The 57,671-nt window shown below is 37.5% G+C and carries 47 protein-coding genes and 1 other annotated feature; of the genes, 35 read left to right on the top strand and 12 right to left on the bottom strand.

What is annotated here, in order from left to right:
* Nucleotides 1-5: 5 nt before the first annotated feature.
* The 3 genes from MKY80_RS17500 (at nucleotide 6) to MKY80_RS17490 (ending at nucleotide 3,903) form a co-directional block, all read left to right on the top strand.
* Nucleotides 6-911: a DMT family transporter gene (locus MKY80_RS17500; protein WP_008176683.1), complete on the top strand. Its 906-nt coding sequence runs from the start codon at nucleotides 6-8 to the stop codon at nucleotides 909-911.
* Between the two features lie 762 nt (nucleotides 912-1,673).
* The gene (locus MKY80_RS17495) at nucleotides 1,674-2,942 is read left to right on the top strand and encodes an OFA family MFS transporter (RefSeq protein WP_008176685.1); all 1,269 of its coding nucleotides are present in this window, start codon (nucleotides 1,674-1,676) and stop codon (nucleotides 2,940-2,942) included.
* Nucleotides 2,943-3,210: 268 nt separating this feature from the next.
* Nucleotides 3,211-3,903: an AIM24 family protein gene (locus MKY80_RS17490; RefSeq protein ID WP_008176687.1), complete on the top strand. Its 693-nt coding sequence runs from the start codon at nucleotides 3,211-3,213 to the stop codon at nucleotides 3,901-3,903.
* 43 nt (nucleotides 3,904-3,946) lie between these two features.
* Here the strand turns inward: MKY80_RS17490 and MKY80_RS17485 are convergent, their stop codons facing one another.
* A complete protein-coding gene (locus MKY80_RS17485) occupies nucleotides 3,947-5,197 on the bottom strand; it encodes an NAD(P)/FAD-dependent oxidoreductase (RefSeq protein WP_008176688.1) in 1,251 nt (416 codons plus the stop codon).
* Between the two features lie 287 nt (nucleotides 5,198-5,484).
* On the opposite strand from MKY80_RS17485, the gene asnB reads away from it, so the two are divergent.
* The 4 genes from asnB to MKY80_RS17465 all read left to right on the top strand — a co-directional run bounded on the left by asnB (nucleotide 5,485) and on the right by MKY80_RS17465 (nucleotide 11,619).
* Nucleotides 5,485-7,332 carry an asparagine synthase (glutamine-hydrolyzing) gene (gene asnB, locus MKY80_RS17480; protein ID WP_089985632.1) on the top strand — a complete coding sequence of 616 codons (1,848 nt, stop codon included), beginning with the start codon at nucleotides 5,485-5,487 and terminating at the stop codon, nucleotides 7,330-7,332.
* A 270-nt stretch (nucleotides 7,333-7,602) separates the two neighbouring features.
* Nucleotides 7,603-9,216: a polysaccharide biosynthesis protein gene (locus MKY80_RS17475; RefSeq protein WP_025117504.1), complete on the top strand. Its 1,614-nt coding sequence runs from the start codon at nucleotides 7,603-7,605 to the stop codon at nucleotides 9,214-9,216.
* A gap of 10 nt (nucleotides 9,217-9,226) precedes the next feature.
* Nucleotides 9,227-9,940, top strand: a complete 714-nt coding sequence (locus MKY80_RS17470; RefSeq protein WP_008176694.1) for a pseudouridine synthase — start codon at nucleotides 9,227-9,229, stop codon at nucleotides 9,938-9,940.
* A gap of 161 nt (nucleotides 9,941-10,101) precedes the next feature.
* Complete coding sequence (locus MKY80_RS17465) at nucleotides 10,102-11,619, top strand: GGDEF domain-containing protein (RefSeq protein ID WP_089985633.1); 1,518 nt, start codon at nucleotides 10,102-10,104, stop codon at nucleotides 11,617-11,619.
* A 57-nt stretch (nucleotides 11,620-11,676) separates the two neighbouring features.
* On the opposite strand, the gene MKY80_RS17460 is transcribed toward MKY80_RS17465, so the two are convergent.
* On the bottom strand, nucleotides 11,677-12,846 hold the full coding sequence (locus tag MKY80_RS17460) for an MFS transporter (protein WP_008176697.1): 1,170 nt from the start codon (nucleotides 12,844-12,846) through the stop codon (nucleotides 11,677-11,679).
* A 327-nt stretch (nucleotides 12,847-13,173) separates the two neighbouring features.
* Nucleotides 13,174-13,395 (bottom strand): DeoR family transcriptional regulator, encoded by a 222-nt coding sequence (locus MKY80_RS17455; protein WP_004226074.1) that lies wholly within the window; start codon nucleotides 13,393-13,395, stop codon nucleotides 13,174-13,176.
* 357 nt (nucleotides 13,396-13,752) lie between these two features.
* Between MKY80_RS17455 and pepV the strand changes: the two genes are divergently transcribed.
* The 7 genes from pepV to MKY80_RS17420 all read left to right on the top strand — a co-directional run bounded on the left by pepV (nucleotide 13,753) and on the right by MKY80_RS17420 (nucleotide 21,178).
* Nucleotides 13,753-15,159: a dipeptidase PepV gene (pepV, locus tag MKY80_RS17450; protein WP_089985635.1), complete on the top strand. Its 1,407-nt coding sequence runs from the start codon at nucleotides 13,753-13,755 to the stop codon at nucleotides 15,157-15,159.
* 27 nt (nucleotides 15,160-15,186) lie between these two features.
* A complete protein-coding gene (gene dat, locus MKY80_RS17445) occupies nucleotides 15,187-16,041 on the top strand; it encodes a D-amino-acid transaminase (RefSeq protein WP_008176707.1) in 855 nt (284 codons plus the stop codon).
* 228 nt (nucleotides 16,042-16,269) lie between these two features.
* Nucleotides 16,270-17,274, top strand: coding sequence for an NERD domain-containing protein (locus tag MKY80_RS17440; RefSeq protein WP_008176716.1), 1,005 nt, complete (start codon nucleotides 16,270-16,272; stop codon nucleotides 17,272-17,274).
* A 2-nt stretch (nucleotides 17,275-17,276) separates the two neighbouring features.
* On the top strand, nucleotides 17,277-18,212 hold the full coding sequence (locus tag MKY80_RS17435; protein ID WP_090002355.1) for a diacylglycerol kinase family protein: 936 nt from the start codon (nucleotides 17,277-17,279) through the stop codon (nucleotides 18,210-18,212).
* Nucleotides 18,213-18,308: 96 nt separating this feature from the next.
* Nucleotides 18,309-18,959, top strand: a complete 651-nt coding sequence (gene trmB / locus MKY80_RS17430) for a tRNA (guanosine(46)-N7)-methyltransferase TrmB (protein ID WP_008176719.1) — start codon at nucleotides 18,309-18,311, stop codon at nucleotides 18,957-18,959.
* An 11-nt stretch (nucleotides 18,960-18,970) separates the two neighbouring features.
* Entirely contained in the window at nucleotides 18,971-19,834 is an 864-nt protein-coding gene (locus MKY80_RS17425) for an MBL fold metallo-hydrolase (protein ID WP_043990201.1), read from the top strand.
* Nucleotides 19,835-19,951: 117 nt separating this feature from the next.
* Complete coding sequence (locus MKY80_RS17420; protein WP_008176723.1) at nucleotides 19,952-21,178, top strand: hypothetical protein; 1,227 nt, start codon at nucleotides 19,952-19,954, stop codon at nucleotides 21,176-21,178.
* A gap of 59 nt (nucleotides 21,179-21,237) precedes the next feature.
* Here the strand turns inward: MKY80_RS17420 and MKY80_RS17415 are convergent, their stop codons facing one another.
* Nucleotides 21,238-21,552 carry a hypothetical protein gene (locus MKY80_RS17415; protein WP_008176726.1) on the bottom strand — a complete coding sequence of 105 codons (315 nt, stop codon included), beginning with the start codon at nucleotides 21,550-21,552 and terminating at the stop codon, nucleotides 21,238-21,240.
* Between the two features lie 164 nt (nucleotides 21,553-21,716).
* Between MKY80_RS17415 and MKY80_RS17410 the strand changes: the two genes are divergently transcribed.
* The 9 genes from MKY80_RS17410 to MKY80_RS17370 all read left to right on the top strand — a co-directional run bounded on the left by MKY80_RS17410 (nucleotide 21,717) and on the right by MKY80_RS17370 (nucleotide 31,683).
* The gene (locus MKY80_RS17410) at nucleotides 21,717-22,793 is read left to right on the top strand and encodes a M42 family metallopeptidase (protein ID WP_025116982.1); all 1,077 of its coding nucleotides are present in this window, start codon (nucleotides 21,717-21,719) and stop codon (nucleotides 22,791-22,793) included.
* A 60-nt stretch (nucleotides 22,794-22,853) separates the two neighbouring features.
* Nucleotides 22,854-23,375, top strand: a complete 522-nt coding sequence (locus MKY80_RS17405; RefSeq protein ID WP_089985645.1) for a DUF84 family protein — start codon at nucleotides 22,854-22,856, stop codon at nucleotides 23,373-23,375.
* A 104-nt stretch (nucleotides 23,376-23,479) separates the two neighbouring features.
* The gene (locus tag MKY80_RS17400; protein WP_008176731.1) at nucleotides 23,480-23,998 is read left to right on the top strand and encodes a hypothetical protein; all 519 of its coding nucleotides are present in this window, start codon (nucleotides 23,480-23,482) and stop codon (nucleotides 23,996-23,998) included.
* Nucleotides 23,999-24,070: 72 nt separating this feature from the next.
* Entirely contained in the window at nucleotides 24,071-24,895 is an 825-nt protein-coding gene (locus tag MKY80_RS17395) for a DUF1444 domain-containing protein (RefSeq protein ID WP_239354792.1), read from the top strand.
* Nucleotides 24,892-25,506: a YtpR family tRNA-binding protein gene (gene ytpR / locus MKY80_RS17390; RefSeq protein ID WP_008176735.1), complete on the top strand. Its 615-nt coding sequence runs from the start codon at nucleotides 24,892-24,894 to the stop codon at nucleotides 25,504-25,506. The genes MKY80_RS17395 and ytpR overlap by 4 nt, the downstream gene beginning before the upstream one ends.
* 261 nt (nucleotides 25,507-25,767) lie before the next feature.
* Nucleotides 25,768-28,905 carry a DNA translocase FtsK gene (locus tag MKY80_RS17385; protein ID WP_239354794.1) on the top strand — a complete coding sequence of 1,046 codons (3,138 nt, stop codon included), beginning with the start codon at nucleotides 25,768-25,770 and terminating at the stop codon, nucleotides 28,903-28,905.
* 229 nt (nucleotides 28,906-29,134) lie between these two features.
* Nucleotides 29,135-30,448 carry a UDP-N-acetylmuramate--L-alanine ligase gene (gene murC / locus MKY80_RS17380; RefSeq protein WP_008176739.1) on the top strand — a complete coding sequence of 438 codons (1,314 nt, stop codon included), beginning with the start codon at nucleotides 29,135-29,137 and terminating at the stop codon, nucleotides 30,446-30,448.
* A 108-nt stretch (nucleotides 30,449-30,556) separates the two neighbouring features.
* Entirely contained in the window at nucleotides 30,557-31,054 is a 498-nt protein-coding gene (locus MKY80_RS17375) for a DUF948 domain-containing protein (protein ID WP_043990204.1), read from the top strand.
* A gap of 137 nt (nucleotides 31,055-31,191) precedes the next feature.
* A complete protein-coding gene (locus tag MKY80_RS17370) occupies nucleotides 31,192-31,683 on the top strand; it encodes a YtxH domain-containing protein (RefSeq protein ID WP_089985654.1) in 492 nt (163 codons plus the stop codon).
* Between the two features lie 53 nt (nucleotides 31,684-31,736).
* On the opposite strand, the gene MKY80_RS17365 is transcribed toward MKY80_RS17370, so the two are convergent.
* Nucleotides 31,737-33,890, bottom strand: coding sequence for a cell division FtsA domain-containing protein (locus tag MKY80_RS17365; protein ID WP_008176744.1), 2,154 nt, complete (start codon nucleotides 33,888-33,890; stop codon nucleotides 31,737-31,739).
* Between the two features lie 174 nt (nucleotides 33,891-34,064).
* Here MKY80_RS17365 and MKY80_RS17360 point away from each other — a divergent pair, with 174 nt between their 5' ends.
* Together MKY80_RS17360 and ccpA are read left to right on the top strand one after the other, a co-directional pair.
* Nucleotides 34,065-35,150, top strand: coding sequence for a bifunctional 3-deoxy-7-phosphoheptulonate synthase/chorismate mutase (locus tag MKY80_RS17360; RefSeq protein WP_025116991.1), 1,086 nt, complete (start codon nucleotides 34,065-34,067; stop codon nucleotides 35,148-35,150).
* A 174-nt stretch (nucleotides 35,151-35,324) separates the two neighbouring features.
* A complete protein-coding gene (gene ccpA / locus MKY80_RS17355) occupies nucleotides 35,325-36,329 on the top strand; it encodes a catabolite control protein A (protein ID WP_008176748.1) in 1,005 nt (334 codons plus the stop codon).
* Between the two features lie 118 nt (nucleotides 36,330-36,447).
* On the opposite strand, the gene MKY80_RS17350 is transcribed toward ccpA, so the two are convergent.
* The 3 genes from MKY80_RS17350 to MKY80_RS17340 are packed head-to-tail and all read right to left on the bottom strand — an operon-like array spanning nucleotide 36,448 to nucleotide 38,912.
* A complete protein-coding gene (locus tag MKY80_RS17350) occupies nucleotides 36,448-37,608 on the bottom strand; it encodes an acetoin utilization protein AcuC (RefSeq protein WP_342530445.1) in 1,161 nt (386 codons plus the stop codon).
* Nucleotides 37,608-38,255 (bottom strand): acetoin utilization AcuB family protein, encoded by a 648-nt coding sequence (locus tag MKY80_RS17345; protein ID WP_342530443.1) that lies wholly within the window; start codon nucleotides 38,253-38,255, stop codon nucleotides 37,608-37,610. The genes MKY80_RS17350 and MKY80_RS17345 overlap by 1 nt, the downstream gene beginning before the upstream one ends.
* Before the next feature lie 24 nt (nucleotides 38,256-38,279).
* Nucleotides 38,280-38,912, bottom strand: coding sequence for a GNAT family N-acetyltransferase (locus tag MKY80_RS17340; protein WP_008176754.1), 633 nt, complete (start codon nucleotides 38,910-38,912; stop codon nucleotides 38,280-38,282).
* A 335-nt stretch (nucleotides 38,913-39,247) separates the two neighbouring features.
* Between MKY80_RS17340 and acsA the strand changes: the two genes are divergently transcribed.
* The 5 genes from acsA (at nucleotide 39,248) to MKY80_RS17315 (ending at nucleotide 45,461) form a co-directional block, all read left to right on the top strand.
* The gene (acsA, locus tag MKY80_RS17335; RefSeq protein ID WP_089985765.1) at nucleotides 39,248-40,969 is read left to right on the top strand and encodes an acetate--CoA ligase; all 1,722 of its coding nucleotides are present in this window, start codon (nucleotides 39,248-39,250) and stop codon (nucleotides 40,967-40,969) included.
* Between the two features lie 234 nt (nucleotides 40,970-41,203).
* Nucleotides 41,204-42,238: an N-acetyl-gamma-glutamyl-phosphate reductase gene (argC, locus tag MKY80_RS17330; protein WP_043990207.1), complete on the top strand. Its 1,035-nt coding sequence runs from the start codon at nucleotides 41,204-41,206 to the stop codon at nucleotides 42,236-42,238.
* Between the two features lie 38 nt (nucleotides 42,239-42,276).
* Complete coding sequence (argJ, locus tag MKY80_RS17325) at nucleotides 42,277-43,509, top strand: bifunctional glutamate N-acetyltransferase/amino-acid acetyltransferase ArgJ (protein WP_089985656.1); 1,233 nt, start codon at nucleotides 42,277-42,279, stop codon at nucleotides 43,507-43,509.
* Nucleotides 43,472-44,257, top strand: a complete 786-nt coding sequence (gene argB, locus MKY80_RS17320; RefSeq protein WP_089985659.1) for an acetylglutamate kinase — start codon at nucleotides 43,472-43,474, stop codon at nucleotides 44,255-44,257. The genes argJ and argB overlap by 38 nt, the downstream gene beginning before the upstream one ends.
* 73 nt (nucleotides 44,258-44,330) lie before the next feature.
* Nucleotides 44,331-45,461: an acetylornithine transaminase gene (locus MKY80_RS17315; RefSeq protein ID WP_089985661.1), complete on the top strand. Its 1,131-nt coding sequence runs from the start codon at nucleotides 44,331-44,333 to the stop codon at nucleotides 45,459-45,461.
* Between the two features lie 53 nt (nucleotides 45,462-45,514).
* Here the strand turns inward: MKY80_RS17315 and MKY80_RS17310 are convergent, their stop codons facing one another.
* Entirely contained in the window at nucleotides 45,515-46,396 is an 882-nt protein-coding gene (locus tag MKY80_RS17310) for an NAD-dependent epimerase/dehydratase family protein (protein ID WP_089985663.1), read from the bottom strand.
* A gap of 111 nt (nucleotides 46,397-46,507) precedes the next feature.
* Nucleotides 46,508-49,564 (bottom strand): transglycosylase domain-containing protein, encoded by a 3,057-nt coding sequence (locus MKY80_RS17305; protein WP_008176767.1) that lies wholly within the window; start codon nucleotides 49,562-49,564, stop codon nucleotides 46,508-46,510.
* A 102-nt stretch (nucleotides 49,565-49,666) separates the two neighbouring features.
* Nucleotides 49,667-49,875 (top strand) — a binding site (T-box leader).
* 87 nt (nucleotides 49,876-49,962) lie between these two features.
* Between MKY80_RS17305 and tyrS the strand changes: the two genes are divergently transcribed.
* Nucleotides 49,963-51,231: a tyrosine--tRNA ligase gene (tyrS, locus tag MKY80_RS17300; protein WP_089985665.1), complete on the top strand. Its 1,269-nt coding sequence runs from the start codon at nucleotides 49,963-49,965 to the stop codon at nucleotides 51,229-51,231.
* Nucleotides 51,232-51,274: 43 nt separating this feature from the next.
* Here tyrS and MKY80_RS17295 read toward each other — a convergent pair whose 3' ends face one another.
* Together MKY80_RS17295 and MKY80_RS17290 are read right to left on the bottom strand one after the other, a co-directional pair.
* Nucleotides 51,275-52,081 (bottom strand): cobalamin-binding protein, encoded by an 807-nt coding sequence (locus MKY80_RS17295; protein ID WP_342530437.1) that lies wholly within the window; start codon nucleotides 52,079-52,081, stop codon nucleotides 51,275-51,277.
* A 144-nt stretch (nucleotides 52,082-52,225) separates the two neighbouring features.
* Nucleotides 52,226-53,431: an iron-containing alcohol dehydrogenase gene (locus MKY80_RS17290; RefSeq protein ID WP_008176772.1), complete on the bottom strand. Its 1,206-nt coding sequence runs from the start codon at nucleotides 53,429-53,431 to the stop codon at nucleotides 52,226-52,228.
* A gap of 537 nt (nucleotides 53,432-53,968) precedes the next feature.
* Between MKY80_RS17290 and MKY80_RS17285 the strand changes: the two genes are divergently transcribed.
* The 4 genes from MKY80_RS17285 to MKY80_RS17270 all read left to right on the top strand — a co-directional run bounded on the left by MKY80_RS17285 (nucleotide 53,969) and on the right by MKY80_RS17270 (nucleotide 57,613).
* Complete coding sequence (locus tag MKY80_RS17285; protein WP_008176776.1) at nucleotides 53,969-54,517, top strand: MarR family transcriptional regulator; 549 nt, start codon at nucleotides 53,969-53,971, stop codon at nucleotides 54,515-54,517.
* A 91-nt stretch (nucleotides 54,518-54,608) separates the two neighbouring features.
* On the top strand, nucleotides 54,609-55,805 hold the full coding sequence (locus tag MKY80_RS17280; protein ID WP_342530433.1) for an MFS transporter: 1,197 nt from the start codon (nucleotides 54,609-54,611) through the stop codon (nucleotides 55,803-55,805).
* A 687-nt stretch (nucleotides 55,806-56,492) separates the two neighbouring features.
* Nucleotides 56,493-57,347 carry a malate synthase gene (locus MKY80_RS17275; protein ID WP_342530431.1) on the top strand — a complete coding sequence of 285 codons (855 nt, stop codon included), beginning with the start codon at nucleotides 56,493-56,495 and terminating at the stop codon, nucleotides 57,345-57,347.
* An 80-nt stretch (nucleotides 57,348-57,427) separates the two neighbouring features.
* Nucleotides 57,428-57,613 carry a hypothetical protein gene (locus MKY80_RS17270; RefSeq protein ID WP_008176785.1) on the top strand — a complete coding sequence of 62 codons (186 nt, stop codon included), beginning with the start codon at nucleotides 57,428-57,430 and terminating at the stop codon, nucleotides 57,611-57,613.
* The last annotated feature ends 58 nt before the right edge of the window (nucleotides 57,614-57,671 follow it).

Here is a 57,671-nt window from a genome sequence, read left to right as displayed (position 1 = left end):
TAAATATGAAGCAACTAACGATCTATATGATTTTATTTAGCTGTGTATTTTTTTGGGCCAGTAACTTTATTATTGGCTCTATTTTAATTGAACATTGGTCTCCGATCATGGTTGCTATTTTTAGATTAATGGTCATTGTTCTATTTTTAGGCTGCATTAGTTGGAAGGCAATTATTCGTACAACGTTTACACGCAATGACCTACTGTTGCTGATCATTGCAGGAATACTAGGTGTTTCCGTCAATCACTATAGCTTCTATGCAAGTCTCCAGCATACCTCTCCTATTACCGCGGCATTAATTTTAGCCTGCGCACCGATTGTCACATCTTTACTAAATAAAATGATTTATCATGAATCACGAAACGGTATATTTTGGTTAGGGGCAATCATTTCATTTATAGGAGTTGGCCTCATCATTACTAAAGGAGCCCTCATCACCATTTCTATTGGAAAGGGAGAGGTGCTAAGTTTAATTACGATGCTAAGCTTTGCCTTATTTCTTATTATTGTGAATCATCTCAGTCTGAAATTATCAGCCCAGTCCATCACCTTTTATACAAATCTAATCGGTTTGCTGGTGCTTGTCCCATTTTCGTTTACGATGTGGACACGAATAAATTGGCAAGTAACATACTCTTATTGGATGCTGCTCATTTTATCAGCGGTTATTATTCATGGGATTAGTAATTTACTTTGGAATCAAAAAATGAAGGAGATTGGCTCAACGAATGCTTCGCTATTATTGAATTTTGAGCCAGCTATCGCTATGCTATTAAGTGCGATTTTTTTAAAGCAATTTCCTACAAGTGTCCAAGTATATGGCTCCTTATTGATTTTACTAGGAATTCTGCTATGTATTTACTATAAGGAAATAAGAACTTTGCTTTTTATGAAAAGAAAAACAACTTAAAAAATCTATTATTTTGTACAGTATGTTGGAAATATTTCTAGCATGCTGTTTTTTTTGTATATGTTTTGTTTTTTTACAAAAATAATATTTCACGAAAAATGGACTTGTTCTAGCATATTTATAACCTGATAGAAGCAATTCATTGTGACTCAGAGTGTTAAACGTTCAATTTTAGTTGAAAAAAATATATATTTGAATAATAAAAATGAAGGAAAATTGAAAGTGGTTTAAAAATTATACATTCACTGTATTGTTATAAAAATATTATTTTACAATTTAAAGTAAAAAAAGAGGTGTTATACCATTTTTAAGGATATTTTTAAAAATAAAAAATTTGTCTTTTTCTATTGTGAAATTCTCTCTTATTCTAAAAATTTCTATATTATGTGTAATGCATTTGCTGTATTTCAAGTGTTGTTGCCTCCTGTTAAAAATGGTAAAAAGAGACGTATGTATCTGTTGAATGTGAAATTATGCACAAAAATAATTATTTTGATATAATTAATGGTTATTTGTAAAATAGAGTAGAAAAGTAATAATAGCTAAAAGGTGTTATGCTTTTTGTAGTATAAACGCTGTTTTGCTTAGAAAATGTAGGGTTTATTTAATGAAAAATATTAATGGAAAAACAAAATACTTTTTGGAGAAATAATATTTTTTAGAAAAACATCTTGCATTTGAATAATTCTAAGTGGTAAATTGTTTAACATGGACGTTCATAGAATTTTCACAGGTAGCAAAAGAGGGGAGAAATGAGAATTTATGAATAAAAATAGATGGTTAATTGCATTATCTGCAATCGCTATTCACCTTTCAATCGGTGGAGCCTATGCATACAGTGTATACAAGATACCGATTGTCACAGAAATGGGATGGAGTGAAACAAAGGTAACGGTTGCCTTTACCATTATGATGGGGCTTGCTGGGTTTTCAGCTGCATTATTTGGTAGTTTAGTAGAGAAGATGGGACCACGTAAATCGGCGATGGTAGCAGCGGTCTTATTTGGAGCAGGACAAGCTGGTGCAGGAGTTGCAATTTCAATGGATTCGGTCGTGTTGTACTGGTTAACATATGGCGTACTTAGTGGATTAGGTATGGGGATTGGTTATATTGCGCCAGTATCAACGCTTGTAAAATGGTTCCCAGATCGACGAGGTCTAGCAACAGGGATGGCCGTACTTGGTTTTGGATCTGGTGCACTAATTACAGCGCCAGTCGCAGCCAACTTAATGGAGGCAGTTGGCATCTCTACAACATACTTTATTTTAGGGGCAAGTTATTTCACGTTAATGATTTTAGGGGCTTCATATATAGCGCCGCCTAAGCCTGGTTATATGCCAGCTAATATGAAGGCAGCAGCCGATAACGGCAAAGAAGTAGTAAAGAAAGATTTAGCAGTTATGTCAGCACGTGAGGCTGTCAAAACAAAGCATTTCTGGATGCTATGGTCTATGCATTTAGTGAATGTTACTGCAGGAATTATGATGATTTCTGTTGCCTCACCTATGGCGCAGGAAATTGTCGGGCTATCAGTTGCAGGAGCTGCAGCGATGGTAGGAATCATGGGGTTATTTAATGGTGGTGGTCGTTTAATTTGGGCCGCTGTATCTGATTATATTGGACGTTCAAATGTATTTGTTATTTTCTTTACAGCACAGCTAATTACATTTATCGTTTTACCACATACAACGAACGTGATTATTTTCCAAGCACTTATTTTCTTAGTCGTTAGTTGCTATGGTGGAGGATTCTCAAATTTACCTGCTTTTGCAAGTGATTTATTTGGAACGAAACAACTTGGTGTGATCCATGGTTATTTATTAACAACTTGGTCATTGGGTGGTATTTTCGGACCGTTGTTAGTAAGCACTATCAAAAATGCTTATGGAAGCTATATTCCTGTATTCTATGTATTTGCAGGGTTAATCGCTGCTTCATTAATCATTTCAATCACATTACGTGCTGATGTACGTAAACAAACTGCTTTAAAAGCGGCACAAAATGTTGGAGACGTTTCCGCTACTCAATAATCTATTTTTGCGATAACTGTATAGGTGTCATTTCGCACATGGCACTTATATAGTTATTTTTTTGCATTGATTGTTATATAACAATTATCGGTTCCTCGTTTAATGTATAACAGTGCATACCTGATGTCAATACCATTACTGGAAATGAAAAAATTTCGTTATTAAAAGAGAAAATTTGTAACGAAAGATGGGGTAAGGGATAAAGCGCTAAAATTTGAATCTTTTCTCAAAAGTAATCGTATATAAAGTAATTAGGGAGGGATCTACTATGGGGAAATTTTCTTTAGATGAATTTGTTCATAAAACACAGCAGGATGATCAAGAAAATGATTATTTTGAATTGGAAACTGAGCGTGTATTAGAGGTTAATTTAAACGGTGAAGTATGGTCCAAAATGGGCGCAATGATTTCCTATACAGGAGACATTAAATTTGAACGTGAGCGCGTGTTGGAGCACGGACTTGGTAAGATGTTTAAAAAGGCTTTAACAGGTGAAGGTACACAATTGATGAAAGCAAGTGGAAAGGGCAGACTTTATTTAGCCGATCAAGGTAAGAAAGTAACCGTCTTTGATTTGAAAAACGACAGTCTTTGTGTAAATGGTAATGATCTACTTGCTTTTGAGCCTAGCATCAACTGGGATATACGGTTAATGCGAAAAATGGCTGGCATCATGTCAGGTGGTTTATTTAATGTAACGTTACAAGGGACAGGGAAAGTAGCGATTACAACACACTTCGAACCATTAACATTATTAGTAAAACCAGGTGAAACGGTTTATACTGACCCACATGCCACTGTCGCGTGGTCAGGGAATTTAACACCTGAGTTTAAAACAGATATTAGCTTCCGTACATTTATTGGTCGTGGAAGTGGCGAATCAATCCAGATGGCGTTTTCGGGTGAGGGCTTTGTCATTATCCAGCCATTTGAAGAAGTATATATGTCTAGTGAAAGCTAAAAAAGCGTGTCCGCTTTGTCCGGACACGCTTTTTCTTCTATTATTATAATGCCGCATTCATTCCTGCAATACGTCCCGTTACAAGGGCAGAGGTAATATTATAACCTCCTGTATAGCCGTGAATATCTAGGATTTCACCACAGAAGAATAGGCCTTCTTTTCTCTTGGAAGCCATTGTTTTTGGCTCAATTTCTTTTACGGAGACACCACCACCTGTAACGAATGCTTTATCAAGTGATTGTGTGCCACTTACTGTCAAAGTGAAGTTAACGAGTAAACGAGCTAGCTGACGAATTTTATCTTGGGATAATTCGGCACCCGTTACTTGTACATCGATATTTGCCTGTTCACATAAAAATAATAGCCAACGTTCTGGGGCGATGCCTTTCCAAATATTTTTCACAGCTTTTTTCGGATCCTCTTTGATCAACTTATTTAAATATTGTAGACATGTTTCTTCATTATAATTAGTTAAAGTTTGTATACGCATTGTTACGGGCTCATAGCCTGTTTTCATTAATTCTTTCACAACGAATTGGCTACAGCGTAAAACGGCAGGACCGCTTAAGCCAAAGTGTGTAAAGAGCATGTCCATTTGATGGGTAACGAGTACCTTACCTTTTTTGTTTAGCACAGAGACAGCAACATCACGTAAGGCTAGACCCTGTAGTTCACGTGCTTGAATGAAGTCCTCTTTCGAGATAACAGGGACTTCTGTTGGGAATAAAGTTGTAATTGTATGGCCAGCTCGCTCTGCCCATGGATAGCCATCGCCTGTCGATCCCGTTTGTGGGACAGCCTTGCCACCAACGGCTACAATGACGGCTTGGCTACGAATTTCGGAGCCATCTGTAAGACGGACACCGAGAATTTTTTCTTCATCCATGACAAGCTTGTTAACGGCTGTGTGTAAACGAACTTCAACATGTAAACGTTGAAGCTGACGAATTAGCGCATCGACAACATCTTGTGCACGGTTAGATACAGGAAACATTCTACCATGATCCTCTTCTTTTAGAGCAACACCAAGCCCTTCAAAAAATGCGATAATATCTTCATTATTATAAACGGTAAAAGGACTATAAAGAAAACGACCATTACCAGGTATATGCTTCACGATTTCTTCAACAGGCAAACGATTGGTCACATTACAGCGCCCGCCACCAGAAATGGCTAATTTTTTTCCAAGTTTTGCACCTTTTTCTAACAATAAAACTTTCTTTTTCCGCTCTCCAGCAGCAATCGCCGCCATTAAACCAGATGGGCCACCACCGATCACGATTACATCATACATAGTTAGAAACTCACTTTCTTTTCAATTTAGGAATCTTTCCTATTATACATGAAGTCTATATAGAGTAGGGGCTTCTTTGACATTGAAAATAATAGCAAAGTGTTTTATAATTCTTTATCCCTTCCTTCGTATTGAAGGGTATTTTATAGTAGAATGAAACACAATAAATTTTGTTATACAATTATATCGATGAAAGTTTCCTTTATTAGCATAGTCAGCATGAAATGAATGTCTTTTCATGCTATTATGGTAAAGGTTATGCACTAAATTATGAGGTGAAAAATAGAATGTGCGGATTTATAGGTTATATTAATGGAACAAATGTGATTGATCATCATCAAACAATTGAAAATATGATGAATACAATTATTCACCGCGGGCCAGATAGTGGTGGTATTCACAGTGACGATACAGTAACGTTAGGATTTAGACGATTAAGTATTATTGATTTATCAGATGTAGCGAATCAGCCATTATATAGTGAAGACGGCAATATTGTGCTTGTATTCAATGGAGAGATTTTTAACTTCCAAGAGCTGCGTGCAGATCTTATTGAAAAAGGACATACTTTTAAAACGCAATCAGATAGTGAAGTTATTATTTATGGCTATGTAGAGTATGGTGTAGACTTTGTGAAAAAGCTACGTGGTATGTTTGCTTTCTGTATTTGGGATAAAAAGAATGATTTACAATTCATTGCTCGTGATGGTTTTGGTATTAAACCATTGTATTACTCTGAACATACAACAGATGGTACGTTTATTTTTGGCTCTGAAATTAAATCATTTTTACCACATCCTTCATTTATTAAAGAATTAAATAAAAAGGCATTACGTCCTTATTTAACATTCCAATATTCTTCGATGGATGAGACATTCTTTAAAGGGGTCTTTAAATTACCACCAGCACACTATATGCTCATTCAAAATGGCAAAAAGCAAATTGTGCAATATTGGGATAAAAAATTCCATGCTAAAGAAGCATCCATTGAAAAATACATTGAAGAAATTCGTTCAACTGTTAAAGAATCAGTAGAAGCTCATAAAATCAGTGATGTAAAAGTTGGTTCATTCTTATCAGGTGGTATTGACTCAAGTTATATTACGTCCTTATTACGTCCAGATAAATCATTCTCAGTTGGGTTTGCTGATTATGAAGATATGTTTAATGAAACGAACCTAGCTAAAGATTTATCTGATACGTTAAATATTCAAAATGAACGTAAATATATTACGGCAGATGAGTGTTTTGAAGCTCTTCCAAAAATCCAATGGCATATGGATGAGCCACAATCGAATCCTTCTTCTGTACCTCTGTACTTCCTTTCAGAGCTAGCCTCTAAAGATGTAACAGTTGTACTATCAGGTGAAGGTGCGGATGAAATTTTCGGTGGCTACTCTTGGTATCAAAACTCAGGAAGAATGCAAAAATATGAAAAACTTCCATTGGGTGTTCGTAAAACGTTACGTGGAATCGCGGAAGCTCTACCTAAAAGCCAATATACGAACTTCCTTATAAAAGGTGGTCAAACGGTAGAGGAACGCTTTATAGGGGAAGCAGTAGTTTGGGATGAAGTAGATGCAATTAATGTTCTAAAACCTGACTATAAAAATGCACCATCTGTAAAATCTATTACAAAACGTATTTATGACGAAGTACCAGGCGAAGATGATGTGACGAAAATGCAGTATTTAGATTTAAATCTTTGGATGCCAGGCGATATTTTATTAAAAGCTGACAAGATGAGTATGGCGCATTCGATTGAATTACGTGTACCATTCTTAGATAAAGAAGTAATGGAATTAGCTAAAAATATTCCTTCTCAATATCGCGTCAACGACATTGATACAAAATATGTTCTGCGCCAAGCTGCACATCAAGAATTACCAGAAGAATGGGCTAAACGTCCGAAGTTAGGCTTCCCAGTACCAATTCGTCACTGGTTACGTGAAGAAAAGTATTACAACATGGTAAAAGAAATGTTTACTACTGACTTTGCCAATGAATTTTTTGATACAAAACAATTAGTTGGCTATTTAGATGAACACTATGAAGGAAAAGCAAACCGAGGTCGTTATATTTGGACAGCCTATGTATTCCTAGTGTGGTATAAAAAGTTCTTTGTGGACATGTAATAAAGAAATGGGCTTTAATCGGTGGGGTTTTTTGTAATCCTCACCGATTATTTTCAGGTCTTTTTTCATCAAGTATACTTTTAAATGAACTTTTTGATGATTTTATGCGTCTCATTTCCTATAAATATGTTAAGATTACAGTTGGTTTACTTATGAAACTTTCGAGTGACAGCGCTTGCATGTTGTGACTATAAAAAAACGAAAAGATTTTTATAAGTATGCTTGGAAGTATAACTATAATATTGATTTTACAATGAATGGATGGGTATGATGTCCAATTTAATGAAAGGTACTGCGATATTAACATTGGGGATGTTTTTATCGAAGGTGCTCGGATTAATTTATATTTTTCCGTTTTATGCAATTGTCGGAGAGAAAAATATCGCACTCTATCAATATGCATACATCCCTTACTCTATTATGCTGGCAATCGCCATATCAGGTGCGCCCATTGCTGTCTCCAAATTTGTTTCTAAATACAATGCAATGGGGGATTATCAATCAGGTAGAAAGCTGATGAAATCGGGCATACTCATTATGATGATGACTGGTTTTGCAGCATTTATTGCCCTCTTTTTCCTTGCTACACCTATAGCAGGATTGGTGATTAAAAGTGAAGAACAAGTTTTTACAGTAGATCAGATTGCTTCGGTCATAAGATGGGTTAGCTTTGCCTTAATTGTTGTACCTTTTATGAGTCTTTGGCGAGGTTTCTTCCAAGGCTATGACAAAATGGAGCCTACCGCTGTTTCACAATTAGTCGAGCAAATTGTGCGAATTGTCGTGTTACTAGGCGGTTCCTTTATCGTGGTGGTTGTGTTCAAAGGTAAACCAGAGACTGCCATTTCCTTTGCAGTATTTGCAGCCTTTATCGGAGCGATCGGTGGCTTAGGTGTTCTTTATTATTATTGGAAAAAATATCAGCCTGAATTTAACTTATTACGCAGTCAAAGTGTAACCTCTACACAGCTGCCCATGTCCAATATTTATAAAGAAGTTATTACCTACTCCATACCAATGGTGTTCGTAGGTGTAGCCAATCCACTATTCCAATTAGTCGATATGCTTACATTTAATGGGGCTATGACATCCATTGGCTTAGCTGAGGTGACAGATACCTATCTATCGATGATTAACTTTATGACACATAAGGTTGTCATCATTCCTGTCATGCTAGCAACAGGTTTTTCGATGGCGCTTGTCCCGACGATTACAAAATATTACACACAGGGGGAATATTTATCGCTACGTCATGCGATGGATAAAACCTATCAAATTTTAATTTTCATTACATTGCCAGCCGTAGTTGGTATTTCTCTATTAGCAAATGAAATTTACTTTATGCTGTATTCTGAAAGTGAAATGGGTTCGATGATTTTAGCCCATTATGCGCCTGTTGCCATTTTATTTGCGTTATTCCAAGTGACAGCTGCCCTATTACAAGGAATAGATTTTCAAAAATGGATTGTCTTCAGCTTATTATCAGGAATTTTCGTTAAACTAGCGCTAAATATCCCATTAATTCGTTTATTGGAGGCAGATGGCGCTATTGTAGCAACTGCAATCGGTTATAGTGTATCCATTATTATTAATATTCTTGTGTTACGTAAAACATTAAATTATCGATCAGAGATGGTCGTTCGACGTGTCATGTTAATTGCATTATTGACTATGGCAATGGCGGTCAGTGTGTTGATTGTCCATAAGCTACTGGAATTACTAATGGGTCCAGTTGATAGTAAATTCTCAGCATTACTGTTCTCTGTTATTTGTGCAGTTGTTGGCGTAGCTGTCTATGGCTTCTTGTCACTCCGTATAGGTTTGGCACAAAAGCTATTAGGTGAACGATTAACTCGTATTATGAGCAAGCTGGGAATGAAATAGGAGTGGTAAGATGCGGTTAGATAAATTACTTGCAAATATGGGATATGGCTCTCGCAAGGAAGTTAAACAGCTATTAAAGCAAAAAGCTGTCACAGTAGATGGTGCTTCTGTCAAAGATGCTGCTATGCATGTTGACCCAGAACAGCAAAATGTGTCCGTCTATGGAGAGCGTGTCGTTTATACAGAATTTGTCTATTTTATGATGAATAAACCACCAGGTGTTATTTCTGCAACAGAAGATTTAAGAGATGAAACAGTTATTGACCTATTGGAGCCATTAGACCAGCATTTTCAACCTTTTCCGGTTGGCCGACTCGATAAAGATACAGAAGGCCTACTGGTATTAACGAATGATGGTATATTAGCTCATAAATTATTGTCTCCTAAAAAACACGTGCCAAAGGTTTATTACGCACATATTGAAGGTGTTGTAACGGAAGAGGACGTAGAGAAATTTGCAGAAGGCGTGGAGCTAGATGATGGGTATATGACAAAGCCTGGCAAGCTTGTTATTCTAAAATCTGCGCCACAATCTGAAATTGAGCTAACCATTCAGGAGGGCAAATTTCATCAGGTGAAGCGAATGTTTGAGTCTGTAGGTAAACGTGTAACCTATTTAAAGCGTATATCTATGGGGAATCTAAAATTAGACGATCACCTGGCGTTAGGAGAATATCGTGAGCTAACTGCAGAAGAATTAAACTGCTTACAAAATAACCCTTAACATGTTCCTCGGTGCTAACTTAGCATCGGGGATTTATTATATACAGCCTTATGACAGTAACTGTATAATACGTAATGAGTTATCTTAATATAGTGAGGAAGCGTATTATTGTCTAAAATATTTCCAAAAAATGATGGTGAAAATAAGTAGAGGGCCAATAAATGAAGAACCTGCGAATTAAATTATTACTATCTTTAATAGCTTTTGCAGTTATCCTGGTTGCTGTAATTTCAAGTGTGAATAGGCAAATATTAGTTGATGATATAGAAGAACAAGTTGCCAGGAATAGAGTGTTAATAGAAAATCATATTCTTACAGATATGCGAACAGTAGATAATGCTCATTTATATTTTGATGAAAACATGTCAGACGAAATGGAGCAGGGACTGAGAGCTTTAAAAAACTATTATCGTGAGAATCCAAATGTTGCTACATGGGATTTACAACAAATGAAAAATAAACATAATATGGATATATACATAGTAGATCAGTCTAATACAGTAATATACACAACATTTGATAAAGATCTTGGTTTCAATTTTTCTAAGTGCTGTCAGCGTTTTTCTGCATTATTGGATGAACGACGTGCGAGTGGAGAGTTTTTCACAGACGGGATAGACATTTCCACAACGACAGGAGAATACCGAAAATTTGCCTACCTTGCTACACATGATAAGAAATATCTACTTGAACTAAGTATAGACTTATTGAAAAATCCAGTCTTTCAAACTTTTAACTTTGAGAAAACTTCAGAATATTTGGTAGCAAAATACGTTGATTTAGTAGAAGTGCAAACGATTAGTGCTGGTGGGGTTTTCTTTAATGATTCAAGATCGAAGCGGATAACCGTACAAGAACAATCCGAACAGTTTCAGAAATATTTTGAGCTAGCAAGGAAGAAGATGCAGCCTGTCGAGTATCAACAAGCATTTAATCAGGGGCAGATTGAAACGCATCTTTTTTTACCTTATGAAGCAGAGACGGTCAGAGGGGAGTCTTCCAAAAGAATTGTTTATGTGAAATATACTAATTTCACAAAAATGGAAGCGCTTCAAAAAAACACAAAACAGTTTTGGGTTTTACTAGTCATTGCTTTAGTAACCGCCTTTGTCATGCTGTTAGTTATTAATAAAATACTCTCTAAAACAATCCATCTCGCCACTTTTGATCCGTTAACAGGTGTCTATAATCGTGCAACCTATATTCGAAAAATGGATAGCTTACTAAAGAAACGAAAAATAAATAGGCCTGGATTATTGTTAATCGATTTAGATAATTTTAAACAAGTAAATGATCAGTTTGGCCATGCGGAAGGGGATCATATCTTAATTGGAACGGCCAAAATCTTAAAAAAAGTAGTGAAAAAAGATGGTTTTGTCGTAAGGTTTGGTGGAGATGAATTTGCCATTGTTTTGTATGATACAACAGAGCATCATATGCAACAGCTAGCAGATGCCATCTTGGCGCAAATAAGAACTCTCAAATTCGAAGGTCAAGACATAGAGAAATGGTCGGTACTATCGGTGAGTATGGGAGGGGCTATTTATCATCATCCCGAAGATTCAGAAATGAGCTTATTTGAGCGAGCGGACCAAGCACTATATCAATCGAAAAATGCTGGTAAAGACCAATACTCTAGCTATGCTGAAGCCGCTGCTGTCGAAGATGCCAAACTTTAAAAAACGCCCCATACTATAAATAGCAAATTAAGCTATTTGATAGATATGGAGCGTTTTTTAATGTGTTGATGTTTTAGATCGATAAAAGATACAACTACACAATACTAGGACAGCTATAATTGCAAACATGGCATCCATATAGTGCGTTAATAGCCAACCTCCTATAATGGGTCCGATAAAGCCCCCTAAATTTTTAAACTGTGCAGCGCCAAGGTAGGTCGCTTTTTGAGTGTCAGGCGCAATTTCATCAATCATGACATTCATTGTAGGGAAGGCAAAGATTTCTCCAATCGTAAAAATAATCATGGCGATGATATAGAGCGTATAGTTGTCGGAGAGCCCGAACATGAATAGGCCGATCGCAAAAAATAGAATACCGATTAATAAAGTGGCGGATGAGGAAAATCGTTCAGACACAATACTAATAGGTAATTGTAATAATAAGACGACCGCTGCATTAAGTGAAATCAATAGGGAATACAGTTTTGTTCCATTTTCAACAGTTAATTCAATGAATTGTGGCAATGTCGAATCAAATTGAGAGTACCCGATATTGATAAGGATGGCCCCAAAAATAAAGCTAAGCAACACACGATTTGTTAAAAGGATTGTGAAGGTGTGCAAAATTTTTGTTTGCATAACAGCTTTTTGTTGTTGCATTTGATAACGATTTAACACGAAAAATAAAAATATGGCGTAAATAATATACATAATACCTGTTAGCATAAAAGGTATACTTGGGCTTGCTAACTGCGAGATATAGACACCTATTATTGGACCAATGACTGCGGCAATATTAATGGCAGTGTACCGTAGTGAAAAAAGTCTTTTCCGTTTATCAGAAGGTGTAAAATCAATCATTAATGCCTGAGTGGAAGGTTCAAAAAATGAGCGACAAAGACCGTTCAAGGCGTTGAATAGAATAAATAACCAAACTGTATGGACAGTGGCAAAGCCAAAGAATACGAGGCTCCATACAATGATCGTTAATAAAATGACACTTTTCCTTCCGAAACGATCCGTTAAATATCCACCAAAAAACCCCCCAACTGTAGATATAAGGGGTGCAATCCCAATAGTCAATCCAATTTGTAAAGGAGAGGCTTCAATTTCATTATGTAAATAAATAGCTAAAAAAGGCATTGCCATAAAGCTTGCAATACGTGTGAAAACTGTTCCACCTAAAATAATCCAAACTAATGGATGAAACAAATTTGACAGTTTCATATAAAATCCTCCTCTCAACAATTTAGAATGTTTCGAGTTTAACGGATTGTTAAGCAACTGTAAATAGTCAAAATACTCTCGAGAGATACGCTTCAGTAAAGTTAAACGAGAAATGACTGAACGTGCTTCATTTTATTTAAAGGAGCAAGATGAGTTTTTCATTTATTTTCTTATTCCTACTGCCAATGAAACAGCAAAATAATGATTGTCTTCGATTGATCCAAGAAGATCAACAATATCTAATAATCTTTTAACAGCAAAAAAAGAATGACCCCGACGAAAGGTCATTCTTTTCCATACACAATGCTTTACGCATTCTACGTAAAACTAAGACGTCAATTTTACTTTTTTCTTCGTCGTTGTCCATCTGCCTCGACTTGGACTCGTCACCAAATCGTTAAAGGCTAACACGTTCAAATCTCTTTGAACGGTGCGAGGAGTGATACTAAACTCTTCGACTAAATCCTGTGTAGACACGGTTCCTTTGTCTAAAATAAACATGTACACGTCTTTAATACGATTAAGCATTCGATCAGTAGTTGGTTTCATTAAATGAACCACTCCTTCATCTTAATTCTCTTGGCAAAGACTAGCGGACGACAATATGTGCGGAGTGCACTTAGGCTATTAAGTAGCTGCCTTAGACATCCCCTTTTCTAATTTTTATAGTCAGAAGAATTATTCTGATAACTTCATTATATAGAAAAACTACATGATTTTCTAGTGAATGCAATAGAAATTTACAATAGAAACATAAAATTTTCACTGTATTTTGTGGGAATACCTGAAAAACATGCTATATGTGGTAGTGTCAGTAGAAGTTGCTGAAAATAGTTGTCAGAAAGAAGATTGTCGTTTATGTTGTAAGGTGTAGAATAATGTTAATACTTGAAGGAGGTACATGGTATGAATTGGTTACAGGCTGCAAAAGAAAGGCAAGATGAATTAGTACAAGAGTTACAGGAGCTTGTGCAAATTAATAGTATTCTTGATGAGGATACAAGAACTACTGAGATACCTTTTGGTAATGGTCCACTTCAAGCGCTTGAATGGTTACTAGCAAAGGGACAAAAAGAAGGGCTACTAACGAAAAATGTTGATAACTATGCTGGACATATCGAAATGGGTGCAGGTGAAGAATTATTAGGTATTTTATGTCACGTTGATGTGGTTCCAATTGGAGATGATGCTGATTGGACATACCCACCATTTAGCGGCACTGTAGCTGATGGTAAGCTGTATGCACGTGGTGCAATTGATGATAAAGGCCCTACAGTTGCTGCATGGATGGCCATGAAACTTGTCAAAGATGCAGGTATTCAATTAGATAAAAGAGTGCGAATGATCGTTGGTACGGATGAAGAAACAGGGTTCCGCTGTGTCGACCACTATTTCAAACAGGAGGAAATGCCATCAATCGGTTTTGCACCCGATGCAGATTTCCCGCTCATTAATGCTGAGAAAGGCATTGCAGAGCTTGTGTTCTCTCAAAATAAAGTGGGTGATGCAACGAAAGAACAGCTACTACTATTTAATGCAGGAAAGCGCCCAAATATGGTACCAGATTTGGCCAAAGCAACAGTTCAGCATGCATCAGCGCAATTCGAACAGAATTTTCAAACATTTTTAAGCAAAAATCAGCTAGATGGCTCTTTATTAATGGAGGACTCTCGCTATATAATAACTATCAAAGGTAAAGCAGCCCATGCAATGGAACCAGAAAAAGGTGTCAATGCAGCTGTTTATCTTGCTGCGTTTTTACAACAAGAGTTGACGACTGAGTCAAGTAAACAATTTGTCGACTTTATCGCAGATGTTTTTTATCAGGATCATTATGGCCATCAGCTTGAATTACAATTTGAAGATGCCATGTCTGGTCATACAACGTTAAATCCAGGCATTGTTAGCTATGATGTTAGTAAAGGTGGCAGTTTAGTAATTAGTATGCGCTATTCTGTGTCCTATCCATTCGATGAAAAAATTACAGAGGCTCAACGTTTAGTTGTAAAAAGAGGATTTTCATTAGATATTCAAGACGACTCCAAGCCTCATTATGTCAGTGAAGATGACCCATTTATCCAAACATTAGCGTCCATTTATAGACGTCAGTCAGGTGATACAGAAACACCGCTATTATCTACAGGTGGTGGGACGTATGCACGTGTGCTGAAAAAGGGCGTGGCATTTGGCATGTTATTCCCTGGGGAGCAGGATGTGGCGCATCGGGCGGATGAGTTTGTAGTGGTTGAAAATCTTGTAAAAGCAGCGGCTATTTATGCGGAAGCAATTGTTGAGCTTGCGGGAAAAAAATAACATAAAGACGAAAAGGATGAACGGAAAATGGCATATTCATTATGGAATGATCAAATTGTTGAAGAAGGATCTATTGCAATCTCACCAGAAGACAGAGGTTATCAGTTCGGTGACGGTATTTATGAAGTAATCAAAGTATATAACGGAAATATGTTTACAGCACAAGAGCACATTGATCGTTTCTATGCGAGCGCCGAAAAAATTCGCCTTGTTATTCCTTATACAAAAGACGTTTTACACAAATTACTACATGAGTTAATTGAAAAGAATAATTTGGAAACAGGACATATTTATTTTCAAATCACTCGTGGAGCTAATTCCCGTAATCACGTTTTCCCGGATGCAAGTATTCCAGCAGTATTAACTGGTAATGTAAAAGCGGGTGAACGTGCATATGAAAACTTTGAAAAAGGTGTTAAAGCCACTTTTGTTGAGGATATTCGTTGGTTACGTTGTGACATTAAATCTTTAAACCTGCTTGGGGCAGTTTTAGCAAAACAAGAAGCTGCTGAAAAAGGTTGCTATGAAGCGATTTTACATCGCGGAGATATCGTGACAGAATGCTCTTCAGCAAATGTTTATGGCATTAAAGATGGTAAACTTTATACACATCCAGCTAATAATTTCATCTTAAATGGTATTACACGTCAAGTCATTTTAAAATGTGCGGAAGAAATTAATTTGCCAGTGATCGAAGAGCCAATGACGAAAGCGGATTTACTAACAATGGATGAAATCATTGTGTCGTCTGTATCTTCAGAGGTTACGCCAGTCATTGATGTGGACGGCAACCAAATTGGTGCTGGAGTTCCAGGTGAATGGACTCGTCAATTACAGCAAACATTTGAAGCGAAATTACCACTTTCAATCAATACAAAATAAAAGAACCTTGTAGGGAACTATCTGTATGGATAGTTCTCTTTATTTATGGTGTAATGTTGGGTCTTGTCATGTAAAATGAAAAGGATAGTAGCATAATCTTACAGATTGAAATTTGTAGAACAAATGTCGATGTAATGAATACATAAGAATGCATAGACTCTTTTATCTTAAGCAATCAAGAAAAGAGAGAACTAACGAGATGGTAAGGAAGAATGGAGTGACCTTTACATGGCACAATTAGTGAAAATACAAGATTATATTTCTCGCTATCAAATTGACTTAGCAAGATATCCTACACAATTTGTACGCTTGAAGAAAAGCCAATGGGATCGCATTAAGCGTCAATGGGAATTGGGAGAAGATATAAGCGAGTGGCAACATATTGATAATGAGACAGAAGCGGATACTTTCGAGGAGAAAGAGCGATTTTCCTTTATTAAAAAAATATTTACAGGACGACAAAAAGAAGCAGCAGAAGACGTTGAAGATATAGAAATATCAAACGAACTCATAAGTAGTGAGGATACCATTCCAGAAGAAGAAACAACACTAACATTTGAACCTAAGATTGTGTATGCTCCGCAATCCATCCATGAATTGAAGCGAATGTTTATTGATCAATTCTTCCATTTCCAAATGAAATGGGCTAGTTCAACATTACGTGAAAAATCATATGTAGATCCTCGCTTCATGCGTGACTCGTTACTACGTACTTTATTACAAACATTACCAGATAATTTCTTGTTGTTTTATTATCCTATTCTACAAATAAGAAAAGCACCGATTGAGCTTGATGTTGTGTTAATGTCTCCGACCGAGTGTATTTGTATTACCGTTTTGGAAGCAGATAATCAAGCTGTATATGTTGGTGGAAGTGATCGCTTTTGGATGAAAAAGGTGGGGACAAAGGACTCTAAAGTTCTGAATCCAACGATAAACTTAGCCCGTATGGAGTCGGTACTATTCCAATTGTTTAAAGAAGAAAATATAGATATGCCTATTCGAAAAGTGGTATTAACTCGAAATGGTTATTTTGATTATCCGGGTTCACCGTATGGGATTCGTTTTGTTGATCGACGAAATTACGGAGAATGGATGGAGCATTTGCGAAAGGTCTCCTCTCCAATGAAGCATATGCAAATACGTGCGTCTCAAGCGATTCTAAATACTGTACAAACTACTTCGTTTAATAGAGATATTTGGCAGCAAGCTTCACAAACAACAGAGGATTGAGTATGCAAATTCTATTTATTGTCAATAAAGCTGCAGGAAATGGAAAAGGGAAGAAAGTATGGTCTCAACTTCGTAAGCAGCTAACGATAGATTATGAAGTGGCTTTTACGAAATATGAAGGACATGGACGCGAACTTGCCAAACAATGGGCTCGACAACAGCAGGATCAAAAATTACTAATAGTTGTTGGTGGAGATGGAACCATCCATGAGGTGTTTAGTGGTGTTGTACATAATAAATTTTTAGTGCTAGGTGTGGTTCGTGCAGGCTCTGGTAATGATTTTGCGCGTTCGTTTCCCACATTTTACAATGCTCAGCAAATCGAGGACTATGTATTGAATGCTTCCACGGCCTATACAAAAATAGATGCGGGAAGTATTCAGCTCAGCAATAGATGGGATGAACTCTTTGTCAACAATGCTGGCATAGGCTTTGATGCTTATGTCACAAAATCGATTAATACATCTCGCCTTAAATTTTACCTCAATAAAATAGGATTGGGTAAGCTGTCGTATGCTTTTGCTGTCATTAGAGGCTTATTTAGCTTTGAATGTTTTAACGTCACGATACGTTCTGATCATCAAGAGTGGCAATTCCAACGAGCATGGTTTGTCGCCATGTGCAATCAGCCTTATTTTGGCGGAGGGATGAAAATATCACCAGCTGCAAAAGCAGATGATGGCCGAGTCGATATTACAATCGTCCATGATATTTCCCGTCTGAAATTATTACTTATTTTTGCGACTGTTTTTTTTGAAAAGCATACGAAATTTAAAGAAATCACATTTTTACAAGGACAACATTTTGATATTATCGTGAATGATCACCAGGTTGATTGTCATATGGATGGTAATTATAGTGGAAGTGTCCATCAGGGTTCTACCATTCACTGTACAGTGCAACAGAATGCATGGAACATTATGACAAAGAGTTCTTAAATAATATCATTGCGCAATAATTTTATGCGAATGTAAGAGGAATACGTTATACTATAAAAAATCAATAATTTTATAAGAAAGAAATGAGGAACAACAGTGAGATTAAGAAATAAGCCTTGGGCAGAGGAAATGATTACAAATCATCCAGAGGTAATCGTTCCGAATCCTGAAGACTTTAAAGGAAATTGGCAGGCTGTTTTCGGAAATGACAACCCAATTCATATAGAAGTTGGTACTGGAAAGGGACAATTTGTTACAGGAATGGCTTTACAAAATCCAGATATTAATTATATTGGCATTGAGCTTTATGATAGTGTAATTGTTTGTGCATTAGAGAAAATTCTAGAAGCAAAATCTCCAGCCAATTTACGTTTGCTTAAAGTAAATGGCGCGGATTTAAATAAATTCTTTAACAAAAATGATGTAGCACGTGTATATTTGAATTTCTCAGATCCTTGGCCAAAAACACGTCATGCCAAAAGACGTTTGACGCATGGGGGGTTTTTGAAATTATATGAGTCGATTTTGGTGGATAATGGGGAAATCCATTTTAAAACGGATAACCGTGGTTTGTTTGAATTTTCGTTAATCAGTATATCTGAATATGGTATGTTACTAAAGTATGTATCACTCGACTTACATGCAAATATGCCTGAGGATAATGTGATGACTGAATATGAGCAGAAATTTTCTGCAAAAGGACAGCCGATTTATCGCTTAGAGTCGCAATTTATCACTAAATTGTAGGGGGAATATGGATGGATCAGTTACAGTTTCACAATATGTCATTATCATGGCTTAACGGGGGTGTTACGTGCCTAGATGGTGGTGCGATGTTTGGAGTTGTACCGAAACCACTTTGGTCACGTAAATATCCAGTCAATGAAAAAAACCAAATTGAATTACCAACAGAACCAATTCTTATTCAATATGAGGGAAAAAACTATCTTATTGATACGGGTGTTGGCTTTAACAAATTAAATGAAAAACAGCTAAGAAACTTTGGGGTAACAGAGGAATCTTCGTTAGCGGATAGTTTACAAGAGCTTGGCTTAACGACAGCAGATATTGATGCGGTGCTAATGACACATTTACATTTTGATCATGCTGGTGGCTTAACTCAGTGGCAAGATGATGTGCTTGTACCTACTTTCCCGAATGCTAAAATTTTTGTAACAAAAATTGAATGGGATGAGATGCGTAACCCAAATATTCGCTCGAAAAATACGTACTGGAAAGAAAATTGGGAGCCTGTGCAGCACTTAGTTGAAACCTATGAAGATATGTTGGAAGTAGCACCAGGAATCGAGATGATTCATACAGGTGGTCATAGTGAAGGACATGCTGTCATTAAACTTACTCAACAAGGTGAAGTGCTTTTGCATATGGCAGACATTATGCCTACTCATGCTCATCAAAATCCATTATGGGTTTTAGCTTATGATGACTATCCAATGACAAGTGTTTTTGCCAAAGAGCGTCTTATGAAAGAAGCTCTTGCCAATAACTATGGCTTTATTTTCTACCATGATGCCTATTACCGTATGATTAAATGGGATGAAACGGGGAAAGAAATCAAGGCTAAGCTCGAGCGTAGTAGACAAGCTGTAATTACATTCTAACAATGACGAGGTAGTGACATGTAAAATGTCGATACCTCGCTTTTTTGTTCGTGATGATGATGGAAAATATGTTACACTAAACACGAAACTAAATTATAAAAGAGAGTTGAAATAAACATGGCAACTGAACAACCATTTTTACCAGTTTTACTAGGATCAGATATGAATGCATATGGGATGGCCCGTGCATTTTACGAAGCATATGGAATAAAACCACTTGTCTTAGGACGTTCTCATTTAACAGCTACACAAGATAGCCATATCTTACAATTTCAAGAAATCGACCGTTTAAATGAACAGGATGTATTTGCTCCTGCCCTTGCACAAGTTGCAAAACAATATGCGGATAAAAAACTATTGCTCTTAGCGTGTGGTGACGATTATGCCAAGCTTATTATTAAAAATAAGCCAGCGCTACAGGAGCATTTCACAGTACCTTACATCGATGAGTCTCTAATGGATGAAATTTTACTCAAAGAAAATTTCTATAAAATGTGTGATAAATACGATTTTAAATATCCAGGAACAACGACTGTAACAGCAGACAATTATGACAATTTTACACCTCCATTTGAGTATCCAATTATTTTAAAGGCGTCAAATTCTGTTGAATACTGGGCATGTAAATTCCCAGGGAAGAAAAAAGTTTTTGTTGCGCATGATGAGGCAGAAAAAACAGCTATTTTAAAAGCGATTTATAGCTCAAGCTATCAAGATACAATGATTATTCAAGAATTTATCCCTGGTGATGATTCATATATGCGTGTGCTTAACGCTTATGTGGGCAAAGATGGGAAAGTGAAGCTGATGTGTCTAGGGAATCCTATTCTAGAAGAGCATTCACCTGAAGGAATCGGAAGTTATGCAGCAATCGTAACAACATATGATAAAGAATTAATGGATCAAGTACGTTTCTTCTTAGAGGACATCGGCTATACAGGCTTTGCCAATTTCGATATGAAATACGATATTCGTGATAAACAGTACAAGCTGTTTGAAATTAATTTACGTAATGGACGTTCTAGCTATTATGTTACGGCAAGTGGCCATAATTTAATGAAGTACGTTGCTGATGATCATATGTTAAACATCGAGCAAGAAGTTACTTATGTGGAGGATAAACATCTGTGGATGGTTATTCCAAAAGGTGTATTATTCAAATATGCATCGAACGAAAAGCTGAAATTAGAGGCGAAAAAATTAATTAGTGAAGGTAAATACACAAACTCCCTTTACTATAATGAAGATATGAATACAAAGCGTTGGGTGAAGCTAACACTCAATAACTTAAATTATTATCGCAAATATAAAAAATACTTTAATAATAAAGGTTTATCAGAATAATAAAGAGAAGCCATCTCAATTAAAAAAATGAGAGGGCTTCTTTTGCTTCTTTTTTAGGGCTAAACCTCTGTTAATTCCACTACAACGCCCGAGCGTGCATCAGCTGCAAATTCAAATGTTTGCATGTCACCCTCATGCATGCGTGAAATGCCTCCACGATAGACAGGAATAGTAATGATACCATTTGTATAATCTTCTGTTTTCATAAAAATCCAGGAACCGTCAATCGGTGCATCCTTTTTAAATTCTTTTTTTATGTTTTCAAGTACTTGTCCTGCAGGTACGAACGGAGAAACTTTTTCACTAGCTTCTTTAATAATGACTGCGGCAGCTAAGCCAGTTGCAACACCAATTAAAAAATCACGTAATTTCATACATCTTCCTCCTTTTTCTGTACCTATATTTTAGCATAGCCTATAGAGTGAATGCACGTTCACATGATAACAGTTTTAGGAAATGTATCAATATTTCGAATTCGGAAATAAATATGTTACAATAGGCGAGGAAGAATATTCTACTTCGTGGGGAGAGAGTCAACATGAATGAGGAAACATTGCAATTATTTAAAACATTAACAGAGTTACCAGGTGCTCCTGGTAATGAGCACGCTGTTCGCGCGTTCATGCGATCTGAGTTGGAAAAGTATTCAGATGAAATCGTTCAAGACAATTTGGGGGGGATTTTTGGTGTAAAGCATAGTGATGTTGCGGATGCACCAAAAATTTTAGTTGCAGGTCATATGGATGAAGTAGCATTTATGGTTACTTCTATTACTGATAATGGCATGATCCGTTTTCAGACGTTAGGTGGCTGGTGGAACCAGGTTATGCTTGCACAACGTGTAGAAGTCTATACGAAAAATGGGGCAATTCCTGGTGTTATCGCATCTATCCCACCGCATTTATTAACGGATGCAGAACGCTCTAAGCCTATGGATATAAAAAATATGTTAATCGATATTGGCGCTGACAGCAAGGAGGATGCGGTAGCATTGGGAGTTCGTCCAGGACAATCCATCATTCCTGTTTGTCCATTTACACCAATGGCCAATCCGAAAAAAATTATGGCCAAGGCTTGGGATAACCGCTATGGCTGTGGTTTAGCAATTGAATTAATGAAAGAAGTCAAAAATGATAAGCTTGGTTCTCATTTATATTCAGGGGCAAATGTAATGGAAGAGGTTGGTTTACGTGGTGCTCAAGTGTCAGCAAACATGATTAAACCGGATTTATTCTTTGCATTAGATGCTTCACCAGCAAATGATACATCAGGTAAAAAAGATCAATTTGGACAGCTTGGTAAAGGAACATTACTTCGTATTCTTGACCGTACAATGGTGACACATCGTGGTATGCGAGAATTCATTTTAGATACAGCTGAATCCAACCATATTCCTTACCAATACTTTGTATCACAGGGTGGAACTGACGCTGGACGAGTACATACAGCTAACGACGGTGTACCAAGTGCAGTAATTGGTGTTTGCTCACGTTATATTCACACATCTGCGTCTATCATTCACATTGATGATTACGCTGCTGCTAAAGCATTAATTGTTGAATTAGTGAAAAAAGCAGATCGTTCGACTTTAGAGTCTATTCGCGCTAATGTATAAGAAGTTGGAAAGATGCCTGTAAAAAGGCATCTTTTTCTATGGAAAGAAAGTAGGGGTTTGATGAAAATAGCAATTGGAACAACTAATAAAGCGAAAACTGAAGCAGTTGAAGCTGTAGCTCAAAAATATTTTGAGGATACAACCTTTACCTATGTGAAAGCTGCTTCAAAAGTATCAGATCAGCCTATGTCGAATGAAGAAACGAGATTAGGTGCGATGAACCGTGCGAAAAATGCCATGATAAAAACCGATGCATCACTATCCTTTGGTTTAGAAGGTGGTGTAACTGAAATAGAAGGCGAAATGTATGTGTGTAATTGGGGTGCATTAACAGCATCCGATGGGACAATATTTACAGCGGCAGGTGCACAAATTATTTTACCAAAAGAAATTGCCCAGGAAATCAGATCTGGCGGAGAGCTTGGTCCACTCATGGAGCAATATACACAGCGCAGGGATATTCGTCAGGGCACTGGAGCAGTAGGGATTTTTACACAAGGTTTAGTAAGCAGACAAATGATGTTTGAGCATATTGTATCACTATTGGTTGGTCAATATTTGTTCACATTTTCCGAAAAATAGTTAAATGGAATTAGTAATGCGCATGCGGAGAGGTTGCATCTTCCTAATAATTTTTTTAAAATAGAAAAAAAGTTAGTTAGTAGTGCAAGAGAAAGGAGAGAGACATGTCATATAAATGGCTACAAGTTATTGGCCTGACGCTGTTACTTCTGATGCTTTCTGGCTGCAATCAATCGATCGATGAGCAAATTGCCAACGGACTTCAAATCACAGAAACGGTTTTTGCAGAAGAGCCTGAAGAACATACCGAGGAAATTGGGAATATTAATTTATACTTACCTTCAAATTTTAAAGTTGAAGATAGTTCAGATGCTTACAATATTGTTATTTCAAAAGGAAAAGAAAGCTATATCCTCTTCATTAACGATAAAGAAGCACAAGATAGTAAACTTTATTATCATCTTTTAAAAGACAATGAAGCTGATAAAATCATTGAGGAGACTACTTATGATAAAGATGGTCGCTTTGGCTTTACAGCCGTACTAAAAACAGATGATGAGAATGAAATGGAGCTCATTGTGAGTAGTGGTGGTGTGAAAATGACCACGATTTCTCCGGCCAAACATATAGAAGATAATTTGCGTGAGATGACGAAAATCGTTCATTCGGTTAAGATGAAGTAAATAAACAAGATTGAACAAGACGGTTCACAAACATGTGAGCCGTTTCATTTTGAAGATAGGATGTGAGAAAATATGAAGCAATTGAAATCAGAGCAGCTTGTAGAGCTATTAAGAAAACGATTAAACGAAGAGAAATACGATTTTCATTTCGATAAAAAGCACGATAAATTAAGATTGAATCATAAGACGATTGAAAAAGGTATGGAGCTTTCGTTACCTGGGATTTTAGCAAAATACAATGATAAGCAAGAAGCAGCTATTGATGAGGTTGTGTATACGATTACGCAAACTTTTAATGCGATGGAACAAGAAAAAGAAAAGGGTTTCCAAACGGCTACACAAATTTATCCTGTTATTCGTGCGACATCCTATCCTCAAGCATCAAAAGAGGGACATGCGTTTATTACAACAGACCATACAGCGGAAACACGCATCTTTTATGCGCTTGATTTAGGCAAAACCTATCGTTTTATCGATGAATCTATGCTGGAAGCTTTACAATTAAGTGTAGAGCAAATTCGTGAAATGGCACGTTTTTCAGTTAAACAATTACCAACCTCTTTTAAAAAGGATGAGGTCGCCAATAACTTCTTTTATTTTGTTAATATGAATGATGGTTATGATGCAAGCCGAATTTTAAATGAGAGCTTTTTAAAAGAAATGCGTACGCAAGTGGAGGGGGATATGACATTATCTGTGCCCCATCAAGATGTGCTAATTATAGGTGATATTCGGAATGAAACAGGGTATGATGTATTAGCACAGATGACGATGCATTTCTTTGCAGTCGGTACAGTACCGATCACGTCATTATCTTTTATCTATGAAGACGGGGAATTAGAACCGATCTTTATTTTAGCAAAAAACAGAGTGAAAAAGGAGCAAGAAAAACAATGAACGTATTTTACAACAAAGAGCATGTAGGAGATGTATTACTAGTTCAACTAGCAACGGAGTCTATCGTTAACACAGTAGTAGAGCGTGCTGGGGATATTGCTATATTAAAAGAAGCTCAAACGGGTGAAATTAAAGCATTTAATTTATTTAATGCGAGCCAATATGTACAAACAGATGCAAGAGGATTAGTTGAGGTTACTCCAGAGTTAGTTGAACAATTAGCAGCAGCAATCGAAAAGAACGGTGCTAACATTAGTCTAGATGTTGATTTCTCTCCGAAATTTGTCGTAGGTTTTGTAGCAACGAAAGAAAAGCATCCAAATGCTGATAAATTAAGTATCTGTTCAGTAAACGTTGGAGATGAGACTTTACAAATTGTTTGTGGCGCACCTAATGTAGAAGCAGGGCAAAAGGTAGTAGTTGCAAAGATTGGTGCGGTTATGCCTTCAGGAATGCTTATAAAAGAAGGAAATTTAAGAGGTGTAGATTCATTTGGCATGCTTTGTTCAGCACGTGAGCTAGCTGTTCCTAATGCTCCATCTGAAAAAGGAATTTTAGTTTTGCCTGAAGATGCTATCGTAGGTAGTGCATTTGAATCACCGAGTAAATAATAAACTCGTTTTTTCATAATAAAATTATTAAAATTCAAAAATTTTATCATGATATTATCCAATGTATCAAGGTGAAATTCCCTAAATCGTTATGTTACTAATATGCTAGTAACATAACGATTTTTTTGTGTAGAATGAGCCTCTAAATGCAAGTTTCGCGAGCGTTTTTATGGTATGCTTTTGATATAGACATTGAGCTATTGATTTGAGCAATACTAGACAATGCTATAAATGAAGTGTAAGAGAAATGAGTGAAACGAAGTGAACTGGTTTAAAAAACAAATAAATAAAATTTTAAATAAAGATGAATATGAATACGAGTATGAAGAATTTTATGAGGACTACGGAGAGGAACAAGCAGAACAGTTACATACTCAGCAAGATGCGCCAATGACTAAGCAAAAAACGTTCCGTTTCCCATTGATTGACGATGATGAGGAAGGCGTTGTATCACAAGCGCCCCCAAAAGAAATGTTCAATCAGGTAGAGAATGATGATTATTATGGGCAAATCGAGGATTTATCCTTACCCAAGCATTTAAATCATCATATTGTTGATTCAAGCGTTTATGATGTAGATGTATCAGGGATTCGAGATTTATTAGCGAGTCGTTCAAAACGCACTGGTAGAAAAACAACTGTGAAAAGTCAGCCGGTCGAACAGGAACACCGTTCAAGAGCGAGTTTAGTTTTTCGAGATGCACAAGATCGTGAAGAGTCAATTATACCTAAGACAACATCTGCACCAAAAGATAAACCACAGTGGCAAGAACAAAAAGCTCAAAAAGTAGATAGCGATTTTCTTGAAAATCGGAAACGCTTTATCCCAACGGATGTACCTTCACCCGTTTATGGATTTGCAAAACCAAGTCCTATCAATGAATTATTGGATAAAAGAAAAGAAGAACATGAGCTACAAGAAACGGCTAGGACAACCTCTGATGTATGGACAATTCATCAGCCATTAAAAGAAGCGACAACAAATGAGGCTAATGAAAATATACTAGAAGAAAAAGAACCGCCTAGTACAGGTCATCATGTTGAAATTGAACAAGAATTCCATGAACCTACTGTCAAACCTATTACATTTGATGCTGATGTGTTGGATGAAGAAAAGGGTGTACCTGACAGTGCGCCAACAGATATCGTGGTGCCACCAACCACACCTTTTGCCAGGGCATTTGAAGATCAAGTGAAGGAAGCTGCTATGCAAGATCAAACCTTACAGCAGCTTTCTGCAGATCAGTCTGAGATTCATGTGAAAGAATTGATTGTGGAACAAGTTCAAATTGAAAATTCTACCATTCATATTGGAGAGGTAACTGTCGTACAGCCTTCGAGTAATGAAGAGGACTATCAGATGGGTATGGATGAACAATCATCTGATGCTATGCCAAAGGAAGAAAAAAGTCGTATTCCATTCAATGTCCTCATGTTAAAAACGGATAAAGAAAAATGGCGGATTCAACAACAAATCAAAATGGCGCAGCCTATTCGTGTGGAAAGTAATCCGGAAGCAGTAGAAGATGTGCTGATGGATGTGACGGAAGCTAAAGAAGTGGAACAATCCCTGCCTTCGGTGAGCATAGATACAGATGCTATACAGCTAGTTGAACCACAGCTAGAGGAAGAAAGTGATTCACAATCTGCTTTATTCAGTCAAATTCAAGGAGATGTTGAGTACAATCGGCACGAAAATGAAAGACAAGATCTCATTACAGAAGCCCAATCAGAAAATCCAGTAGAGGTTATTACAATGGCTCCTGTTACAACTATGACTCGTGTATCCTCGAATGAAGAAGCAGAGATTGCAAGAATTAGTGCTGATGAAGTTGCTGCAACAACAGAGCTAGAATCAGAGATCATTTCAGTAACTGAAGTTTATCCTGAAATTGTAGAGGATTCTCCAGTAAAACCTGTGGAAAATCTAGAGCAGGTTTTAGAAGCTGAACAGGAGCTAGCAGTTGAGGAAAAAGCAATACCTGTGCACGTTTATCAGAAGCCAACTGACGAATATTTAGAGCTACCAGAGGAAAAAACACAGGATACAGATTGGATGGAGCAACAAGGGGATACATTGGTGGAAGCACTTTCTTATTTCCAGGTTTCTGCCCAAATCGAATCGATTATGCAGGGACCTGCAGTTACTCAATTCGAAATTACTGTGAGTCATGGTACGAAGGTAAGCAAAATCAGAAATTTAGCAGATGATTTAAAGCTTGCTTTAGCAGCAAAGGATATTCGTATTCAAGCACCGATCCCTGGGAAAAGCTCGATTGGTATTGAGATTCCAAACCGCGTATCAAGAGCTGTACGATTATCAGAAGTGACGAATAGTGCATCATTCCTTGAATCAGATTCGCCATTAGAGGCAGCATTAGGTCTTGATTTAACAGGTAAGCCTGTGACACTGGATTTACGAAAAATGCCTCATGGTTTAATTGCTGGTGCGACAGGTTCAGGTAAATCCGTTTGTATCAATTCTATTTTGGTTAGTTTATTATATAAAGCTGCACCACATGAGTTAAAACTAATGTTGATTGACCCTAAAATGGTGGAACTGGCACCATTTAACCATATCCCACACTTAGTTAGCCCTGTGATCACAGATGTGAAGGCTGCAACTGCAGCTCTTAAATGGGCAGTGGAGGAAATGGAACGTCGATATCAACTGTTTGCGCATGCAGGGGCAAGGGATATTACGCGCTATAATGCAATAGCAGATAAAAATAATGAACATAGTTTGAAATTGCCATATATTTTAATTGTTATTGATGAGTTAGCCGATTTAATGATGATGTCTCCAGCAGATGTAGAGGAGGCAATTTGCCGTATTGCTCAAAAGGCACGTGCATGTGGAATCCATTTAATTGTTGCAACACAAAGACCATCTGTAGACGTTATAACAGGATTAATTAAATCCAATATTCCTACACGTATTGCCTTTGCAGTATCTTCACAAATTGATTCTCGTACAATTTTGGATGGGCAGGGAGCAGAAAGGTTACTTGGAAGAGGCGATATGCTATATTTAGGTAACGGTATGTCAGCGCCAGTACGTCTCCAAGGTACATTTGTTACAGATGATGAAATTGAAGCGATCATCGAGCATGTTCGTGAACAAGGAGAGCCTGATTATATTTTTGATCAAGAGGAGCTATTGAAGAAAACAGAGGTATCCGCAGAACAGGATGATTTGTTTGAAGATGTTTGCCGTTTTGTTTTTGAACAAGGTGGAGCTTCTACGTCCTTGATTCAACGAAAATATCATATTGGCTATAATCGTGCTGCTCGTTTAATTGATATGTTGGAATCACATGGCTTTATCTCAGAGGCAAGAGGTAGTAAGCCGCGTGAAAGTTTCATTACGGAAGAAGATTTAATTACTATGTTTGAATAAGAATTGCCTTGTTTTCGTCTACATTATCTAATTTACGTCGAAATTAGTTTTTTTAGAAAAGTTACACATCTATCCTTATGCATAAAAAGTGCTATAATAGACAAGATGTGTTGAATAGTACGTATTTTTTAATACTTGTGAAGGTATTAATACCTAATCAATCGTGAAATAATACGTTACACCTAATAGATGATAGATGGGATATTGAAATTCCCGGGGGGTTTAATTAATGACAGTTTTTCATTTCACAGGCATTAAAGGTTCTGGCATGAGTTCACTTGCTCAAATCTTATTTGATGCTGGTGAACAAGTACAGGGCTCAGATGTCGATAAATATTTCTTCACGGAGCAGCCGTTACGTGAACGTAATATTCCAATTTTTACATTTAATGCAGATAATATTAAAGAAGGCATGACTGTAATTGCAGGTAATGCTTTTCCTGATGATCATCCAGAATTAATTCGTGCCCGAGAAATCGGCGTAGAGATTATTCGTTACCATAAATTTTTAGGAGAATATATTGGTAACTATATATCCATTGCCATAACAGGTGCACATGGTAAAACTTCAACTACAGGTTTAATGGCACATGTGGTAGGTGGTTATAAACCAACATCCTATTTAATTGGTGATGGTACTGGTGCTGGTCATGCAAATGCTGACTTCTTTGTGATGGAAGCGTGTGAATACCGCCGACACTTTTTAGCATATAATCCTGACTATGCGGTGATGACAAATATTGATTTTGATCACCCAGACTACTTTGCAAATATAGATGATGTCTATTCTGCTTTTCAATCATTAGCTTTACAAGTAAAGAAAGCTATTATTGCATGTGGTGATGATGAACAGCTTCAACGTATCCAAGCAAAGGTTCCGGTTGTTTATTATGGATTTGGATCTGAGAATGATTTTGAAGCTCGTAATGTTGAAAAAACGACAGAAGGTACAAAATTCGATGTTTTTGTTCGTAATGAATTTTATAGCACTTTCTTCATTCCATTATTTGGGGATCATGCCATTTTGAATACATTAGCGGTCATTACTCTATGCGAATATGAAGGAATTTCACCTGATATTATTCAGGATCGTTTGCACACGTATAAAGGTGTAAAAAGACGTTTTACTGAAACAGATATAGGGGATAATGTATTAATAGATGACTATGCCCACCATCCAACGGAAATTCGTGCTACCATTCAATCAGCGCGCCAAAAGTTCCCAGATCGTGAGCTAGTTGCTATATTCCAACCACATACATTTACACGTACACAAGCTTTTTTACAAGATTTCGCAGATAGTCTAAGCCTTGCAGATACAGCCTATTTATGTGATATTTTTGGCTCTGCAAGAGAAACGCAAGGCGCACTTTCTATTCAAGATTTGGCGTCATTAATCGAGGGCAGTGCAGTGATTACCACTGAAGGAATTGATATACTAACAAAACATCAAGGCGCAGTATTCTTATTTATGGGTGCTGGAGATGTTCCTAAATTCCAAGATGCTTTTGAAGCCGTGCTTAAAAACGATGAAACAGCTTAGTCCGTAGGGGTTAAGCTGTTTTTTTAAAATTTGAGCAGGAATTCCGTTTTTTTTGTCGAAGATAGGGAAAGTAATAGTAAAGAGAATTTACTAGCAGGAGGTCAACTTATGGAAGTGATTTTGTATATTGCAGCCATTATCGCTGCAATCGGGTTTTTAATTTTATGCGTGAGTGTAGGAATGACATTATTCTCGCTCAAGTCCATCTTAAGCAGTTTATCTGGCACTTTATCAGGTATTGAGGGACAAATGGAAGGGGTCACACGAGAAACAACTTCTTTATTATCCAAAACAAATAGCTTAGCAGAGGATATTCAACATAAATCTGAACAGTTAAATTCAGTGGTTCAAGCTGTTAAAGGTATTGGAGATTCTGTCAATGGTTTAAATAATTCTGTACAGCAAATTACTTCTTCTGTTTCTAAAAGTGTAGAACAAAATGAGGAAAAAATTGCGCAAGTAGTACAGTGGAGCAATGTTGCAATGGGCATTGCTGATAAATGGAAAAAGCGCAAAATCATAGAGCAAGAAACTGTATCTGAGGATGTGTATGGCTTTGAAACAGTTCAAGTAGAAAAGCCGAAAAGAAAATGGGGTCGTAAATAGTAAAAATTATTCAGTAAGTACATGGTACGGTCTGAATAAATATAAAGTCTTGGACATAAGTTGAACATGCATCTGTAAAAAGTAGATGGACAACCTGTCTAGACAAATTTGATAATATGATGGGGAGGAATTGTTGCATGACAACTCAAAAGCCAAATTTTAATGAAGTAAAGGAAAAACAGCTTGAAAGTTCATTGCCTCAGCTTTATCATTCGCAAGATTCGATTTATGAAGAGGAGCGTGTAAACATGAAAGATTTTGTGATTGGCGCATTAGTAGGTGGAATTGTAGGTGCTGCAGCAGGTCTACTGTTGGCTCCAAAATCAGGAAAAGATTTACGTAGTGATGTGGCTGTACAAGCTGTTCATTTAAAAGATAAGAGTGCAGACTTCTCGACAACTGCAAAAGATAAAACGGTTCAACTTTCTAAACAAATTCAAGAACAATCTACACAATTAGTGGAGAAAGTAAAAACTTTAAAAACAGCAAAGGCTCCTACAGTTTTTGATGATGGGACGGTTTCCTTTGAGGGTGAAGAACCACTTGAGGATTTTATTCCTAACGAAGAAGTAAAAGCAGAAGAGAAAAAAGACGAAACAAAAGGCTCCAATGAAGAAGTACGTGCATAATGCATAACGAAAAGGGATACGTTACATGATCATCGTGTAACGTATCCCTTTTTTTATGCGATAGGGGTTTCAGCTAATAATATTTCAAGTCGATCGCCACCGAAAATTTCCATATCAAAACTTGCAGGTTGGCCGTTTCTTAAAATCGTGAAATTTCCTTTGAATGTGCTTGGGAGCTGCCAATTAGAAAAGCGAAATACATCTTGATAAATCCAACGACTGCGATCCTTCTCTGTAAATAATACAGTGGCTCCATTGGGCACAGTTGAAAGAGGAGCTACAATCATTTGATTGACCAGTGCTTCATGTACTGTTTTGGAAAGCTCCACTACTTCATTTTGGAAATGAATGATGATTTTATCTTCCAGCAAAAGATTCATTTGGTCTGCAATGCGCTGAACAGTTGGCAATGATTGCTGCTGAAAGTTAATCATGTCACCATCTTGCACAGCATAGCTCAATTTAGTAGTTTTCCCATTAATCGTTAATTGGGAAGAAAACTCAGGTAAAAATAATGGCTGTCCATCGACATGTATTGTATAAGACTCAAATTGCTTCAATAAATGCCAGTTGTTTGTGACTTTAAAAATTTCCTCAATGGTTTCAGCTATCTCAAAAACGACACTATCCCGATCATTCAAAACTGTATCCAGCGATGCGGGGGAGTGATTGACTGAAATTTTCGGCTCAATGACATATTTTGTATTTTGGATAGTAATGGTTTTGATTGCAGCATCATCAATAAGATCTCTCACCGTTACTGTGGCTGGCTGTCCATCTTGTCCCTCCACTAGCTGAATTTCATCGCCTGTTTTAATTAGTGTTTTCGTTGATGCTTGTTGTCCGTTGACTATTATTTCAGCTGGCTGTCCATGACCACCTGGAATGAATATATCTTGTCCGTTAACACTAATAGATAAGCCGTGGCCAGGTTTTCCATACAATTGTTTAGCACGGATATTAGCCGCTAAAAAAGCATCTGCAACCGTCATTTCTTTTAGCTCAAAAAGACGAACCACCTGATTATTTACCGTTAAACTCATATATTGGATAGGCATTTTTTTCGCTGCTATGGCAATACCGATTGGTGTAACTAACTCTGGCGATGCTTTGATATGCTCTTCCTTAGTAAGGTTTTGAATAGCATCAATGCCTCGAACAGCTATACGGTTTGCTGGTAAATCAAGGACTAGTCCAAGTTCTGTTGTTAAGTTAGGTGTTAAGCTACCTCCGCCAACTAGCATAACAGCCTTTGGAGCCACACGGTTATTGAGTCGTAAAATTTCTTCTCCAATGGACTTTGCAAGCTGCTTGACAGCAGGTTCAATTGCTAATAAAACTTCAGCTTTTGGGTAATACTGATCAAAACCAAGAATGTCTTGAATTAATATTTCTTCTGCCGTTTGAAGCTGACGCTTTGCTATTTCGGCAACAGGAAAGTCTAGTAAATAATGGTCACTTAAAGCCTCTGTTATTTCATCGCCTGCTGTTGGAACCATACCATAGGCTACAACAGTACTTTTATCGGTTATGGCAATATCAGAAGTACCCGCGCCTATATCGACAAGAGCCACATTTAAACGACGCATCGTTGAAGGGATAAGGACATTAATAGCTGCAATAGGTTCTAATGTCAATGCTTCCATTTCTAAATCAGCTCGTTTTAAAGCGGCAATTAGTGATTCGACTACAACACGAGGTAGGAACGTAGCAATGACTTCGATTTGTGCCTCGTCTCCTTGTTGATCCAAGAGGCTGCCAATTTCTTCACCATCCAAGCGATAGTAGAGGACTGAGTAGCCTACGCAGTAATAATGGCTTATTTTGGCATCTTCTTTATGTTGTAAAAGTTGCTGTTGGGCTTGTTGAACTGCTTGGAGCTCTAAGCGACTTATATCTTCTTCTGTAAAAATAGGACGATTACGTATATTGATCGTCACGCTAGCTTGTTCAGTTTTCAAGGATCGGCCCGCTGCTGCAACACTTACTTTCGTCAGAGGACCGTGTTTCTCTTCAAGTTCATATTTTATTGTATTAATTAATTCTGCCACATACATGACATTATGTATTTGACCATCCACCATGGCACGTTCTTTATGCTCTTTCACTACAATATCTTCTACATGATAATGGTCATTTTCTTCTTGAAGAATAATGCCGACCACTGAGCGTGTACCAATATCAAGTGCAAATAATTTAGAACTCAATGTAATCGCTTCCTTTCGCGTTATATCTCAATTTCAATTTAGCGAGTTGAAGCGCTAAATTAAAAATGCGTGACATTCTGAACAACATTGATTATAATATTGCTATTATCTAAAAATGTAACATACATTTCAGAGTTCTGAAAGTGTCTGTCATGAGGAGAGGAGCAAGAAAGCATGAGCCAAAAAGATTTAGAAAGCTTACGTAGTCAAATCGACGGATTAAACTTAGAAATTCTTCGTCTTATTAACGAACGTGCAGCTGTAGTTGATGAAATCGGTAAAATTAAAGAAAAACAAGGTGTAAATCGCTATGACCCACTGCGTGAAAGACACATGCTTGATCTTATTAAAGAAAACAACCAAGGTCCATTAAACCAAATGACGGTAGATTATATATTTAAACAAATCTTTAAAACAGCTTTAAAACAACTTGAAGCTGATAAGAAGAAAGAATTACTTGTATCTCGTAAGAAAAAATCCGAAGATACAGTCATTAATATTAATGGTGAATTAATTGGACAAGGGAAGCCATCTTTCGTATTTGGTCCTTGTGCCGTTGAATCTTATGAGCAAGTAGCTGCAGTAGCTGCTTCTATTAAGGCAAAAGGTGAAAAGCTAATCCGTGGTGGTGCTTATAAGCCACGTACTTCTCCATACGACTTCCAAGGTCTTGGATTAGAAGGTTTAAAAATCTTAAAACGTGTGTCTGAGGAATATGGTTTAGGTGTTATTACTGAAATTGTGACGCCAGGTCATTTAGAGGAAGCATTAGATTATATTGATGTGATTCAAATCGGTGCACGAAATATGCAAAACTTTGAATTATTAAAAGCAGCAGGTGCAACTAATAAACCTGTCCTACTAAAACGAGGCTTAGCTGCAACGATTGATGAGTTCATCCATGCAGCGGAATACATTATGTCTAAAGGAAATGAAAATATTATCCTTTGTGAGCGTGGTATTCGTACTTATGAAAAAGCAACTCGTAATACATTAGATATTTCTGCCGTACCAGTGTTAAAACAAGAAACGCATTTACCAGTATTTGTAGATGTTACACACTCAACAGGACGTCGTGACTTATTGTTACCATGTGCCAAAGCAGCCATTGCAATCGGTGCTGATGGTGTTATGGCAGAAGTGCATCCAGATCCATCTGTAGCACTTTCTGATTCACAACAACAAATGGACATCCCTACATTCGACGCATTCTATGAAACACTACAAAAATTCATGAAAAATCATGAAATCCATGCTTAATTGTTAACAGCTAACACCGCTTGCTTACTTTGGCAGGCGGTGTTTGTTATATCGTGACAAAATAATGTCTAGAATAGGACTATTAGTACTTGGTTTTTACGTAGTTCTTCTTGAAAATAATATGAAAATTATCGTATGATAAGGCTATAATAGGAAAAAAGGGAGGCACGTACGATGACTGTTACAATTTATGATGTTGCAAGAGAAGCAAATGTTTCTATGGCAACGGTCTCTCGTGTAGTCAATGGTAATCAAAACGTAAAACCAGCAACACGAAAAAAAGTACTAGAAGTAATTGAACGATTAGAATACCGTCCAAACGCAGTAGCGCGTGGATTAGCAAGTAAGAAAACAACAACAGTTGGCGTGATTATCCCAGATATTGCAAACAATGTTTATGCAGAGCTGGCTCGTGGTGTAGAGGATATAGCCACAATGTACCGTTATAATATTATTTTAGCCAACTCAGATCAACATGAAGATAAAGAGTTACAGTTACTTGATACTATGCTTGGCAAACAAGTAGATGGTATTGTGATGATGAGTGATGAAGTAACAGAAAAGATGCAACAAACAATGGATCATTCACCGGTCCCAATTGTATTAGCAGGCTCTGTAGATGAATCGCAAACAATAGCTACTGTCAATATTGACTATTTCCAAGCGGCTTATGAAGCGATATCTTTACTGATTCAAAATGGACATACACGCATTGGTTTCGTAACGGGCCCACTTTCGTATACAATTAACGGAAAATTCAAGCTAGCAGCCTATAAGAAAGCATTACAGGATGCTGGCTTGCCAATAGATGAAGCATTAATTGCTGCTGAGGAATCTAGCTATGACATGGGCTTAGAAGCTTGGGAGATTTTATCAGCGCTTGAACAGCCACCTACAGCCTATTTTGCGGGCAGTGATGAATTGGCAATTGGTTTAATTCATGGTGCACAAGACGCCGGTAAAAATGTTCCAGAGGATATCGAAGTGATTAGCTTTGAGAACTCTAAGCTAGCACGAATGGTTCGTCCGCAACTAACAAGTGTTGCATTACCGCTGTACGACATTGGTGCTGTTGCTATGCGCTTACTTACTAAATTGATGAGTAAGGAGCCAGTCGAGGATGAGGCGGTAATTTTACCCCATCGTATTGAACATCGACAATCAGTCAAAAGTAAATAATATTCAGGAACACGTAAATCTTATCGAGGATTTGCGTGTTTTTTATTTAAAATGGAGTGCAGGGAATGTGGCTTTAAACCAATGAAAAAAACCCCACGAAAAATCGTGAGGAAAGGTGTTAATCTCGTTTTTCATTGCGAATAAGGTGTAGTGCTTTTGCTAACATTTGAGCATTTTTTTCTTCTATTTCTGTCTTACGTGGAATGGGTTCATATAAAGGATTTGGGTCCTCCCAAGTTGGAATAAAAGGAACGGGAGCTTCAGGTTGCCAGAAGTCAAGCCATGCCTGTGGAAGAGGTCCCGTTGGTAACGCTTGATCAGTCATTTCTAACCAGAGCATGGACCAAGCACGTGGAACAACTCGCCATATATCATAGCCACCTCCACCCACCGCAATCCACTTACCATCGCAATATTCATGGGCTAATTGGTGTGCGAGCTTTGGAATTTCCCGATATATATTCATAGTGCCATGAAGATGTGTCAAAGGATCAAAATAATGGGCATCTGCTCCATTTTGTGTGAGCACAACATCTGGCTTGAAATATTCGAAAACCTCTCTCATAGATCGTTCATAGATTTCTAGGAAACTTTCATCCTCTGTAAAAGCATCCATAGGGAAATTAAAGGAGGTACCATACCCTTGTCCGTTGCCTCGCTCAGTAATATTGCCTGTTCCAGGAAATAGGTAGCGCCCTGTTTCGTGAATAGACAATGTACAAACATTCGGGTCCTCATAAAAGCTCCATTGTACACCGTCTCCATGATGTGCGTCTGTATCGACATATAGTACACGGGCGTTATATTTTTCCTGTAAGTACCGAATGGCAACCGTACTATCATTGTAAATACAAAATCCTGATGCGCGACCACGAAAACCGTGGTGTAGCCCTCCTCCAAGATTGAGGGCATGCTCAGCCTTACCTTCCATTACATAATCAACGGCCGTTAATGTTCCGCCGACTAATTGGGCACTTGCTTCATGCATATTTTCAAAAATCGGTGTGTCTTCTGTGCCGATACCATAGCTTTCACATTGGGCTACCGATAATTCACCATGTCCTGCCCTCTTCACGATATCAATATACTTAGGGTCATGGGCAAGCAGTAGCTCCTCTTCTGTTGCAACACGTGCTGGAATAATATCTACATCATTGAGAGCATCTATATTTTTTAGTAAATCCATCGTTAGCGTCAAGCGTTTATGATTAAAGGGATGTGTATCTGAAAATTTATATCCGAGTTGTTCTGGCGAGTAAACGAATACTGCCTTTTTCATTATAATGAAACACCTGGTAAATTGGGCCATAGTACATCAAAGCCTTCTTTGCGAAGGTCTTTAATCATAGCTAAAGGATTCAGTGTTTTTACTCGGACACTTAAAATTTTATTTTGCGTATTTTCAGAATCAGGATACACTAAGACGCTTTGAACATTGGCATGATGATGATGAAATATCTTTGTTATTTCAAATAAAACACCTGGCGTGTCAGCTACTCGAATTTCAATTTTTGAGCCAGGTTCCGTAGCACCGGTTAGCTCTATATATGTATAGAGTAAATCCGTTGTAGTAACTATTCCTACTAATTTTTCTCCAGAGACTATAGGTAAACAACCTACTTTAGATTCATAGAAGGTAAGAGCGACCTCTTCAACAAAATCAAGTGGATGACCAACAAGCGGATCCTTAACCATTATTTCTTCTACTTTTGCTTGAAAAACAGGAGAATTGGGTTCATCTTGTAAAGATGATGGCAAAACTTCTTTAATGTCCCGTTCTGTTATCACTCCTAGAACGTGACGTTCCTCATCTATAACTGGTAAATGGCGAACTTTTTTGTCACGCATTAGCTTTAGTGCTTCCAACACGGTATTGGTAGGAGCTAATGTGTAAGGTTCCACATTCATAATTTCTTCTACGATCATATACATATCCCCTTTGTATTGGTTTTAATACATGAAACGATTTCTAAAACGAAGCCTATCGAATCTTTCAATTGTTTCAGGAGGCACGCGTTTACCTTCACGCGCCATTAAACAATTTGCTGGGTGTGATGTAATTTCTGGATCATCCGTAGCAAAATATTCGAATCCGACAGAGCTCATCATCTTCTCCATCATTTTACGATAGTCCCAAACATTTAAGCCAGTCCCCTTTAAATCCCAATGCCAATAATATTCGGTAGTTATCACCAGATAATCCTCCATTTCATCACCCATAAATGAAACGGCTAGTAATGCCTTTCCTGAACCGGTTCCCCGATAGTCGGGAATCACTTCAATGGCACCTAATTCAATCATGTCATCAATTCGGTCCTCTGCCCACCGTTCAAGTGGATCAGGATAAAGATAGGTCACATAGCCTACAACGATATCTTCGTTTCGAATAATAACAATACGCCCTTCAGGAAGCCCCGCAATTTCAATAATAGCTTGTTGTTGCTGTTTTGGAGGTCTAAAGGCAACCAAGCCCTCATGGAAAGAATATGTAGCTAATTTTTCTGGAGGAACAGGTCCTTCCACATACACAGTACCATGCTTAGTTTCCCTTTTGACAGAAAAAAAAGTTTTTTTATGTTCCATAATGCCACCACCTGAGTTTAATAATTCCATTATAGCTGATTTCATGCGTAAAAACGCTTATTTTTGCAAAATATACCTGTATTTTTGGAAAAGTGAAAATATTAAGACAATCTCTTTAAATTCGTGTAAAATATAATATATTGCTTCTGTTATTTAACAGATAAAAGTAGTGTAATTAAGAATTCTATCATTTGTAATGTAATAAACTGTTATATAACAAAAGCTCATCTATATTTTACTTAGAACGTAAATTTATTATTTCAGCAGAGGGGATTGTTGAAAATAGCAAATGAACAGTTTCAAGTGAAAGCAAAGAAAGGGGTAGTTTCATGGGGATGAAAATGAAGGAGAAGTTAACGGCTTTTGCTGGTCAGCACCATTTAATGAATTATGAAGAAGTGGCAAAGTCTCATAATTGGGCTGATACGGAAAAAGCATTTAGCTGGTACGAAACAGGTTTAGTGAATATGGCGTATGAGGCAATTGATCGCCATACAGATACACATCGTAAAAATAAAGTTGCCCTTTATTTTAATGATGGAAAACGTAAAGAGGCGTATTCATTTAATGAAATGAAAAGGTTAACGAACAAGGCTGCCAACGTTCTTAAAACAGCTACTAGTCTACAAAAAGGTGATCGTTTATTTATTTTTATGCCACGATCTCCTGAGCTTTATTTTTCATTATTAGGTGCGTTGAAAATGGGGGTTATTGTTGGACCATTATTTGAAGCATTTATGGAAGCCGCTGTGTATGATCGGTTAGCAGATAGTGAGGCGAAAGTATTAGTTACTACACCGGCATTACTTGAACGTGTACCTATCGCTAAATTACCGCATCTCGAGCATATCTTTTTAATAGGGGAAAATATTGAAGAAACATCCCAAATTCTAGACTTTAATCAACGATTGAAAGAAGCTTCAGCTCAGTTTGATATGGAATGGGTAGATCGAGAAGATGGGATGATTCTTCACTATACCTCTGGATCAACTGGTGCTCCAAAAGGAGTGCTACATGTTCATAATGCAATGCTTCAACAATACCAATCTACGCAATGGGTTCTTGATTTACGTGAGGATGATATTTATTGGTGTACTGCTGATCCAGGATGGGTGACAGGAACAGCCTATGGTATTTTTGGTCCTTGGCTAAATGGGGTGACAATGGTGATTGTTGGAGGAAGATTCTCACCGCAAGCATGGTATCAAGCCATTGAAGATTATGGTGTTACGGTATGGTATAGTGCACCAACTGCATTCAGGATGCTGATGGGGGCAGGGAGCGGCTTGCTTGAAAGCTATGACCTATCATCTTTACGTCATGTGCTATCTGTCGGTGAACCATTGAACCCGGAAGTGATTCGTTGGGGAGTAGAAGAATTAGGTCATCGAATCCATGATACATGGTGGATGACAGAAACAGGAGCACATATGATTTGTAATTACCCTTCGATGGATATTAAGCCAGGATCAATGGGAAAACCACTTCCAGGTATTCATGCGACGATTGTAGATGATGCTGGTAACGAAGTACCGCCGTTTACAATGGGGAATTTAGCTATTCAACGGGGTTGGCCAGCTATGATGCGTCAAATTTGGGGCAATCCAGAGCGCTATGAATCTTATTTCTTAAAAGGGCAATGGTATGTATCTGGAGATTCTGCCTATATGGATGATGACGGATACTTCTGGTTCCAAGGTCGAGTGGATGATGTCATTATGACGGCCGGAGAGCGTGTGGGACCATTCGAAGTGGAAAGCAAGCTATTGGAGCATCCAGATATTGTTGAAGCAGGAGTCATTGGAAAACCAGATCCAGTACGAGGGGAAATCATAAAAGCCTTTGTATCCATACGAGAGGGTGTTGAACCTTCAGATCAATTAATTGAGGATATAAAAGATTTTGTTAAAAAAGGCTTATCGGCTCATGCTGCACCACGTGAAATTGAATTTAAGGAAAAACTACCAAAAACACGCAGTGGTAAGATTATGCGTCGTGTGCTGAAGGCGTGGGAGTTAAATTTACCTACGGGTGACTTATCGACGATGGAAGATTGATAAAGTAAAAGACATCAATTGATATTTATACATTATATGCATAAAAAGAAGGCAAGGGTTCATTCAATCGTTGAAAGGATTCTTGCCTTCTTTTTTCTGCATTTACAATACTGAAGACGTGTTTTAAAGAGACGTCATGTTGTACGAAAAAAATATAGAAATAAATAAAAATTCAGTTGACTTAATATTTATGCAGACGTATACTATTTTTAACTTATTTTAGAGGTGAGTGCATTGAACGTAGGAATTGTTGGAGCAACAGGTTATGGTGGGCTAGAGCTTATTCGGTTTTTACATAATCATCCGGCTGTAGAGCAGCTAGCATTATTTACTTCTTCCGAGGAGGGAGTTCTTTTTTCTTCAAAATTTGGTCATCTTATGACGATTGTTGATAGGCCTTTACAAAAAATAGAGGAAGATACTTTAGCGGAATTTGATGTAGTTTTTACAAGTACACCATCTGGCGTAACAAGTAAGTTATTACCATCATTGGTGAACACAGGTCCGAAATTAATAGATTTATCTGGTGATTTCCGGTTGAAAAACCTTGCAAGCTATGAAGCATGGTATGGCAAAAAAGCAGCGCCATTTAATGCGGTGCAGCAAAGTGTTTATGGTTTAACGGAATGGAATTCAGAGCATATACGGCAAGCTACTCTTATTGCTAACCCTGGTTGTTACCCAACAGCGGTGTTGTTACCATTACTACCACTAGTGAAAGAACGCTTAATTGATCCGAGCTTTTTAGTGATTGATGCGAAAAGTGGCATCTCAGGAGCTGGCAATAAGCCGTCACAAACAACTCATTTTAGCGAGACGAATGAGAACTTCTCTATCTATAAAGTAAATACACATCAACATATACCAGAAATAGAACAAGCCTTATCTATGTTTGCTCATGTAGAAACAAGTATTACTTTCAATACTCACTTAGTACCTATGACACGAGGGATTTTAGCAACATCCTATGCGCCTGTAACGGCAGGCGTTACAGAGGCTCAGTTGGTTGCTTGCCTGCAGGAGACTTATGATAAGCATCCTTTTGTTCGAATTGTTACAGGTGCAACTAGCTTAGGGACTAATCGTGTTAAGGGATCCAATTATTGCGATATTTTGGTGAAAGTAGATGCTCGTACAAACCGTGCCACGATAGTTAGTGTGATTGACAATCTAGTCAAAGGGGCTGCAGGGCAAGCGATTCAAAATATGAATGTACAATTTGACTTACCCCAAACGACTGGTCTGGATGTCGTACCGTTCTTTATTTAACACATCCAATTTGATGAAAAAATAAGGAGGAATTATGGATGACAGTTACTACTTCAATAAATGTAATGAAAAAGTTATCAAGTAAAAATATCGTTTCACCAAAAGGGTTTAAGGCAGCTGGGTTACATTGTGGTTTAAAACATAAGAAGAAAGATTTAGCGATTTTAGTAAGCGAGGTACCAGCTAGTGTTGCTGGTGTTTTTACAACAAATGCTGTGCAGGCAGCCCCATTAAAAGTAACAAAGGAAGTTGTTTACACAACAAAAAAAATGCAGGCGATAATCGTGAATTCGGGTAATGCGAATGCTTGTACAGGGAAGCAGGGCGTGAAGGATGCCCAAACCATGCAGGCGCAAGCGGCTGAAAAACTAGGAATTGCTCCTGAATTAGTGGGAGTTTGTTCAACGGGTGTCATTGGCGAAATGATGAAGTTGGAGCCAGTAATAAACGGTCTTCAACAGCTAGAACCGAAGGACAATTTAGAAAGTGCCATTGACTTTGCACAGGCGATTTTAACGACAGATACAGTTATGAAAAACACAAGCTATAGTACAACGGTAGATGGCAAGGAAGTCATTATCGCTGGTGTTGCGAAGGGTTCAGGCATGATTGAACCAAATATGGCAACAATGTTGGGCTTTATTACGACAGATGCCCAAATAGAATCTGATGTACTACAAAGTGCATTATCCGATATTACCAACCTCACGTTTAATGCCATTACAGTCGATGGGGATACATCTACAAACGACACTGTTGTTGTATTGGCGAACGGTTTCGCTGGAAATCAGACGTTAACACCTGAGCATCCAGATTGGTTAAATTTCTATTACACATTGAAAACAGTAGCAGAAGATTTAGCAAAAATGATTGCTAAGGATGGGGAAGGGGCAACCAAGCTTATTGAAGTGGAAGTTGTTGGCGCAATTTCAGATGAAGAGGCACGAAAGATTGCGAAGACCGTCGTAGGTTCACCACTTGTAAAGACTGCTGTTTTTGGCTGTGATGCGAACTGGGGACGGATTATTGCAGCGGTAGGGTATAGTGGTGCCGCTGTAGATCCAGATAAAATTACGATTCAAATTGGTGGCGCTACAATGGTAGAAAACGGCGAACCAATCCCTTTCTCGGAGGATGAATTAATACAAATTTTAAAAATGCATGAAGTGAAAATATATGTGTCCCTTGGTATGGGTGAAGGTAAGGGGCATGCTTGGGGATGTGACTTAACCTATGACTACGTCCAAATCAACGCATCATACCGCTCGTAAACGAATGGTAATCAAGCTCGGAGGTAGTACACTAGAGGGCTTAAATAAAGACTTTTTTATAAATTTTAAAAAGCTTCAAGATAGCGGTGTGGAGCTTATTATTACTCATGGCGGTGGCCCAGCTATTAATCGTGAATTAGCTGCTCGAGGCATAGAATCGCATACATTAAATGGTATACGTGTGACAAATGAGGCAGCTATGAATGTTGTCCAATCAACTTTGATCGGGCAGGTTAACCCTGCTTTAGTTCATGAATTAACAAGTGCTGGCATTGAGGCCATTGGGCTAAACGGTTTTGATGGTCAATTAATGGTGGCGGATTATTTGGATAAAGACGTGTATGGTTTTGTTGGAGCAGTAAAAGCCATTAATACAGCCTTACTTGAAACTTTATTGACAGTGGGAATTATACCCGTTATTGCTTGTGTTGGAGCAAGTGAAGCAGGTCTGGCTTTAAACATTAATGGTGATACAGTCGCAAGTGAAATGGCATTAGCCTTAGGGGCAGATAGCTTATTACTTGTTACAGATGTAAGTGGTATTCGAGTTTACGATGAATATCAAACAATGGCAACGCCCTCTCTCATTCATCAATGGATAGAACAAGGGCATCTTTATGGGGGGATGATTCCAAAAGTACAAGGAGCTATCGATTGTTTATATGCAGGTATACCTTCTGTGCAAATTGTTGGAGAGACATTGATTGGCACTACGATTGTCACTTCCGACAAACTTCATGCTACCTAGTGTTCTAATAAGATCGTATTAAAAGTATAGATGTTGAAAGAAGACCATTTCAAATAATAGCGGAGATGATAATATGAGTGCTTTATTCGGGAACTACGGTAAACGTCGTGCACAAATTGTCAAAGGGCAGGGCACTGTTGTAGAGGATTCTACAGGAAAACAATATTTAGATTTTACTAGTGGCATTGCAGTAGCAAGTCTGGGGCATGCCCATCCTGCCATTGTGCAGGCACTGCAAGAGCAAAGTGAAAAGCTGTGGCATATATCGAATCTTTTTGATATCCCTGGTCAGGAAACGGTGGCTCAAAAATTAATCGCTCATACGCATCTTGCACATGCTTTTTTCTGTAATAGTGGAGCGGAGGCAAATGAAGCAGCCATTAAGTTAGCGCGTAAACATACAGGGAAAAATCATATTATTACTTTCGAAAAATCATTCCATGGTCGCACATTTGGAGCAATGTCTGCAACAGGTCAAGGCAAAATACATAACGGCTTTGGACCACTCGTTGAAAAATTTACGATATTGCCATTCAATGATGCTGCCGCACTAGAAGCTACTATTGATGACTCTGTGGCAGCCATTATGCTGGAGATGATTCAAGGAGAAGGTGGCGTTAATTGTGTATCGTTAGAATTCGCTACCACAATTGCGAAAGCATGTGATGACAAGGGGATATTACTCATTATTGATGAAGTACAAACAGGAATAGGAAGAACAGGAACACGCTATGCCTTTGAGCAAACTGTGTTAAAGCCCCATATTGTGACATTAGCGAAAGGCTTAGGTGGTGGCTTCCCAGTAGGGGCAATGCTAGGAACTGCCGAGCTTTATGCAACCTTTAGTCCAGGTGCACATGGCACTACATTTGGTGGCAACCCTCTTGCGATGAGTGTAGCTCAAGCTGTCTTAAGCCATGTTTTTGAGCCGGCATTTTTACAGCAAGTACAAGATCAGTCAGCGTATATTGTAGCACAATTAAAAGCGCATTTACCTTCTAACTATACCATTCAGGGTCAAGGCTTAATGCTTGGAATTGGCTGTGGTGAAACAGAAGTAGCGGCTTATATCGCAGCGGCAGAGGAAAAGGGTCTCTTGTTAGTGGGGGCAGGTCCAAATGTTATTCGTTTATTGCCACCATTAACGGTAACGAAGGGAGAGATTGATGAAGCCGTAGCTATTTTAAAGACTATATTATATTAATATAAAGACAAAGAATCTGCTGCGTATTTAGCGGACTCTTTGTCTTTCTTTTTTTATTGAAGTTGTTTTACTAAAGTTTTAACTAAATTTGGCAACCAATCACGAAGCTGACTAAATGTAAATCCTGCTTTCTCTGCTTTCGCATTCGTCATATACCAATCAGCTTGTACACCATATGGTGATTGTGATTCTTCATCGCCACCAACAAGCGAAATTTTTGCGCGCTTTCCACTCTCTTCTTCAATCAATGCAAGAAGTTCTTTCAATGAAATGGCACCAGAAGCAGTAGCATTGTACGGTCCTTCTATAGGAGTAACGCCTACAAAATATAAAAATTCAGCAGCCTCCTCATCTGTAATATAGCTCATCTGTGCATCGATATTTGGTAATGAGATTGGCTGATCGTGTAAAATACGTTCAACATGAAAGTGCAAGCGACGTGTGTAATCATGTTCGCCCATAACAATGGGGAAACGTACGGCAACAACTGGGAATGAAGCTTCTTTAAACAACACAGCCTCAGCCTGTCGTTTTCCTTCTCCATAGGAAAATTCTTCTCGATCCCCCATAAGAATTTGATAATGGTAAGGATCGAAATCTTCTTCCTTTTTCATCTTTCCATCTACCTCATAGGTTGAAAGAGTAGACGTAAAGACAAGTTTTTTCGTTTTCCCTTTTAAAAGCTCACAAATGGTATGTGCCTCGTTAGGAGAGTAGCAAATATTATCATAAACAATATCCCACGTTGTATGGGCGAGAGCATTTTCTAATGCGTCATGGTCATCCCGATCAACTATTAATTGTTTAACAGCTGTCCCAAAAGGATTGCCGCTTTGCCCGCGTGTTAAAATCGTTACATCATGTCCATTCTCAATGCAAAGTTCCACTAATTTTTTTCCAAAAAAACGTGTGCCACCTAAAACTAATATGTTCATATTTTCCCTCTCCTTCAAAATAGTAGTCTTCTTAATAATGACAAAAAAACAGACTTACTACAAATCAAAAGTGAAATGTAGTAAGTCTGTTTGATACTGAAACGAAATTGATTATCGGCTTGACGTTTCTGGGGGAGTTGTATTGCTGTTGTCTCCGCCGTTTGAGCCATCTTCCGGTTGGCCTGATTCGTTACCACCAGATCCGTTGCCATTGTTGGAGCCGTTGCCGTTACCACCGTTACCATTGCCGTTGTTAGAGCCGTTGCCATTGCCACCAGATCCATTGCCGTTGTTAGAGCCGTTGCCATTGCCACCAGATCCATTGCCGTTTCCTGAACCATTGCCATTATTACCAGACCCATTGCCATTTGTAGGCGGTGTTGTCGGTGGAATTGTCTCTTGACCATTATCCTCTGGGTCAGGTTCATCATCATTACCACCAGTAGAGGCTACATTAGAATGTGGTGATGCTAAGCCTGTAATATCTACAGCCACTACAACATAGGCTTGTCCACTAGCAACCGTAATGCTTTGTGTAGATTCAAGAACGGACGTTACTAATGTGTTGCCACCATTTGTAACATTATAAATTCGATAACCAACTACATCGTTTGATGACTCTGTCCAAGATAAAGTTGAGCCATTTACGGATGCCGTTACCGCTGCAGGTGCACTTCCATCTGCAGGGAAATCAACTGCTGAAACAGATGAATTTGATAAAGTTGAATTCTTTGGTAGTAAACTTGCTGGATTACCGCCAAGACGGCCTAACATGCGTTTAATGAACGCTTGATTAATACCTGCGCCACCTGATTTAACAAATTCAGCTGGTGTACTTGGTAATGCGTTATAAGTTTTTCCTTTAATCGTTACAACACTTGAAGCAGCTAAACTATCATCTGGTTGTGTAGGTAAAAATACTTTCGCATTAAATAAGTCTGAACGGACTAAACCTGCGTTTGCACAGGCTGCAGAAGGTGCCATCCCAGAAATACCACAGAACGAAGCGGTCACCACATTTTTAGGTGCCTTAAAGCTTGTTGGTGGATCAATAAACTCAGGAGCCACATCGTAAACGGAATTCATTAAAGTACCCCATAGTTTATTGACACGAACGCTTGGCTGTTGGTACGTATTATTAAATGCGTACAATGTACGAGGTTGGTCGTAACCCATCCAAACACCTAGAGATACATTTGGATTATAACCAACTAACCAAACATCTTTATACTCTTGAGAAGTCCCTGTTTTTGCAGCAAAATCTGAAGAGAATTTTAATGTATTACGTGCAAGAGTTCCTGTTCCTTTTGTTAATACGTCACGTAGCATATCCGTCACAATATAGGACGTTTCTGGACTGAATACTTGGACGGGTTCTACTTCGTGTTTGTAAATAATATTTCCTTCTTGATCTTCAATTCGATCAATCATATAAGCATCAACGAATTGACCACCATTTGCAAAAGTAGCAAAGGCATTCGTATTCTCTTCTACAGTAGTCCCCTCACTTAAAGCACCGATACCAGTTGCTAGGTTAGTGAAATCATCGGGGTGTAATTTTGTGAATCCCATTTTTACTAATAGATCAGCAGGACGTTTGTTAATAATATCATTGTATAAACGTAACGCTGATATGTTTTGAGAATCTGCTAAAGCCTCACGTGCGGGAATAAGTCCTCGTTCATCACTAGTAATATAGTTACTTGGGCTCCATGAACCGATTGAGAATTTTACGTCAACGAGTGGGCTACCTGCGCCAATTACGCCGTACTCAATAGCAGGAGCGTAAACAAGTAATGGTTTCATCGTAGAACCATTTGAACGATAAGCTTGTGTTGCGTGGTTAACTTGAGTTGTATTAAAGTCTCGACCACCTACAAAACTTAAAATTCGACCCGTCGTATTTTCCATTAAAATACTACCCACTTGTACGGGCATTTCGATATCAATTTCCTCACCAGTTACAGGGTCTTTCCCTTTACCAGTATACGTATGGCCATAATATTGGAAGTCCTTAGCAGCTTTTTGCATGGCATCATACATATCTTTGTTAATGGTTGAATAAATACGATAACCTTTTGAGCGAACATCACGATCAGCTAAGATTTTATATTTATCTTTTAATTTCTTTTCTGTTTTTAATCGCTCTGGGTCAATACCGTCATCTTCTGCGAGTTTTTCTGCAATAATATCTTTTGCACGACTCTCAAGCTCATATGTAAGCCATGGATAACGATCCTCCGCTCGCATTTCTGGACCACGGAAGTCAGCAGCAATATCATAATTAAGTGTTTCTTTATATTGCGCATCGTCAATATAACCAGCTTCTTTCATACGATAAAGAACTGTTTTCATACGATCAATACCTGGTTTTAAAGCTTCCTCACTTTTCAGTTCACCCGTATTTGTAAACGGTGTGTAAGCAAATGGCGCCTGAGGAATACCAGCTATGTAAGCTGCTTGCGCTAGTGATAAATCTTTAGCTTTCACACCAAAGATCCCTTCCGCGGCTGTTTCTACACCTGCAATATTGCGCCCTGAAGAGTTACGACCGTATGGAATAATATTTAAATAAGCCTCTAATATTTCTTCCTTTGTCATAAAATGCTCTAAACGCATAGCAAGTAAAATTTCTTTTGCTTTACGTTCATAGGAAACTTCATTGGTTAATACTTGGTTTTTTATAAGTTGTTGCGTAAGGGTAGAGCCACCTGTCTGTGTAGCAGAATTCGTAACATCTTGTAATAAGCCTCGTATAACCGCTTTTGGTACAATTCCGTTATGTTCACGGAAATATTCATCTTCTGTTGCTAGTACAGCATTAAGAACATCTGGTGCAACATTTTTAAGTGAAGTTTCACGGCGATCTAAATCTGTCCGTAATTTTCCGATATAAATATCGTTGGCAAAATAAATCTCACTTGTTTCTTCATAGCTAAAAATTTGATCTCGCAATTCTTCCTTTGAGCGTAAGGGTTCTTCTTTTACAAGAGAAGCGAAATAACCAGCTCCTACTGAACCGACAAATACAGTGCCAACCAATGCAAAAACTAAAAATAGTAAAAATAAGTTCCAGGTAACGCTACCTGAAATACGTAATTTCTTCATCCATTTTTGTTCAATTAATGTATCGATCTTTGCATTGATTTTTTCAATCCAATCTTTCAATGTATCGACCTCCTAAAATCTTGTTTATTATAGCACATATTGTTTTAGCTAGAACATAGTTATTGACATTGAAATAGATTCGTATAGAATAATGGTTATAGTTTTCTAGTGATGAAGAGTTTGGAGTAGTTTCTATATTCCCTGTTTAGAGAGCCAGTGGTTGGTGAAAACTGGTCATAATGTAGAGATGAATTACGTGCTTGGAGCTTAGACGTGCGCGCCTGCGATAAAGGCGGTTGAATGAAGTGGAAGGTGGATGACATCTTCAAGCCGGGTGGTACCGCGTTAATTTACAATTTAACGTCCCTGCATGCAATTATTTTGCGTGTAGGGATTTTTTTTATCTCATGAATTTGTCCATGCACGTAGCGAATTTCAATCAATTAGGAGGAATCATCATGACAAACGAATTATTACAAGATTTAGAATGGCGTGGACTGCTATATCAACAAACAGATGCTGATGGTATGGCAAAATTATTAGAAGAACAATCTGTCTCTTTATACTGTGGTGTTGATCCAACAGCAGATTCTATGCATATTGGACATATTGTTCCGCTTTTAACTTTACGTCGCTTCCAAAAAGCGGGACACCGTCCAATTTTACTTGTGGGTGGGGCTACAGGCATGATAGGAGATCCTTCAGGTCGTTCAGAAGAGCGTCAATTACAAACTGTGGAGCAAATCGATAAAAATGTTCAAGGTATCCGCGGTCAACTAGAACGTATTTTTGATTTTGCTGAAGCTGGTAATGGCGCTCAGCTTGTGAACAATCGTGACTGGATCGGCAATATAAATACGATTGAATTTTTACGTGATTATGGGAAATTAATTAATGTTAACTACATGTTGGCAAAAGATACAATTGCTTCTCGACTTGATACGGGGATATCTTTCACAGAGTTTGCTTATACATTAATTCAAGGGATTGATTACAATCATCTATACAACCACTACAATTGTCGTATTCAAGTAGGCGGTTCTGACCAATGGGGTAATATTACAACAGGTTTAGAGGTTATTCGTAAAACTCATGAAGAAGAAACTAAAGCCTTTGGGATTACGATTCCATTAGTGACGAAAGCTGATGGTACGAAATTTGGTAAAACAGCTGGTGGTGCTGTTTGGTTAGATGGGAAGAAAACATCTCCATATGAGTTTTACCAATTCTGGATCAATGCTGCGGATGCAGATGTGATCAAATACTTAAAAATATTCACATTCCTTACTCGTGAAGAGATTGAAGCATTAGCTATTTCTGTAGAGGAAGAGCCACATTTACGTAAGGCTCAAAAAGCACTTGCTGAGGAAATGACACGATTAATTCATGGTCAAGAGGCATTAGAGCAAGCTATCCGTATTACAGCAGCATTATTTTCAGGCGATTTAAAAGCACTTTCTGCTGAAGAAATGAAGGATGCCTTTAAAGACGTTCCTTCTATTGAAATGGCTAAGGAAGATAAAAATATTGTAGACCTTCTAGTGGAAGCTGGCATCTCATCATCGAAACGTCAGGCGCGTGAGGACGTTTCAAATGGTGCAATTAGTGTCAATGGAGAAAAAGTGACGGATTTAGAATATGTATTCGGTGCAAAGGATCGTCTAGAGGATGCATTTAGCATTGTTCGTCGCGGTAAGAAAAAATATCATATGGTGAAGTTTGTGTAATGATTGAAACAACATCCCCCGACCCAAAAGGGGATGTTTTTTTTTATGATAAAAAACTTGGCAATTTTATATGTTCATATTGTTGAGGGTGCAATATTTTAGCTAGCTTTATAGCCCCTTCAATAAGGCGGAGAGAAGGGCGACAATAAAGCCATTCCTCCATCACATGGAGCTGTTTCATTTTCACGGCATGTAGCTCACTAGCATGAGGGCGCTTTAATAAGTTGGATGGCTGTATACGCTCAAAAGCTACGCCTACCCAAGCCATCATGATGTAGTCAGGCTTTCGTTTAACAACATCTGCCCAATCTGTTTGAACACTGGCTAGTTCGACATCCTGAAATAAATTGACTCCACCTGCAATAGCACTAATTTCTGTTAGCCAATTTATTTTTCCTGGTGTAAAAATAGGGTTCGGCCACCATTCCCAATAAAGGGTAGGTTTCTTCATGAGGGAGTTTGCAACTGTACGCATTTTGTCAATCGATTGCAAATATTCTTCCGCAATTATTTTAGCACGTTCTTCTACATGACAAGCTCTCCCGAGTGAAAGGAGATCTTGAGCAATTTCCTCTAACGAGTTAGCATTAAAAACAATATGTGGGATATTTCTTCTTTGCAATTCCTCGATGTTTTTCTCCATTCCAGGCACACTTAATGAAGCAAGAACAAGATCGGGCTGTAAATCCTCTAAATCGTCCATATTAATAGATAAATCTGGGCCGAGCTGTGGCAAATCTTTAACGCTGGATGGCCAATCGGAGAAATCATCTACTCCAACAAGCTGGTCTGTCAGTCCTAAATAGGCTACAAGCTCCGTATTGCTAGGGCATATCGAGATTAAACGCATATTGTTATCTCCTATTCTTTTTTAAGAAAAGTATAGCGAGAGTTTGCATTCTAAACAATGTGTGTACGTTTTTTTTATCTTAGTGCATAGGAAAAAGGTGGAGAAAACGCTTTGTTTATCTCCACCTTTTGTTTTTAAAATTAATTATGAAAGAGCAACAGCTTCAAGCGATGCCTCTTTTTTCACGATAGGGCCCATTGCATTTGTAATAATTTGTTTAATATCCTCTAGTGTTGCCTTACGAGGATTTGTCTCAGCACATACATCTAACATCGCATTTTTTGCTAAAATTTCAATATCCTCGTCTTTTGCACCTAGTTCGCGGAAGCCGCTAGGAATATTCAAATCTTTTGATAGCTTTTCAATCGCTGAAATAGCTTTTTCAGCAGCATCTCGTTTACTTAATCCTTCCACATTTTCACCTAATAATTCAGCAATGCGAGCAAAGCGCTCAGTACGTGCTGTTACGTTGTAGCGGCAAACATGTGGCAATAAAATAGCATTACATACGCCATGAGGTAGGTTATAGTAGCCACCTAACTGATGAGCAATTGCATGGACATAGCCAAGTGAAGCATTATTAAAGGCCATACCTGCTAAAAATTGTGCATATACCATTTGTTCACGTGCTTCTAAATCAGCTCCATTTGCATAGGCACGTGGTAGGAATTCAGGAACTAGTTGAAGTACCTTCTCAGCACAAGCATCCGTAATTGGTGTAGCATTTGTCGAAACAAATGATTCAATAGCATGTGTCAATGCATCTACACCAGTAGCTGCTGTTAGAGCAGGAGGTAATCCAATCATCAGTTCTGGATCGTTAATCGAAACTAACGGAGTCACATGTTTGTCAACAATGGCCATCTTCACTTTACGTGCTGTATCTGTAATAATGGTGAAACGAGTCATTTCACTAGCAGTACCAGCCGTTGTGTTAATAGCAATTAATGGCACAAGTGGATTTTGTGATTTATCAACGCCTTCATAATCGTGAATGCGTCCACCATTCGAAGCAATAAGTCCGATACCTTTTGCTGCATCATGAGCGCTCCCTCCTCCAAGAGAAACGATTGAATCACAGCCTTCAGCATGGTAAGCTGCAATGCCATCTTCAATATTTTGATCTGTTGGATTTGGTTCTGCTTTAGGGAAAATTGCTACATCAATTCCAGCAGCTGTAATGATGTTTGCAATTTGTTCAGAGAGACCTAATTTGTGTAAGCCCTCATCTGTTACGATTAATGTCTTTTTCACTTCTAAATCATTTAAGTGTTTACCAACTTCTTGAATTGCTCCAGGTCCAAATAAGTTTGTTTTCGGCATAACAAATTGCTTTAGAACGTCTGACATACTTCCAACCCCTTTTTAAAAATTATTATTGCTTGAATGATGGTGAACCACCTTTCGGAATTCATCGTATTCTATTTTTTGTTAAAGTTCAACTCGTATTTTTATTAAAATTGTTCATTTTATTCTTGTTATTATTTTACAAAAAAGTTAGCTTATTAAATGATTCTTTGAAAACAAGAATTGTATAAGAATGTTGATTATAATAATGTTTAGAAAATGTTTTACTATAAAAATAAAATATATTTTTTGAGAAAAGGTTCTATTTGAAGTGGTCTAGGAATAGTAAATAACTGATATTTTGTTTTTAATATTAAGGTAGTGGATATATTATTTTGAAACTATGTAATTACTATTTTAAAGTACATAAAATTGTCACAAAATGAGAAGGGTTTATGATCGTTGAGAGGCATTGTGTTTGCGCTAAAAAAGGAGTAGCTTTTATTTTGAAGAAATTTGTGGAAATAAAAGTGCTTGCCTTCAACTAAATTTATAGTTAGAATAGTTGATAGTTAGATAATCTAATTAAAAGGTGATTCAATGACAAAACTTAAGAAAACGTACATGAATGAAGATGATTTACCAGCCTTAGGGATAGAGCCGTATGTGGAACTGATTCAGATGTCTTCATCAAATGAAACAAATCATGAAGATGCGAAATTGGGTTTAATGTTGTTATGGTTAAGCGATTATGTTTTAGATGTAACAGACAATGAGTTAGCTCCATTTGGTATTACAGAAAGTAAATTGGACTTATTGCTATTACTGACATTACATGGAGAAAGACGTGCGACTCCGTCTGCTTTAGCCAAACGACTGGGAATTACGAGAGCATCTGCAACGTCAATGCTCGATTGGTTAGAAAAAAGAAATCTTGTTGTAAGGAATCATAGTAAGGAAGATCGGAGGAAGATATATGTAAGTTTAACGGATGAAGGTCGTACTTTTATAGCTGAAGTTTTACCGACATATTGGTCGTCGTGTGCTTCTAATTTAATCGATTTGGAGCCTGATGAACGAAAAGTATTTGAGAAGCTAGTGAGTAAATTATTAACATCAATACAAAGAAAACTAAATGTGGAGCGTTAAACTGTAGCTATGTTGGTACAGTTTAATTTTTAGTCATTTAATTAGATTATCTAACTATAAGTTAATCAAACTAAAAAGGGTGATTTATTTAATGAATATTGTAATTTCAGGTAATCGAGAAAATTATGCTTTAATGACAACTATTTTATCCTGGACAGGTATGGTAGTGATGTCTAGTCTCTATTTAACAATACCTCTGATTAGTTTATTCAGTGATTATTTTAATATTTCATTGGTTCAGGCAGGCTTTACATCAAGTGTTTTTTCACTTGGATTTGCACTAGGTTGTTTTTTCTATGGTGCGATATCAGAAAAATATGGTCGAAAAAATGTCATTGTATTTGGGCTTTTTTCACTAAGCATGATCACGTTACTTCTAGGATTAGTTAATGATTTTTCTATTATTCTTTTATTGAGAGGAATACAAGGGCTTGCGGCAGCAACATTTTCACCAGTAGCACTTGCTTATACTCTTGAGGTTTTTCCCAATGATCGAAAGGTTGGGGCAATTGGTTTTATCAGTACGGGATTTCTTGTTGCGGGTATAGTTGGGCAAGTGTTTAGTGGATATGTAAGTGAACAAAGTCATTGGCACGTCATTTTTTATGTGCTTGCTGCAGTGTATCTTATAACTGCTTTGTTAGTCGTGTGGATCTTACCGAAGGGAGTACTTCAGAACGAATCTAAAAATATATGGGCTCCTCTGAAGAGAATCGGTATTATTTTTACCAATAGAAATTTGATATTTAGTTATATCATTTCGTTTGTATTATTAATGTCATTTGTCAGTATGTACATTATTTTAGGTGCATATTTAACGAGTGATTCCTTCGGTATGAATAGTCAAAACCTCATTTACATTCGTGCCTTTGGGATAGTAGGAATGGTGATGTCACCATTTGCAGGTAAATTAGCGAAGCGTTTTAATGTACTATTTGTATTAAAAATGGCCTTATGTCTTTCGATTATCTCACTAACCGTGATGAGCCTTATTTCAACTATAGCTGGTTTAACGATTATTAGTATTTTATTTGTCGGTGGGATTGCACTGGCGGTTCCTTCATTAGTAACACTTGTTAGTCAGTTAGGCTGGAATATGGGAGGGATTGCGGTCTCTATGTATACAGTCATTTTATTTGCTGGAACAAGTATTGCACCATTCATATCTGTTTATTTAATTCAAACTGGTAGCTTTACTGTAGCCTTCCTTCTTCTTGCTACAACACTTAGTATTGGATTAGTTTCTGCGCTATTGATTAAAAGTGGAAAAAACGTAGGTTCAAATTGATTGTTCATAAATTACGATTAAATGGTGAAAAAAGCCCTGAACCTTGATAGACAAATACAGACTAAATTTTTTACATTTACAAATGGGAAAACCTACAAACAGAGGAAGTTTCAAAAATGGATGTACATAATAGGAGAGGATATTTACAAAAAGAAATTCACAGGAACGTAGACAGACCGTCAATAATTAATTGAGCTGGTATCTAGAGAGATAGGCTTGGTTTAAACAAATTCTGGCCCTAATTTTTGCAATAACCTTTTGCAAAATTGGGGTCTTTTTTGGTGCATGATTGTGGAATCATTCCCTTAGACTATTCGTTTTCTTTTACAGAGGGGTACTGATCACAAGATACTGGCATTTGCCAGAAGTTTGTTGGAGGCCTTTATTTTAAAGTAATTCAGAGAATAAATTATAATTTTACCTTATGATAAAATATGTTGTCAATAATAAATTTGTGAAATTTTAAAAAAATGTTATAATAGTCTTATAATCATTTTTTTGAAATCGTATTTCGAAATCCGATGTCTATTTTTACAGATTGAATTTGGGACTTTTTTAAATCTTTTTTAAGCTAAAGAAAAAAATCAAAACAGTTTATGTGAGCTTTTAAGGACGTTAGTTGAATAATTATTAATTTATTATCTAATAGTAACCGAATTTTTTTATTCCCTAAGGAGGACTAGAATAATGAATCTAATCAATAAGAAAGTTACGCATAAGCGTTTTGGCGTAGGTAGTATCGTTAAGCATAATGATTCTAGTATTGAAATACATTTCGCATCTGAAAATAAGAAGTTTGTTTTCCCTGATGTATTTGGAACACATCTAAAGCTACATGATAAAAGTGATGCTAGGTCACTTGAAGAAATTATACAAAAAAAGGAAAATGAACGAAAAGAGGAGGAATTGAAGAAGGGAGAGGAAAAAGTTTTACAACGAAAAAAGCTGGCGCTTCGCTTGGAGCATGAAAAGCTTATGAAAAACCATAAACTTCATCCCTCATCACAAATGGTTTTTTGGTGTGACACTGAAGAACAGACTACTTCTTTTTCAGAGTGGAAAGTTTTTTCAGGAGTCTTAAAAAGTGGCAATAACAAAGGAAAACCAAACAAGCCGAGTCGCTTGCATCCAAATAGCGCTGTGTTATTAACAGCAGTAGATTCGAGCAAGCTAGAAAAAGAAAGACGTATCTTAGGCGTCTATATGGTGAAAGAAGATTTTGTCGGCAAAATTTGTGAAGATGGATATATTCCTGCTCATTCCATATACAGATTGCAGCTTACAGAACAGGAGTCGGATCAGTTGCTTTTCTGGAAATATTATTTAAATGAAAAATCTCCTGAAAAAATGACATGGAATACAGGTAAATACCGATATTTTGAAAATTTATGGATGGCTCAAATTTTACTTGATATTATGTCATTGAAAAGTGACCCAAATGAACGAGAGCAGGCACAACAATTTTTTCAACATTTTTGTAAAATGAATCAAATATCAGCTCAAGAATTACCAAAACCTAATGGTGCATTAATGCGTATTTAGAAGGAAAAAATCGATTAAATGCAGAACCACAGAACAGAATTTAATTTTTAAAGTTGTAGTTAAACAAAAGGACGGATGTAATGAAATATAATAAAACAGTTATGCTAAAGCTTATCAATGAACATCGAGTACTGCATGATGAATTAAAAAAGCTAAAATCTGAAATGGGATTAGAGAAAAATTTTGCAGTAAAGGCCATGTATCATTCATTTGTTGCAGAGGATGGCCCTTATATGAAAGAGTACCAAGATTTAGAGCGATTATAATTAACGAATGGTAAGATAAGTTTATAATCAAGCTATTTATTTTATGGGAAACCAAAAA

The organism is Lysinibacillus sp. FSL R5-0849 (assembly GCF_038595075.1).
In the GTDB taxonomy this organism is placed as follows: domain Bacteria; phylum Bacillota; class Bacilli; order Bacillales_A; family Planococcaceae; genus Lysinibacillus; species Lysinibacillus fusiformis.
The sequence above is the reverse complement of the archived record's forward strand: the minus strand, read 5'-3'. Positions and strand labels throughout refer to the sequence as shown.

Bases quoted from the DNA above. Each gene is read 5' to 3' on its own strand.
- MKY80_RS17400 (WP_008176731.1), top strand. From the start codon at position 23,480: ATGTCATATAAATGGCTACAAGTTATTGGCCTGACGCTGTTACTTCTG.
- argJ (WP_089985656.1), top strand. From the start codon at position 42,277: ATGACAGTTACTACTTCAATAAATGTAATGAAAAAGTTATCAAGTAAA.
- argB (WP_089985659.1), top strand. From the start codon at position 43,472: ATGACTACGTCCAAATCAACGCATCATACCGCTCGTAAACGAATGGTA.
- MKY80_RS17475 (WP_025117504.1), top strand. From the start codon at position 7,603: ATGTCCAATTTAATGAAAGGTACTGCGATATTAACATTGGGGATGTTT.
- tyrS (WP_089985665.1), top strand. From the start codon at position 49,963: ATGACAAACGAATTATTACAAGATTTAGAATGGCGTGGACTGCTATAT.
- MKY80_RS17495 (WP_008176685.1), top strand. From the start codon at position 1,674: ATGAATAAAAATAGATGGTTAATTGCATTATCTGCAATCGCTATTCAC.
- MKY80_RS17465 (WP_089985633.1), top strand. From the start codon at position 10,102: ATGAAGAACCTGCGAATTAAATTATTACTATCTTTAATAGCTTTTGCA.
- MKY80_RS17425 (WP_043990201.1), top strand. From the start codon at position 18,971: ATGGATCAGTTACAGTTTCACAATATGTCATTATCATGGCTTAACGGG.
- MKY80_RS17440 (WP_008176716.1), top strand. From the start codon at position 16,270: ATGGCACAATTAGTGAAAATACAAGATTATATTTCTCGCTATCAAATT.
- MKY80_RS17490 (WP_008176687.1), top strand. From the start codon at position 3,211: ATGGGGAAATTTTCTTTAGATGAATTTGTTCATAAAACACAGCAGGAT.
- MKY80_RS17310 (WP_089985663.1), bottom strand. From the start codon at position 46,396: ATGAACATATTAGTTTTAGGTGGCACACGTTTTTTTGGAAAAAAATTA.
- MKY80_RS17275 (WP_342530431.1), top strand. From the start codon at position 56,493: ATGAATCTAATCAATAAGAAAGTTACGCATAAGCGTTTTGGCGTAGGT.
- MKY80_RS17470 (WP_008176694.1), top strand. From the start codon at position 9,227: ATGCGGTTAGATAAATTACTTGCAAATATGGGATATGGCTCTCGCAAG.
- MKY80_RS17455 (WP_004226074.1), bottom strand. From the start codon at position 13,395: ATGAAACCAACTACTGATCGAATGCTTAATCGTATTAAAGACGTGTAC.
- ccpA (WP_008176748.1), top strand. From the start codon at position 35,325: ATGACTGTTACAATTTATGATGTTGCAAGAGAAGCAAATGTTTCTATG.
- MKY80_RS17350 (WP_342530445.1), bottom strand. From the start codon at position 37,608: ATGAAAAAGGCAGTATTCGTTTACTCGCCAGAACAACTCGGATATAAA.
- MKY80_RS17340 (WP_008176754.1), bottom strand. From the start codon at position 38,912: ATGGAACATAAAAAAACTTTTTTTTCTGTCAAAAGGGAAACTAAGCAT.
- MKY80_RS17435 (WP_090002355.1), top strand. From the start codon at position 17,277: ATGCAAATTCTATTTATTGTCAATAAAGCTGCAGGAAATGGAAAAGGG.
- MKY80_RS17345 (WP_342530443.1), bottom strand. From the start codon at position 38,255: ATGATCGTAGAAGAAATTATGAATGTGGAACCTTACACATTAGCTCCT.
- dat (WP_008176707.1), top strand. From the start codon at position 15,187: ATGGCATATTCATTATGGAATGATCAAATTGTTGAAGAAGGATCTATT.
- murC (WP_008176739.1), top strand. From the start codon at position 29,135: ATGACAGTTTTTCATTTCACAGGCATTAAAGGTTCTGGCATGAGTTCA.
- MKY80_RS17410 (WP_025116982.1), top strand. From the start codon at position 21,717: ATGAATGAGGAAACATTGCAATTATTTAAAACATTAACAGAGTTACCA.
- MKY80_RS17280 (WP_342530433.1), top strand. From the start codon at position 54,609: ATGAATATTGTAATTTCAGGTAATCGAGAAAATTATGCTTTAATGACA.
- MKY80_RS17270 (WP_008176785.1), top strand. From the start codon at position 57,428: ATGAAATATAATAAAACAGTTATGCTAAAGCTTATCAATGAACATCGA.
- acsA (WP_089985765.1), top strand. From the start codon at position 39,248: ATGAAAATGAAGGAGAAGTTAACGGCTTTTGCTGGTCAGCACCATTTA.
- MKY80_RS17420 (WP_008176723.1), top strand. From the start codon at position 19,952: ATGGCAACTGAACAACCATTTTTACCAGTTTTACTAGGATCAGATATG.
- MKY80_RS17370 (WP_089985654.1), top strand. From the start codon at position 31,192: ATGACAACTCAAAAGCCAAATTTTAATGAAGTAAAGGAAAAACAGCTT.
- MKY80_RS17315 (WP_089985661.1), top strand. From the start codon at position 44,331: ATGAGTGCTTTATTCGGGAACTACGGTAAACGTCGTGCACAAATTGTC.
- MKY80_RS17290 (WP_008176772.1), bottom strand. From the start codon at position 53,431: ATGTCAGACGTTCTAAAGCAATTTGTTATGCCGAAAACAAACTTATTT.
- MKY80_RS17360 (WP_025116991.1), top strand. From the start codon at position 34,065: ATGAGCCAAAAAGATTTAGAAAGCTTACGTAGTCAAATCGACGGATTA.
- MKY80_RS17295 (WP_342530437.1), bottom strand. From the start codon at position 52,081: ATGCGTTTAATCTCGATATGCCCTAGCAATACGGAGCTTGTAGCCTAT.
- MKY80_RS17415 (WP_008176726.1), bottom strand. From the start codon at position 21,552: ATGAAATTACGTGATTTTTTAATTGGTGTTGCAACTGGCTTAGCTGCC.
- MKY80_RS17285 (WP_008176776.1), top strand. From the start codon at position 53,969: ATGACAAAACTTAAGAAAACGTACATGAATGAAGATGATTTACCAGCC.
- MKY80_RS17395 (WP_239354792.1), top strand. From the start codon at position 24,071: ATGAAGCAATTGAAATCAGAGCAGCTTGTAGAGCTATTAAGAAAACGA.
- MKY80_RS17405 (WP_089985645.1), top strand. From the start codon at position 22,854: ATGAAAATAGCAATTGGAACAACTAATAAAGCGAAAACTGAAGCAGTT.
- ytpR (WP_008176735.1), top strand. From the start codon at position 24,892: ATGAACGTATTTTACAACAAAGAGCATGTAGGAGATGTATTACTAGTT.
- pepV (WP_089985635.1), top strand. From the start codon at position 13,753: ATGAATTGGTTACAGGCTGCAAAAGAAAGGCAAGATGAATTAGTACAA.
- MKY80_RS17460 (WP_008176697.1), bottom strand. From the start codon at position 12,846: ATGAAACTGTCAAATTTGTTTCATCCATTAGTTTGGATTATTTTAGGT.
- MKY80_RS17375 (WP_043990204.1), top strand. From the start codon at position 30,557: ATGGAAGTGATTTTGTATATTGCAGCCATTATCGCTGCAATCGGGTTT.
- asnB (WP_089985632.1), top strand. From the start codon at position 5,485: ATGTGCGGATTTATAGGTTATATTAATGGAACAAATGTGATTGATCAT.
- MKY80_RS17485 (WP_008176688.1), bottom strand. From the start codon at position 5,197: ATGTATGATGTAATCGTGATCGGTGGTGGCCCATCTGGTTTAATGGCG.
- MKY80_RS17500 (WP_008176683.1), top strand. From the start codon at position 6: ATGAAGCAACTAACGATCTATATGATTTTATTTAGCTGTGTATTTTTT.